A 47,139-nucleotide genomic window follows, 5' to 3' on the forward strand; every position below is an offset into this window, starting at 1 on the left:
ACTTCTGTTACTTTTATCTTTACTTAATAAACAAAAACATATCCTTTCTCTTATCGTTGATAAGAACGAATGGATGGCATCTACTACTCATCATGAACTTTTAACCAAAGAAATTACTTTAAGCTTACAAGATGAAGGATTTACTGAAAAAATCATAGAAACCACGCAAAAAGAACCTTTTTCAAAAACTATTAAGGAAGCAACAGATATAAAAAGTAAAAAGACAGATAGCGCTCAAGAAGTTATAAAATCAGCGGTTAAAATCGCTATGCATTCAAATATTTGTACTAAAAAATCCCTTGCTCAAGAAAACATTTTTCTTACCTGTAGTCGTCTAAATAGTGGTATATTTCGTATCTATATAAAAAAATATAATCGAGTTGTTAACTCTTCTGAATTTGTAAAAAAGATGAAGAAATATCTAAAACACGCAATTGGATATACATCTGATTTAGATATCAAAGAAATTTCATTAAAAATGGCTATATCAAAAATAGAAACATTAAAAATGATTTATCTGTTAACAAAAAATAATTATTTCTTTTTTAAAGAAAGAGCTCATCTTAAAACAAAAACACATTCTGAATTCCTATCATTATTAAAATTAATCAATAATAATTTTTGCGCTCATGTTAAAGAAGTAGTCAATCCTTCTGCACATTCAAAAATCTTACTCGATCTCATAACACCTTACGAAAAGCCTGTATCTAGTATCACACCTAAAAAAACCTGCTCTTGTATCCATTACCACATAAGATTATACACTATTCATAATCAAACAACCCTACACATAGAAAAACATCACTATCTTCAAGACACATGGAAAAATCTCTTAAAGTATAAACATATTCGCTTCAAATTCATGCTTAAACATATCAAAAAATTATTGACCTTAACCTCTGTTAACGTCAATGTTTCTGATATTCCTTTCATAAAATCTGAAAAAAATGCTGCTGTTGCAACATTAATTCCTGCCTTATATTTATTAACAACATATAACCAACAAATGTTTAAAACATACCTAGAACCACTGTCCCAAACATCAACTGTCTGTCCTCAGATCTATAGGTTATTGGGAAATATTTTAAAAACTCTTGCAAACTCTGATCTTAATAAGGATATTTCTCTTTCTAAAACAGACGTGTCAATAACTAGTAACCCTCTTTTAGAAATCAATACTCCTCCTAAAATAATTAAAAAGCAGCATTTTATTGCTCATGCATTTGTTATTCAGTACTACAAGAATCGATACCACATACATTATACAACAAAGCTCAATCAATCTTTTGCTGGACTAAAAGATAAGCTTTCCTTTTCTCTCAATGCAACAATTAAATATGCTCATACCCTCTTAAATTGCTCTTTCATCGAAAAAATTACATTTATTCCAGATCCATTTAATCCTCAAAACACTCAAAAAATTACCACCATTGAAGAACTTTTTTTAATTTTATACCAAGGATTCCAAGAGAATTTTTTTTATTATATGAAACATAATTTCTTTTCAAAAAACGAAGAAAAACTCAAAAAATTTACTAATATTATTGATGCTTTAAAACAAAAGTCCATTTTATTAGATCTCACCTTACCTTGCATTAGCAACGCCTCTATACTTAATCAAATGACCCAACATGGATTCAAAAACACAAAATTAATAAGAGATTCTCATTCAGTAGAAGCAACAGTAAACAAGAGTAAAGACCCTATTTATCTAATTCCTCTTCTTACTGTACAGAAAAAAAATCTTAAAGAGCACCCAAGTCCAGGAAAACCTTCTTCTACCTTTACACTTTCCTATCAAACACAATGTAGTAGTATAAGTTTAGTACATGCTTATGGTAATAGTCGTTATTCAATCACTAAAACTTCTGAAAGTATCGCAACTCTATGCGATAAACACACCAATAATAATTTTATTTTTTACTACCAATCTCCCTTTGTTTCTAAAAAAGAATCTATTAACAGAAAAAAGATGCTTATACTTTTGTTTCATGGCCTTACTGACTGTATTAGCTTTTTTAAAAAATATTATAAAGATTTCACCACATGTCTACATGAAAATAACCCTTTGAAAAATCTTCAAAAAACTCTTGCCTTGGTAGTTCATTCACTAGATGAAGACATACCTTCGACGAGTGGCCCTTCGATGCTTGAACAAGTATTAAAAGACAAAATAAGCAAAACAACTAATGCAGTCCCTTCTTTAGAAGATTTACGAAAAAACGATGACATTAAATAACCCTATAAAAAACTTTAATCATGCCTTATTTTATCCTCAACTACTTAAATCCCTTAATAGGATCAAAAAATAATTCTTTTATTATAGAAGAGGTACATATTCCATTAAGTGCAGAAAAAATTGCTTCTATTAACCTATTAGCTCAAGAAGTTATATCTAAGAATCTGCCTTGCACATCTGTACCACAATCGTTTCCACTAAATCCATCTTTTCACAATAATACACTTGTAATTCTAGAAGATGTTTTGGGAGCTCTCATAGAATTATTAAATGAATCTGATATTACTCCAGATACCCATGGTCCAATACAGGATCTTAATAGCACAATTAATCTTTGCCTATTTGGAGCTAATCCTGCTTGCTTTCAGCAAGACCTTCCCTCTATCATTCCCTTTTCTAAACCTATAGAAGCACCTTCTCAGGCCATTACAACTTCTCTAAAACAATCAAAAAAAAGAGCTGGCTCTCCATTAATAACTTCCCCTCACACAAAAAAAACACGCCTTGATACTGAAACAGATCTCTTATCTTTAATAAATCCAGAATCTTTTTTTTATGAACAAGACCAGACTCAACTAGAAACAGTAACATCCATTTCAAATACTAATATTCCTCAACCTACGACAGAATTTATCTGCATAGATATTTTAGAAGGAAATAAACACTTTCAATTTACACATTTAGATCCAATGGACCCCAATACCTATCTAGAACATTTATACCAAGGAATTGATCTAGTTCTTACTAACCAAATCTATCTATCAGATCTTTCTGATAAAAACTCTCAACAACATTCAGCCTCTTATCTACACCATCAATCGCTTTTGTCACTTTTATCTTTACTTAACAAACAAAAACCTATCCTTTCGCTTATCCTTAATAAGGATGAATGGACAGCATCTACTGCTCATCATGAGCTTTTAACCAAAGAAATTATTTTAAGCTTACAAGATGGAGGATTTACTGAAAAAATCATAGAAACCACGCAAAAAGAACCTTTTCCAACCACTATTAGGGAATCAACAGATATAAAAATAAAAGAGACAGATAGCCTTTCAGATTTTATAAAATCACCAAGTGAAGTAGCTATGAGTTCAGATACTTCTACAGAAAAATCCCTTACTAAAGAAAATATGTTTCTTACCTGTAGTCGGCTAAACTGTGGTATCTTTAAGATTTATATAAAAGCATATAACCGATCTTTTAAATGCATTCAATTTATAAAGACGATGAAGCATTGCCTAAAAAAAGCCATTGGATATACATGTAAGTTAAATATTAAAGAAATTCCAGCACAACTTTTTACATCAAGAACTGAAACATTAAAAATGTGTTATCTTGTAACAAAAAATAATTATTGCTTTTTTAAACAAAAAACTTATCGCCGAAGTCACACACATTCTAAATTTTTACTCTTATTAGACTCAATTAATAATGCGTTTTGTACCCATGTTCAAGAACCAATCAATCCATCTGCGCATTCAAAAATCTTACTTGATCTTATAAAACCTTATAAAGATCCTATCGCTAAAAACAACCCTATCCTAAACTGCTCCTGTACTCATTATCAAATAAGATTATATACTAATCATTGTCAGACAATCCTTTACATAGAGAAGCATAACTCTCTTAAATCCAGATGGACAAAACTCTTATCTTATAAACATCTTCGCATCAAATGCATGCTTAAAGATATCAAGAAATTATTAACCCTAAGCTTTGTTACTGTCCAAGCTACTGATATTCCTTTCTTAACCAATGAAGACAATACTTCTGTTGCAACATTAATTCCCTACTTATATTTATTAACAAAATATAACCAACAAATGTTTAAAACATACCTAGAACCCCTATACCCAACATCAACCATCTATCCTAAGATCTATATTTTATTTGAAGATATTTTAAAAACTCTTACAAACTCTGATCTTAATAAGGACATCTCTTTTCAAAAAACACATCTTACAATAGATCTCAATCCTCTTTTAGAGATTAATACTCCTCCTACAATAACTAAAAATCAGTATTTTTTTGGTCATACATTTGTTATTCATTACCACAAAAATCAATACCAACTAAAGTATGCAACAAAAGTAAATCAAAATTTAAATAGCCTAAAAGATAAGTTGGCTTTACTCCTTAGTAAAACAGCTAAATATGCAAATACACTTGTAAATTCTTCTGCAATTAATAATATTATATTTATTCCAGATCCATCTAATCCAGCAAGTATTCGAAAAATTACTACTTTTGAAGAGCTCTTTTTATCTTTATACCAAGGATTAAATGAAACTCTTTACTATTATCAGAAACATCACACATCTTTGTTACACTCTTCAAGAAAACATAAAATATTTACACAATTTACTAATGCCATTGATGCTATAGAAAAAAAATGTATTTTATCAGGTATAAATTTACCTTCTATAAGCAAGGCCTCTATACTTGATCAAATGGCTGACCATGAATTAGAAAATCCAAAATTAAAAAAATATCCCTCTTTTGTACCTGCACTGGCACCTGCAACAATAAGCCTAAAAAAAGGCTCTTCTTACCTACTTCCTCTGCTTGCTCTACAAAAAAAAATTTTTCAACATTCCTCAATTACTGGGACATCCTTTGCTAGTTTTACACTTTATTATCAAACAAAACGCAATACTATGAGTTTACCACACGTTTATAGCCATGGTCGTTATTCAATCAATAAAACTTTGGAAAATATTAAAGATTTATGCCATCAACGTAACACCAAAGGTACTGTTTTTTACTACCAATCTCCCTTTATCTCTAAAAGAGACTCTATCAATAGTAAAGAAATGCTTATTCTCTTATTTAAAGGCCTTACTGACTGTATGAGCTTCTTTAACAAATATTATAAAGCTTTCTTGTTATGCACATCTGTAAAAAATCCTTTAATAAACATTCAAGAAGCACTTGAACTAGTAACTCAAGCATTAGATGGGGAAATACCTTCGACACATGGCCCTTCGATACTTAAGCAGATTTTAAAAAATAAAATAGGCAAAGAAAGCAATCCAGTTCCTTCTTTAGAAGATTTACTAACAAGCGATGATAATGACATTCAATAACCCTAGAAAAAAAAATTAATAATGACTTATTTTACCCTTAATTACTTAAATTCCCTAACAGGACAAGAAAACCATTCTTTTATTGTAGAAGAAGTAAATAGTCCATTAAGTGCAGCAAAAATTTCTTCTATTAACCTCGTAGCTCAAGAAGTTATATCTAAGCATCTGCCTTGTACATCTGTACCACCATCATTCCCACTAAATCCTTCTTTCCACAACAATACACTTGTAATTCTAGAAGATGTCTTGGGAGCACTCATAGAATCATTAAATGAATCTGACATTACTCCAGATACCCAAAGTCCAATACAGGATCTTAGTAGCACAATTAATCTTTGCGTATTTGGAGCTGATCCAGCTTTTTTCCAGCAAGACCTTCCATCAATCTCTTCTCCCTCTTTGCCTATAGATTTATTATCTAATAGCACTTTGTCCATTGTGCAATCACCTAGAAAAAGAGCCTCCTCTTCACTAACAATTGAGCCCAATAATAAAACACCACGCCTTGATGCTGAAGCTCCAATTTTATCTTTAATGGATACAGAACCTTCTTTCGACAACCCAGTCTCCCATCAACAAGAATTAGAAATCAGCCAAAGCTTGTCTTCCCTTCATTCATCCATAGAGTTCATTTCAATAGAAATTCTAGAAAACGAACTATCCTTCCAACTTATACATAACAATCTAATGGACCCTTCTACATACTTAAAGTATTTATATGAAGGCATTAATTATGTTCTTAGCAAAAATATCTACATATTTGATTCTTCTAAAGATAACTTAAGACCATCTTCTAAATCCCATTTACATTATAAAACACTAACTGCACTTTTATCTTTACTTAACAAACAAAAATATATCCTTTCTCTTATCCAAGATATAAATGACTGCACTGCTTTCACTATTCAACATGATCTTTTCATAAAAAAACTCATCTTAAGCTTAGAAAATGAAGGCGCCAATAATGAAAGTATTCAAAATATACAAGCCAATACAATAGTTCAGCCTATTACACGAAAAGAAATTGAACCTGAAGAGATCGCTAGCCCTTCAACTACTCTTAATATTCCAAAAGAACGATCTCTTCTCAAAGAAAAAATGTTTTTAATGGTCGCACACTTAAGCGGTAATGTTTTTAAAATATATATCAAACAAGATCTTAAGAAAATTTATTATACTAAATCCTTAGCTTTATTACAAAAGTACCTAGCTAAATACGAAGGATATCAAAGCATAGATAATATTAAAGAACTTCCAGAACAATCTAGCCACTCCAGAATAAATTTATTAAAAACACTCTATATTATAACAAAAAATAATTACTTCTTATCAAGACATAACACATGCGTTAAAGAACCAACCAAAACTCAATTTTTAACCTTTTTAGACACCATTAACAGCATTTTTTGTCAAGAAACAGATGAAATATTGGACCCTAGCCAACATTCTCCTACCTTATTAAACCTATTACAACCTTATGAAAAGACAGCTTCTATACATGAATGTGAAAAAAATTATTCATGCACTCATTATCAACTAAGGTTGCATACAATACATAATAAAACAACTCTGTACATAGAAAAACATAACTATCCAGAAACAAAATGGCTCAATCTCTTAAACCATAAATATGCTCGCATAAAAACAATGGCTCAAGATGTTCAAAAACTACTAACCATACCTACTGTTAAAGTTAAAGCTTATGGAATCAATAATATCCAGGATCAAACCAGTGCTAATGTTGCCTCATTAATCCCTCAATTATATTTATTAACAAAATACAATAAAGAGATCTTTCAAACATATCTAGAACCATTATTTTCAAATCCAAGATTATATTTAAAAATTTATGAAAAATTAAATTCTATTCTTCAATCTCTTGAAAATTCTGAACTAAATGATAATCTTGTTCTCTCTGATATGAAAGTTAAAAACAATCCTCTTATTGAAATTAATACTCCCCCTGCTACAGAACAACAATTATTTTTTACTGCACCTGTATTTAATATTAAATACTTTAAAAATAGATATCATTTATTGTACATTGTAAAGAAAAATCAAGATTTAAGTGGATTAAAACATAAAATAAGCCAAGTATTATTTCGTTCAATAAAGTATGCTGAAAACCTACTTTGCTCTTCTTTTTCTACTAATATTACATTTGGCCCAGATCCACTTGACCCAGAAAATATTACAAACATTACCACCTATCAAGATTTTCTTCAGATCTTATATCAAGGATTCTGCGATAATTTGAACTATTACCAAAAACATCACTCAAATCTACTTTACTCTTTAATACACTGTAATATATTACAACAGCTCTCTCAAACACTTGAATCTATAAAAAACTTGTATCTCAAATTAAACCTGTCATTACCTGTAATAAATGAAGTTTCTATACTAGACAAGGTACCTATAGCTGTATTAAACAAGCCCATATCATATTCAAAAGCTACTGAAGTAGTAAATGTTCGTATAAATAAAAAATCAAAAAATCAAAAAATATATCTCCTTCCTTTACTAAAAATAAAAGAACAATTATCAAAAAGACAATTAACTAACTATACACTTTACTATACCACACAATCCAATTCAGGAACATTAGCGCATGCTTATGGCCATGGCCGCTCAGCTATTTTACAAAATTTGAAAACTATTAAATCTTTGTGCGCTAAATATAAAGAGCCTCACTGTCATTTTTATTATCAAGAGCGCATTGATCGTAAGAAAGAACCTATTAGTAGCGATCAAATATTCTCTCGTTTAATCCATGGGCTTAAAGACAGCATTAACTTCTTTAGTAAATATTTTCCTACTTTTCTAACTAGTACAGACACAAATAACACCTTAGAAAATATTGAAGAAACTATTGCATTGGCTACAGAAGCATTAAATAAAGATCTACCTTTGATAACTGGTCCTTCAATACTTAAACAAATATTAAAAGAAAAAATAGGACAACAAATGAATACAATCCCTTCTTTAGAAGATTTACTAAAAAATGATGAAGCTGAAAATTAATAATTTTGTTGTTTTAATATGATCTATTTGTCTTACTATTGATCTACCATAGTGCTTTCTAGAAGCATGCTAATGCCCTCAAGCTATACATTTGCAATAAGTTTACAGAAATCAAGTATGAAAAATAAAAGTTTTTAATTGTAAAGATAATAAGCCCTCAACTTAATATTTATAATAATTTATTTATATGATTTATTTTACATTAAAATATTTTGATCCTTTAAGTCCTACAGATACTCCTGGATTCATTATTACTGAAGAAACATCACCTTTAACTACTACAAAAATCTTTGAAATAAGCAGCTTAGTTCAATCTGTCATTACCACTCATGCTATCTGTTTATCTGTTCCAGCCTCTTTTCTACTTAATCTAGAAACACATAGTAACACTCTTTTTTTACTGGAAGGTGTAATGCTTACTTTAAAGCAACAATTAGAAGAAAATGAAGACAATGAACCTATTCAAGATGCCCTAACTTCTCTTTATTCACATCTTTTAACAGATAGTGGTCTTGATTTTCAACAACCCCCTCCAATCACAATTGATGATCTAGCTAATGTAAAGGTTTTTCAACCTAAAGTACCTGTACCTCAAAAGAGAGCTAGCTCCTCTTCTAACTTATTTATAGGAGCATCTAAAAAATGTAAGCCCTTTTATCCATATTGCGATTCCTTAAACAATAATCCAGCCCTTCAACCAGAGACTTCTGGTTTAACACAACAAACAAGCCCAAAAGAATATTTAGAAAAGAATCAAAGTAGTCCAACTTCTATAGAAATTTTAAAAAATATACCTACCCATACATTACCAGTCATTGAATTGATACCTGAAAAAAATCGATTTATTATAACCTTTCTTGTAATATCTGATGTGGAAAGTTATCTAGAATTACTTCATGCAAACATTTTTTTGATCCTTAAAAATGAACTATTCTTCCTAGACACTATGGCAGACATTGCTAAATCACAAACATCTCTATTTTATGAAACACTTCAAACACTTCTGTCTTTACTTCATCAACAAGAAATCTCTATAAAATCAATACCTGATTTAAGAAGAAAAGAAGCTATTACATCCGAACATTTTATCCTAACAAACGAAATTGTTATAAGATTACAAGCTGCTGGATTTTCTGATAATGCCATTGGTACGGCGACTGAATCTAATGTTAGCACTCAATCAACAGAACTATATATAAAAGATTTCACACAAGAGGATCCTAAAAGCAGCCCAGAGAGCCCTTCTTATGAACCATTAGTTAATCTAATTTCAGATAGATCATCATCTACACAATCACTTTCTCCACCATCTACAGAAGATATAACACCAGCATCAGAACATACTCCCCATTACATGCCTTTATGTTTTATTAAAGTTATAAAAACCTTTAAATCACAACCAAAAAGCCATTTAAAATCTTGCTATACCCTGGTCTATCAAGTCAAAAAAAATAATACAAGCTTAACTAATTGTTACTCCAGTTGCCGAAAAAGCATTGCTATACTTCTCTCTGCCATTACTAATTTATGTAGTAACGATAATTCAGAAACATTTGGACTAAGTTACATCTCTCCAAAAACTAAAAAAACTATAAAAATTAATAAAATAGAGATGCTTCAACATGTATTTATTGGCCTTCAAGAGAATATCTCCTTCTTAAAAAATCATCATCCTAGATTTCTTAAAGCTACCTCAACACATGATCCATTTGCCGACCTTAAATCATCTCTTGAATTAGTGAGAAATGCACTAAAAGACAATGTACCAACAGAGCAACCCTCTGATATCCTTATACAAGTACTAGAAGAAGCCAAGAAAAAATATACTTCTTCAATACTAGCGCCTATAAAGAAAAAGAAATTGTTACCTATTCAAGAGGCAACACCTAGAGTAATACCTTCAAAAATTACATCTATCATGCCTATATTTTCTTCTTCTTTAAAAACTTTCTCATCTAAAAAAACTACTCTTAGGGTTACTTGTTGTACATTTTACTACCAACTAAGAACCACTGCTGGTCCTTCATATAAACTTTTAGCTCATATTAGAAGAAACATTCACATATTAGTTCAAAATGTTGAATCCTTATTAACCCTATCATCTAAAGAAAACCACTTGGTTAACTTAAAATATATTCCTCCTTTTCAAGAAAAGAGCATTCCTATCTCTCAAAACCAAGCATTATTAACATTATTTGAAGGACTCAATGAAAATCTTAATTTTTTGCATACAGCCTGTCCTGACATCTTTATTCCTACGAAAATATATAACCCTAAAACAGCTCTTGAAAAAGCACTTCTTCTAGTTAAGAATGCATTTTCCACACCTTTACCATCTCCAAAACAACCTTCGATCTTACCTGCTCTTTTAGAAAAAGGTCTGCAGAAATATTTAAAGGTTATTCCAATGACAAATAATCCATTACACTAACTAAAATTTTCTTAAACAATAAATTTGCAGTTGTTATTAATACTGAAACTGTCTGTTTAGCTGTTCTTGCTTTATTTTTAATCGATGCCTAAAACATGATATTTATGTTGAAACCACTCTATAAATGACTTTTCAAGCTATCTGTACTTATTATTCAATAATAAAAATTAAAAATTTTAATTGTAAAGATAATAAGCCTCATTTAATATTTATGATTTTAATTATATGCTTTATTTTACATTAAAATATTTTGGTCCTTTAACGCCTACAGACATTCAAGGATTCATTATTACTGAAGAAAAAGAACCTTTAAATGCTACAAAAATATTAGAAATAAGCACTTTAGTTCAATCTGTTATTAACACTCACGCTATCTGCTTATCTGTTCCAACCTCTTTTCCACTTAATCCAGAAGTACATAGCAACACTCTTTTTGTACTAGAAGATGTAATGCTTACTTTAAAACAACAATTAGAAGAAAATGAAGAAAATACACCTATTCAACATACAATGTCTTCTCTTTATTCATATCTTTTAACAGATAGTGGTCTAGATTTTCAACAACCTCCTCCAATCCCAATTGATGATCTAACTAAAGTCTTTTCTATAAAGACTTCTCAACCTAAAGTGTCTGCAAATGAAAAAAGAGCCAGCTTTTCTAACTTATTTACAGTTGCATCTAAAAAATGTAAGCCCTCTTATCCATATTTTAATTCTTTTAGCAATAATACAGCCCTTCAACCAGAAACCTCTTGTTCAACAGAACAACGAAGCTCAAAAGAATATGTAAAAAAGAATCAAAGTAGTCCAACTTCTATAGAAATTCGAAAAAGCACATCTATCTACACGTTACCTATCATTGAATTAATACCTGAAAGAGATCGATTTATTATAACCTCTCTTGTAATATCTGATGTGGAAAGTTATCTAGAATTACTTCATAAAAATATTTCTTTGATTCTTAAAAATGAACTATTCTTCCTAGACACTATAAAAGATACTAAATCACGAACATTTCTATCTAATCAGACATTTCAAACGCTTCTATCTTTACTTCATGAGCAACAAGTCCTTATAAAATCCATACCTGATTTAAGAAGAAAAGAAGCCATTCAATCTGAACATCTTATCCTAACAGACGAAATTGTTATAAGATTACAAGCTGCTGGCTTTTCTGATAATGCTATTGCTAACATGACTGCATCTAATACTACCTATCAATTAACAGAAATACATACAGAAGATTGCCAACAAGAGTCACCTAAACATACTCAAGCAAACCCTGCTTCTGAGAAATTAGTTAATCTTATTTCCGATACATCATCATCAACATCAACACAATCACTTTCTCCACCATCTACAGAGGATATAACACTTGTACTAAAAAATATTACCTACTACGTTCCTCTATGTTTTATTAAAATCTCAAGACTTTATTTAAAATATTTTTATACCCTTGTCTATCAAGTCAAAAAAAATACGACAAGTTTATATGATTGTTACACCAATTGTAGAGAAACCATTTCTAAACTTCATACTGCTGTTACTAAGTTATGTGATAAAAATAATTCAAAAAAATTTGGACTAAAGCACATGTGTCCAATAACTAAAAAAAGCACAAAAATTAAAAAAATAGAACTACTTCAACGTTTATTTATTGGGATTGAAGAGAATCTCGAATTCTTAAAAAATCATCATCCTAAACTTCTCAAACCTACCCAAACATATGACCCACTTGCTGATCTTGAAAACTCCCTTAAGTTAATAAAAAATAAACTAAAAGACAATTTACCAACCACACAGCCCTCAGATACCCTTCTTAAAATACTACAAGAAGCCAAAAAACAAGATGCTCCTGTACATCTACCATCTACAACAAAAACATTATCCCCTTTCATTAACAAAAAATCCCCATCTCTTCAAAACTTGATAATTAAAATAAAACCTTACAAAACGTCTCCAAAAACTACACCTATTATACCTATATTTTCTTCTTCTGTAAAAATTGTCTCATCTCATACAGATACATTGAATACAACCAAAGATCTTTGTCCAGAGATACCATCTATGCAAGATATCGAGCTTATATCAAAAAATATAACCCATTATATGCCTTTATGTTTTATTAAAATTACAAAAACCACGCCATTAACATCAAACAGTTCTATAAAATTTTGTTATACCCTTGTCTATCAAGTCAAAAAAAATACGACAAGTTTATATGATTGTTACACCAATTGTCGAAAAACCATTTCTGCTCTTTTTACTTCTATTACTACTTTATGTGGTACAGATGATGCAGAAAAATTAGGACTACATTACATCTCTCCAATAAGTAAAAAAAGCAAAAAAGTTAACACAATAGAGATGCTTCAACATTTATTTGTTGGTGTTCAAGAGAATCTCATATTTTTAAAAAATCATCATCCTGCATTTCTAAGACCTACCCAAATATATGATCCATTTGCTGATCTTGAAAGCTCTCTTAAGTTATTAAGAAATCAACTAAAAGACAATTTACCAACACAACAACCTTCAGATATCCTTTTGAAAATACTAGAAGAAGCCCAGAAAAAAGATGCTGATCTAATTTCTGCACCTACAACAAAAACAGTATCCCCTATCATCAAAAAGAAATCGTCACTTCTTCAAGATATAATACCTGAAATAAGATCTTCAGATATTACATTTATCATACCTGTATTTTGCACTTCCTTCAAAAATTTCTCATCTAAAAAAAATAACCTTGAAGTTGGATTTTGTACACTTCACTACCAAACAAAAGCCACTTCTGGTCTTTTAAGTAAATTTTTAGCTCTTCTTAGAAAAAACATTCACAGATCAACTCAAGATGTTGAATCTTTATTAAACCCATTATCTAAAGAGCACCGCTTCGTTAACTTTAAATATATTGCTCCTTTTGAAAAAAGGAGCACCCTTATCTCTCGAGATCAAGCATTATTAGTACTATTTGAAGGACTCAATGAAAATCTTAATTTTTTGAATACAGCCTGTCCTGAACTCTTTGTTCCTACAAAAATATATGATTCTAAAACAGCACTTGAAAAAGCACTTCTTCTGGTTAAAAAGGCATTATCCACCCCTTTACCAACCCCCAAAGAACCTTCGATCTTACCTGCTCTTTTAGCAGATGGTCGACAAACATATCTAAACACTACTTCAATGGAAAAGTAACTGATCATTATATCGAAAAGCTAATCTCTTATTTTTATGCATAAATATTTACCAATAATATACCAGATTTATAAAACCATTTTATGCCCTAAAATGACCTTTCAAGCGAGATACGCTTAATGATTTCAAGAAAAAAATAAAAAATTTTAATTGTAAAGATAATAAGCCATACTTAATCTTTATGCTTTTAGTTATTTATAATAATTTATTTATATGCTTTATTTTACATTAAAATATTTTGATCCTTTAACTCCTACAGATACTCCAGGATTTATTCTAACTGAAGAAGAGGCACCTTTAACTGTTACAAAAATCTTAGAAATAAGCACATTAGTTCAATCTGTCATTAACACACATGCTATCTGTTTAGCTGTTCCAACATCTTTTCCACTTAACCCAAACACACATGACAATACGCTTTTTTTATTGGAAAATGTAATGCTTACTTTAAAGCAACAGTTAGAAGGAACAGATCTTATAAAAGGAAATACAGATAACAACCCTATTGAAGATGTAATGGCTTCTCTTTACTCACATCTTTTAACAAATAGTAGTCTAGACTTTCAACAACCCACTCCAAGCCAAAGTGATAATTTAAGTTTACTTGAAGATCTAAAGCAAAAATTCGAAGACACAGATCCTATAAAAGAAAATGAAGATAATACACCTATTGAAGATGTAGTACATTCTCTTTACTCACATCTTTTAACAGAGAGTAATCTAGACTTTCAACAACCCACTCCAACCCAAATTGATAATTTAAGTTTACTGGAAGATGTAAAGAAAAAATGCGAAGACACAGATCCTACAAAAGAAAATGAAGATAATAAACCTATTGAAGATATAATGACTTCTCTTTACTCAAATCTTTTAACAAATAGTAGTCCAGACTTTCAAGAACCCACTCCAACCCCAATTTATGATCTAATTTCTGTAAAAACTTCTCAACCTAAAGTGCCTGCACCACAAAAAAGAGATAGCTCTTCTAACTTGCGTGTAAGCACATCTAAAAAATCTAAATTCTCTTCTTATGATAATTTCTTCAGCAATCATACAACCCTTCACTCAGAGACTTCTTGTTTAACAAAACAAAAAAGCCCAGAAGAATATTTAGAAAAGAATCAAAGTAGCCTATCTTCTATAGAAACTCTACAAAATGTGCTTACAGCAGATACATTCTACACACTACCAGTCATTGAATTGATGCCTGAAAAAGATCAATTTATTATGACCCCTCTTTTAATATCTGATCTAGAAAGTTATCTAAGATCGCTTCATGCAAATATTGCTTTGATTCTTAAAGATGAGCTATTCTTCTTAGACACTCCAGAAGACGTCGCTAAATCACGAACATCTCTATTTAATTATACATTTCAAACGCTTCTATCTTTACTTCATCAACAAGAAGTCCTTATTACATTAATACCTAATTTAAGAAAAAAAGAAGCCATTCAAGCTGAACATTTTATCCTGAAAGACGAAGTTGTTATAAGATTACAAGCTGCTGGATTTTCTGATAATGCCATCATTAACATGACTGCATCTAATGTTCCCACTCAATTAACAGAATTACATACAGAAGATTGCAAACAAGCATCACCTAAAAATACACAAGACAGCCCTTCTCCTGAGCAACTAGTTGATTTTATTTCACAGGCATCATCATCAACACAATCACTTTCTCCACAATCTATGGAAGATATAAATCCTGTATCAAAAAATATTACCCACTACATTCCTCTATGCTTTATTAAAATGATAAAAACAAAGACATTAGCATCCTCATTGTATTTAGGGACTTGTTATACCCTTGTCTATCAAGTCAAAAAAAATAATACAAATTTATATGATTGTTATTCTAATTGTAGAGAAACCATTTTTAAACTTTTCACTGCTATTACTAATTTATGTGATAAAAATACTTCAGAAGAATTTGGACTAAAATACATCTGTCCAATAACTAAAACAAGCCAAAAAATTAATAAAACAGAATTTCTTCAACGTTTATTTATTGGTATTCAAGAAAATATTGAATTCTTAAAAAATCATCATCCTAAACTTCTCAAATCTACCCAAACAAGTGACTCACTCGCAAATCTTGAAAGCTCCCTTAAGTTAATAAAAAATAAACTAAAAAACAATTTACCAACTATACAACCCTCAGATATCCTTCTTACAATACTACAAGAAGCCCAGAAAAAAGATGCTGATCTGACTTCTGCATCTAAAAAAAAAACATTATCCCCTTTCGCAAACAATAAATCCCCACCTCTGCAAAAATTAATAATTAAAAGAATACCTAGTAAAAAATCTTCAAAAACTACATCTAGATTTTCTTCTTCAGACACTGTCTCATCTCACACAAATACATTGGATACAACTGAAGATCTTGCTCCCGAGACATCATCTATGAATGATATCCCACTTGTATCAGACAATATGACATATTTCATTCCTCTATGTTTTATTAAAATTATAAAAACCAAGACACCAAAATCACATCGTCATTTAAATTCTTGCTATACCCTCGTCTATCAAGTCAAAAAAAATAATACTAGTTTTTATGATTGTTACGCTAATTGTCGAAAAACCATTTCTACACTTTTTTCTGCCATTACTACCTTATGTAATAAACAGCATTCAAAAACAATAGGACTAAATTACATCTCTCCAACAAGTAAAAAAGGCACAAAAATTAACAGAATAGAGATGCTTCAACGTTTATTTGTTGGTGTTCAAGAGAATATCGCGTTCTTAAAAGATAATCATCCTGCATTTCTAAGACCTACCCAAATACATGATCCATTTGCTGATCTTGAAAACTCTCTTAAGTTATTAAGAAAAAAACTGAAAAACAATTTACCCACTCAACAACCTTCAGATACCCTTCTTAAAATATTAAAAGAAGCCAATAAAAAAAATGCTGCTTTGATTCCAGCATCTACAAAAAAAACTGTATCCTCTTCCATCAAAAAGAAATCACGACCTCTTCAAAATGTAAAACCTCCAATAACATCTTCAGAAATTACATCTATCATGCCTATATTTTCTTCTTCTTTAACAGTTTTCTCATCTAAAGCAAAATCTCTTGATATTGCTTTTTGTAAATTTTACTACCAAATAAAAACCACTTCTGGTTCTTCAACTAAACTTTTAGCTCATATTAGAGCAAGCATTCATATGTTAATTCAACATATTGAATTTTTATTAAATCCATCACTTACAGAGAGATGCTTAGTTAATTTTAAATATATTTCTCCTTTTCAAGGAATAAGCACCCCTATGTCTCAAAATCAAGCATTATTAGTATTATTTGAAGGACTCAATGAAAATCTTAAGTTTTTCAAGACAGATTACCCAGAACTCTTTATTCCAACGAAAATACGTGACCCTAAAGCAACACTTGAAAAAGCACTCCTTCTTGTTAAAAAGGCATTACCAAAGCCTTTACCTATTTCAAAAGAACCTTCTATCTTACCTGCTCTTTTACAAGAAGGTTTTCAAAAATATCCAAACATTAAATCAAAATTTATTAATGAAAAAGACTAACAACAGTTGCTTAAAACATTAAATGAAAATTTATTAGTAAAAAAACAAAGATTTTTAATTAATAACATAATAAGATGTTGCTATTTATCATGTTTTTAATAACTAAAAATTATTTATCTATATGCCTTATTTTTCATTAAAATATTTTGATTCTTCAATATTTACTGATACCCAAGGGTTTATTATCACTGAAGAAACAAGTGCTTTAACTATTGTAAAAATGCTAGAGATAAGTGCATTAGTTAAATCAGTTATGAATTCTCGAGCTGTCTGTTTAGCAGTTCCTGCTTCTTTTTCAATCGATCCCGCCACACATAGCAATACTCTTTATTTATTAGAAGATCTGATGCTGACCTTGATCAATCAATTAAAAATAACTGAGCCTTCTCCAGAAACTAACCCATGTATACAAGGGTTAATGTCTTCTCTTTATGCACAAATGTTTACTGATGGCTCATCAGATTTTCAGCAACCATTACCCCTTCAAGATGAAAATCCTTCCACAAGCGCTTGTCAGACTCACGCTCCCTTATTACAAAAAAGAGTACAAACTTCAGACTTTAATGAAAGTGGCGCTAAAAAATCTAAACTCTCTTCTCCACATGTTGATACTTGCAATAACAATGACATTACAATCTTGCAGAATTCTGTTCCATCAGAACAAATGAGCTCAACAGACGATCAAAACTACTCAGTAACTACATCGTTTATAGAACCCTCAGCTAACAGATCTATATCCCCAGAACCATGTACATCCTATACATTACCAATCATTGAATTGATGCCTGATCATGGCCAATTTACCCTGATTTATTTGTCAATAAATGATTATGCAAATTATCTACAATTATTACACAGACGAATTGTTTGCGTCCTTCAAAATGAATTATTCTTCTCAGACCCTAATTCCACAGAAGCCACTACCACATCAAAAACATCTTTACTTCACTTAACTCTTGAAAGGCTTCTAAACTTACTTCATCAACAAAGATCATTAATAAACTTAATTACTGATGCAGAAGAACAACGTATCATACAAGCAGAACACCATATTCTTACACAGGAGCTTGTCATAAGATTACAAGCTGCTGGATTTTCTGATGAAACTATTACCAACATGACCACCTCAAATATAACTTCTGAACAAATAGAATTCCTAGAAAAAGAAAACCCTTCATTAGAACCATTATTAAATCTTGTACAAGAAAAGACACCATCAGAACAGTCATCTAAATGCTCTTCCAGAACAGTTTCTAGAAGATCTAGCCTTGAAATCCCTCTTTCATCTTCCCCTGAAGAGAGCTCACCAAAAAAAACACCTTTTTGCGTTCCCTTATGTTTTATTAAAACTGTAAAAAAAACGTTGCCCCCCCCCCATCTTTCTGTCAAATGTTGTTATACACTTGTCTACCAAGTCAAAAAAAATAATACCAGCATATGTGACTGTTATTCTAATTGTCGAATAACACTCAAAGCACTTTTAAATGCAATTACTACGTTATGTGAAAAAAATGGCTCACAAGCATTTACCACAAATTACATGTGCCCTTTTACTAAAAGAAGTCTAAAAATTTCCCTCTCTAGCATGCTGCAGCATTTATTTTTTGGCATTCAAGAAAATATAATATTTTTAAAAACAAATCATCCAATATTATTAATACCTACTCCCACACATAATCCTTTAGATTATCTTGAAAGATCCTTAGAATTAGTAAAAGAAGCATTACAAGAAAATGTACCAAAAGGTTCCCCTTCAGATATACTTAATAAAATATTAATTGCTGACCCTCATCCTTATCGTCGCAAAGAACCACTTAATAAAAAATTACCTGGCATTAGAAAAAAAAGAGAATTTCATTCTAAAACACCTCTCTTATCTGCAGAAGGAATTTTTCTTAACCTGCCTCAACTTCAGATAAAAATGCCTTTGTTTTGTTGTGCTAAAAAGAAATTTCCTGCTGGGACTAATGGTATAAAGTGCACGAATTTTAGTATTTATTATCAATTACGTATGAGCCGTTATTCTCTATCTCATCTTATTGGGCAAATTCGACCTAGCATTATTAAATTAACAAATAATATTCAGTCTTTATTAAACCCTAATCGCTTCAAGACACATAAAATGCATATTACATATCTTCCTTTTGATGCAAAAAATAGGAAACGAATTTCTCATGGTGAAGCACTTATAATATTATTTGATGGACTTAATGAAAATCTTAATTTTCTTGGAAAAAAATATCCTTCGCTATTTATGCCAACACATCACACTAACCCTAAACTACTCTTAGAAAAAACATTAGACCTTGTTAAAAAAGCATTACCCCAGCCTTTACCTTCTCCCAAAGAACCTTCTATTTTACCTAAACTATTGGATGGTCCACCTGTTAACCCTCCCTTAACTTCTTCAGGAACTGATAATGAAGAAACTAGTGATCAAGAAGATGACAACTAACTATTAATTTTTAATAAAAATTTATTGTTACTCTTTATTTTATATCATCGCTAAATCCATCGCATCTTTCTTATCTTCTTAATAAACAATGAGCATTTATAGAATTAATCTTATTGGATCACTGTTACAAAAGCTTAACTCTTCCTTAAATACAGCTAAAGTTAGCTATCCTCTTTACATTTTATTACCAAGTACACACAAGTAATAATACTTTTAATTACCTTCTATCTCATCTTAGATCTTGCATTGATTCCCTCTCTTTAGCTGCGCTAAAAACTTATTAACTCAATCTTCTGAGGATAACCTGCTCATGAAGTTTAAGTATATTCTTCTCCCCCCCTAAAGTTATTAGAAGTAAATCTATCCACCAAGAAAAATCTTTCCTGCTGTTATTTCATGGACTCGATGAAAATATGACTTTTCTTTCTGCACACTGTCCTACATTTTTATTCCTAGCATAACAACAGATCCCAAAACAACTCTTCTCAATGCTATTAATCTTTTTAAAGATGCATTACCAAACCCTTTTCCTCAAACTAAGCCACCTAAATTTTATCCCAATTACTAAACAATAATCTCCCTCATAGCCATTCTTTAGCAGATGAAGATCTATAATCAAATTTTTTATTAAAAAATAGATAAAAAAATAATAATTTTAAGAAGAAATATAATAAACTTTTTCTGTCTTTTCAAAAGACATTTTAATATTTATAATTTTATTTAATACATTCTTATGCCTTATTTTACTTTAAAATATCTTGATGATGTGGTGCCAAGCTCCACATTCATTATCATCGAAGAAACTGCATCTTTAACTCTTGAAAAAATTGAAACCATTAGTAATTTAGCCTATTCAGCTATCAGTAATCATGCTACCTGCTCATCTGTACCTGCTTCATTTCCACTAGATGCACGTTCTCATTACAATACCCTTATACTACTTGAAGAGGTTCTTCTTACCTTAGTTCATCAATCCAAAGAAACAGTTGAACATAATCTCTTTTTACAAAATACATTGTCTTATCTCTATTCAATACTCTGGACTAATGTGGGGACAAGCTTTCAACAACCATTACCTACTTTAAATATTTCTGAAGATTCTCTTTCTAATAACCATGCAGGGCTAAAAAGAGCTTTATCTTCTAGTAGTATGTCACCTACATCTAAAAAATATAAAGAGACAGATACAGGACAACAAAGATCAATAGATTGCTCTCCCATTCTAACATCCTTAGATACTATTCATAACCCATTAACTCCAACAGAAACGCCCCCCCTTTACCTACTACCATTCCTTGAAGTACTTCCTAGAACAAATACATTTATAGTAATTCAGAAACCAGTAGTGGATTTAGAAAATTATTTCTGCCTACTTCATGCAGAACTTAACGCTATTCTTGAAGCAAAGATCTGCCTCTTAAAGGACTCTTCTTCAGAAAAAGTAACAAAATCACAAACAGATTTATGTAATGAAACTTTTCAAGCACTTTTACCCTTACTTCAGCAACAAACCAAACTCTTACAACTCATACCTGATCCAGAAAAACATCAAGCTTACCTAGATGAACATCTTTACTTAATACAAGAAGTCACCATAAGACTACAAGCTGCTGGCTTTAGTGATACTGCTATCTCAAGCATGATGAACCAAGAAGCTCCCCTTATCCAACAAAACCAACCTAATCCTAACCCATTCCCAGATTCAAGAGCTTTAAGCAATCCTGTTCAACAAAGAACCGAAAAAAAAACACCACTTTCAGAAAAAAGCCCCACTAAGACTCCTGAAACATATTTGATTCCTTTATGCTATTTGACATCTGTAAAAACAATGTCTGGCCATTCAAGCATCCCCCAAAAATCCACATATACCCTATCCTATCAAGTAAAAAAAAGCATCAGAAGTATCTCTCAATGTTACTCTAATTGTCGTGCAACATTTTTTCTTTTACTAGAATCTACAAAAGAATTACTTGAAGATTCACCAGATATAATTTATAAAACAAGATATGCTTGTCCATTCAAAAAAACGACCTCTGATATCGATAAAATGGATATGGTCAAACTTTTATTTCTTGGGCTTAAAAACAATCTAGCATTTTTGAAGCAACACCATCCTAAATTATTAGAAACTACTACAACATTTACACCTTTAAGTGATCTTGAAACCGCTTTGCAATTAGCTAAAAATTACTTGCAAACAGATCTTCCTTTAGAAGAAGCTCCTGATATACTTAGTATGATATTAATAGAAGCTCAACAAAATCCTTTATTTAAGCCATCACCCATTCAGGCAACAAGATTAGCGCCTATAACAACAACATTAGTACCTACAGAAATTCAAGACCAAGAAACTACTCTTTCTTTAAAAAACTATATTCAATATTCAAGAAAGTTAAGAATGATGCCTGTATTTTCTTGCTCTAAAAAAATATCTACTTCTAATAATCAGTCCAAAAAAAGCATACTTTATATACTTTATTATCAACTAAGAATAAATCATCGGTCAACATCCCACCTTTATACTCATCTTCGACATACCATTAAGATTTTATCAACATCTGTTGAATCTTTATTATCACCTCATTTTAGAAGTGAGCTTAAAATTAACTTTAGATCTATTCCACCTTTTCAAACACAGAGCCAAGTTATTACTCCAGAAGAGGCTCTTACTCAACTATTTTATGGATTAAAAGAAAATTTAAGCTTTTTTAAAGAGTATTCCCCAAAACTACTTAACCCCACAGAAAAAAATAACCCTCTAAAAGACCTCACAATGGCCTTAAAACTTGTTAAAAAAGAATTAAAAGATAATATGCCTCCACCGAAGACTCCTACCATTTTATCACAGCTTTTACAAAAAGGCCTGCTTTCACAACCAAAAGATAATGAAGAAACTTAACTAATTAATATTACATAAGGTCATAATGTTTTTCATTTACAACTATTAATCTTTCTAAAAAACATGCTCTAATAAATCACGCTAATACATTGGAGATCTCTTCGGCAAAAAGTTGCCTTTTAAGAGATAAAAATCTGTATCACGATATTTTTAAGCACAAGATTAATAAAAAATGTAATAAACTTTTTCTGTCTTTCAAAGACATTTATAATTTTATTTAATTAATATGTTCTTATGCCTTATTTTAATTTAAAATATCTTGATACTGTCTCCACCAGGCCTGCCTCAACGTTCATTCTCATCGAAGAAACTACTTCTTTGACTCCTGAAAAAATTTTAACTATTAGTAATTTAGCCTATTTAGCAATAAGGAATCGTGCTATCTGCTCATCTGTTCCTGCTTCATTTCCATTAGATACAAGTTCTCATCAAAATACTCTTCTAATCCTGGAAGACCTTTTTCTTATCTTAGTTAGTCAATCAAGTAAAACATGTACTAGCCTGGAAAATCATCCTTCTATACAAAGCACCTTGTCTTATCTTTATTCAATACTTTGGACCAATGGATGGGCAAGTTTTCAACAAGAATTACCTACTTCATCTCTTTCTGAAGATCCTGCTTTTCATAATCCTAAAAAGCTAAAAAGAACTTTATCTTTTAGTAATATAGCACCTGTATCTAAAAAACATAAAGATCCAGATCAACCAAGATCAACAAAGAGCCACACCACTCTAAAGCCCTTAGATACTATTCACAGACCTTTAACTTTCATAAAAAAATCCAATTTTTACCTACTACCACACCTTGAAATACTTCCTAGAAAAAATAGATTTATAGTGACTCAGCAACCAGTAACAAACCTAGAAAATTATTTTAGTATATTTCATGCAGAACTTAACTCTATTCTTCGTGAAAATATATGCTTATTAAACAACTCTATTTCAACAAAAAGAGTAAAAGTAATTTTATGTAACAAAACTTTTGAAGCACTTTTACCCTTGCTTCAGCAACAAAAAGAACTGATACAATTAATAACTGATCCAGGAAAACATCAAGCTTGCCAAGATGAACATCTTCACTTAATACAAGAAGTTATCATAAGGCTACAAGCTGCTGGCTTTACTGATACCTCCATCTCAAACATAATAAGCAAAGAAAGTCCCCTGATCCAAAAAAATCAACCCAACCCTAATTCATTACCAAATTCAAAATCTTTAAAAAATCTTGTAAAAAGAAAAACAATAAACAAAACATCACTTTCACAAAAAAGCAAGCCTGCCTCTTCTGAAAAACAATATTTGGTTCCTTTATGCTTAATGAGCTCTGTGAAAAAAATGTCTGGCAATTCAAGCGCTCCTATACAAATCACCTTCACTTGCTCCTATCAGGTAAAGACAAGTACCAGAAGCATCTCTCAATGTTACTCTCGTTGTCGTCTAACCATTTTTCTTTTTTTGCAGTCTGTCATTGAACTATGTCAACATCCACAAAATATAATTCTTAAAACAAAATATGCCTGCCCATTCAATAAACAAAGCCACGAGATCCCTAAAATAGATCTGATGAAACGTTTATTTCTTGGAATTCAAAACAATTTAGCATTTTTCAAGCAGTATCATCCTGAATTGTTAGAAAGCACTTTACAATTTACACCTCTAGATGATCTTGAAAAAGCCTTGGCATTGGTTAAAAATGAATTGCACGGAGATCTTCCTTTAGAAGAATCTCCCAATATACTTAGTCAGATATTAATAAAAGCTCAAAAAAATCCTTCATTTAAAAGATCCACATCTGACAAAAAGCCACTAGCACTTAAAACAAAAATTAAACACAAAAAAGCTACTCATTCATTAACACGCAAGACTAAATATCAAAAAACCATAACAATGATGCCCGTATTTTCTTGCTCTAAAAAAATATCCTCTTCTACTCATACAACCCCTGGATGCATAATGTTCACACTTTATTATCAACTAAGAGTGAATTACCGATCATTATCCCACCTTCTTACTCATCTTCGACATACCATTAAGATTTTATTAACATCTGTTCAATCTTTATTAATGCCTTCTCCTACAAATGAGATGAAAATTATTTTTAGATCTATTCCTCCTTTTCAAATACAAAGCCAAATTATTACTCCAGAAGAAGCTCTTAACCAACTATTTCATGGATTACATGAAAATTTAAGTTTTTTGGCAGATAATTGCCCAAAACTTTTTATTCCCACACAGCAAAATAACCCTCTAGAAGACCTTCAAACAGCGTTAAACCTTGTTACAAAAGCATTAAAAAATAATATCCCTCAAAAAAAGCCCCCCTTCATTTTATCCCAAATTTTACAAGAAAACCTAATCTCAAAACCTATACTTCAACCAGAATATAATAAAAAACTTAACTAATTAATATCCAACAACATGACAATGTTTTTCATTTACAACTATTACTCTTTCTGGTTTTTTGGTTACAAAAGAAAAGAAGATTAAGTAATTACTTGTTGATTAAAAGCAGAAATAAAAAATGTTTAAAAATTTAAATTAAATATTAGACTATTTTATGCAATTTATTTTAAAGTGATATTAAAAATATAAATTATCTTAAATCGATCCTAATTATGATAAAAAATACCTTTAATAATAATTCGTCATCATTGAATTCTTCTGTAAAACAACACAAGAGCACAAAAAAAATAACGATATTTACATCTATAATAGTAGCTCTTAGTTGTATCATTAGCGCCATATTGATTGGTCTAAGTGTATTACACTTAGGGATAGGCTTAGGAATTATTGGTGCCAGTATTGGATTATTCATCCTTATAGAAATCGGATTATGTCTAAAACAACCAATTAAACAACATTTTTCTAGAGAAGATCTTGAGAATATTACAGCAAATCATCCACCTAGAAATAGCCCTGATTCTTTAGAATCTTCTCTCATTATGTCTTATGCTTTAAACCATAACGAAGCTCCCATTGTTTCCCCAACAAAAGCGAACCTAACTCCTATTGAAGAGCTGCCAAATCAATTTTTACAAACATTACTTACACATATACGGACTGACAGTGAAGCTCCTACTTTAAATAATAGTTTTGTATCTACCTTAGCTTATTATACTGATAAAATAAATTTAGCTCCTTCTGAGGAAACAACCGAATCCTCCTTAAAGGAATCTTGTCAAGAAAATATAGGACTTTTATCAAAAAGTTTAGAAGAATTAAGTCAGTTTTTGCATCATGATCAACATATTATTAATGATGCTCGTTCATTATTAGAAGAAAAAGAAGATCGCCTGGATTATATGAAAAAAGCACTACGCTTGTATAGTTATCCAGCTTTTTGGACTGATGATGAATCATTTATTTTAGTAGAAAAATTAACAGCGTATGAAGAAGAATTACAAAGAAATAAAGACATCTTGATGCAAATTAATGCCTTACTTGACACAGAAAAAGAAAAACTAATTAAATAATCAAAGAAAAAACTAATTTTTATGCGTTTAACTCATGCTTATTCAAATAATAATAATGTTTTTTTATTTAAAAAATATAAAATTCCTTTAAAAATTATTATTATTTCTCTTATTACCATAGGGATAATTACTGCTATTACAGCAGCTCTTTTAGTTAACATCAATATCATATCTTTAGGAACAGGAATTAGCCTTTTAGCAACAGGCTTAGGAATAATAGCCATCGCCAGTTTAATTCAAGTTTTTTTAAAAAAAATAACTAATAAAAAATATGATTTATTATTAAATAATAAACTAACTTCAAATACAGATATTCCTTTCAGAGACTTAAGTCCACCTAAAGAAAATAGCAGTACACTTTTGCCAATAACTTCTCCATTATTCAGCTCTTGTCTAGACCCATCTGAATCAGAAATAGAAATGCAAGAAAGATACAACCTTTTTGTAAAAACCCAAGCATCCCTTATAGACAAATGTAATAAAAACTTGGCTGCTCTTTTAGAGCCTCTGCATAATAATCATATTATTGAAAACAAGCTTCAGTATAATATTGATTTACTCAAATGCAATATTGAAAAAATTAATAAAGAAAATCATCCTCAAAAGACACTCTTTATTAAAAAATTGAACGCATTACTTTTTCATGAAACTAATCAACTCAATACTCTTCATTATCAAAATACCCTTTTGCAAAAAGATAAAAAATTATTCCAAAATGCCCTAGAATCTCTTTCTCTACTCCCCATTCCTCAGAACAATCAACTTTTATCTGATGGCGATTTTATGGCCAAATTAGACTCATATTCATGGATTTATCAATCTTTAATAGGCTTAAAGAGTGCTATGGTTCCTCTAAACATAAAAGATGAAATAAACAATATTAATGATTTATATAGTGATTTTTAACAAGAATATTAATATAATTGTGCAACTACAAAATTAGCGTTTATTAAAAAAATGAAATTAGTTCCTGATTTAAAATTATGTTTAGAAAAAACGTATACTCTACCTCAGTTGTTGAGTACATATGTAAAAAATCTTCCTCGAACTAAAGCTATAGTTATTTCTTCTTTAACGATTGGAATTATTTTACTCCTTACAGCAGCTATTGTACTAACTGTAAATCCTCTATTATTAGGAGTGGGCATTACCTTATTAAGCTCTGGATCAGCATGTATACTATTAGGATGCACTGCTCTTATTGTTAGTTGTGTTAAAAACAAAAGTTTTTCACCTTTTTCTAAAAACAGACTTAAGAAAAACCATAAGCAAATTGAATTTGGATCGCGTGAATATTACTACAACCTTGTTTTGCAACAAATTAAGGATCAGTTTGCTAATAATCAAATTATTTTAAACAAAATAGAATGTTAACAAGTTTTATCAATCTCTAAAATTAACCTTTAATCTAGTATTTTCATATTTTATGAGCTCTATACAATGTAATAACAATAATCCATCTTTAACTTCTGTTCTTCCAAAAACAAATTGTTTAAAGAAATCTAGTTATGCTAAAACGTTATTTATTCTCATACAAGTAGTCAGCGCTGCATTGCTATTAATTTCTAGCATTTTATGTGGATTAAGCCTGATTGGGCTAGAAGTTGGACTTGGTCTTATTGGTGGATTAGTTGGTATTTTAGCCATAAACACATTTATCTTTTTCTTGCCTAACATCAAGATGACGATCACAAATAAAAAACAATTATTAGACGAGCAAAGATTTAATAGCTTTCAAACAATATATAAAGCTATTCGAACCCAACAACAAGAAAAAGAAAATATCTACCAAAATAAACATCAAGCATTACTTCTAGTAGAAAACACAATAACAACTGATTCTAACAGCCTTAAAACATCCATCAATAAATTAAGCTTAGAAATAGACGCTGAAATCTATCTCTTAACAGATAAAAGAGAATATTTAAAACAAAAAAACTCTGATGTACAGTCACTTATTCTAAATACAAGTACTAACATAGGCAATTTAAAAAAAGAATTAATGGTCATTAATCAGCAAGATAATGCTTTAAAATCTAAAGCACTTTCTAACACACTTGAAGATCTAAATACCTTGCAAGAAATTTTTTCTAATCTTGAAAAAGAGAGCATAGAAATTCAAAAATTAGATAAACAATTAATCCAAGCTGCTAATTATGTAGAAACTAGAAAATACGCGTACAGTCAATTATTATTAGCCTTTGACCAATATTCACAAGCATTAGATATAATTACAAAGCAAAAAGCCTCTCTAAAAGTATTTCTTGATGACCTATCTAATATATCAACACACCTAAATATATTAGCTCTTCCTTCAGAATTAGATACTGTTACTAAAGAGCAATATAATAGATTATTGAAATTAGAAAAATTTGCTTCTGCAATATTTCTGACACAAAATGATCAAGATTCATTATTAGAGACGCCTGTAATCACCTTAAAATTCGAGAAATTGAAATCAGATTTTAATTTATAAATTTGATTATTTTAAATATAAAAAACAATAAACCTTCTTTTTTTAAACTTATTGTTTTTGATTCAACCTTCTTGATATAATTAATTAAATATTTTTTTGGTTAATAATGAGTTCTATTCAAAATAATACAAATAATAGTCCCCCTATAGCACACTCACATACTACTCGTCAGGAAGGAAGTGCGAATTTGACTAAAATAGCCTTCATTGCTACTCAACTAATAGCTGCTATATTAATTACAATAGTAGCGGTTTTAATTGGATGTAATCTTATAGGACTAGGAGTTGGGCTTACATTAGTAGGCATGGGGGTAGCAACTTTGGCTGCTGGAGCCATAGCTATTGCTGTAAAAAAAGTAAAAACAGCAATTGCACATAAAAAAGAACTTGCTCAGGAGCAAATGGTTCAAACTGCAAATAAACAACTAGATGAAACAATAAAGATTGTTGAAGAAAAATTAGCAACAACTACTCTTTTTAAAGAAAAATATATAACTATTAACAGCCTTTACACTAATCAACATGAAAAATTACAACAACAACAACAACAGTTATCAGATTTAAAAAATACCTTTGAAACTAGTATTAAAAAACTTACACGAGCAAAAGAAACATTATCAATAGAAATAGAAGAAGAACAATCTACTATTGAAAAGAACCGAAAACTTTTACAACCCCAGTTCATCGAATCAGAGTCTCTTCAATTACCTTTTGAAAAAAATTTACAGATATTAAAAGGCGATTTACAACAGGCTAAACTTCAAAGACTACAGCTAACTGATCAATTAAATGCAATAAAATATAACCTTGCTCAAAGATCTACAGCAAATCAATTAAAGCAAAAGATAAAAGAGTTTGATGAAAAAATTACCTTCTTGAATGAGCAAATTAAAATAACGCAAGATAAGTTAATTCAATTATCTAACAATAACCTAAAATTAGGTAAAGACAGTCTAAACCTTAATCGAGCAGAATCCTTTTTAGACACTAAAAAGAATGCTTTAAGTAAAATATTGGATGCTTTGAAAGCTGATTCAGAAATCTTAAAACAAATATTAACTGCTGAAAATTCTCTTAATGCTTCTGTTCAAGATTTAGAAAGATTTGCACCTCTTATTCAAGAGTTCAATCCTTTTACCTTTTTAACAACTATTGAAAAAGACCTTTATGAAAAATTAGAAAGTTTAAATAACAACCTCTCTTCCATAATTTTAACAGAAAATGATGCCTTAATTCTTCTAAAGAAAGAACCTCTTTCAACAAATTTAGATCAATTATCCTTAGATATTCATTATCAAATAAAATAATTTCAAATTAATTATTTTATTATACTACTCATATAACCATTCCATTACCACTTCCTGCACTTATTAATTCAGTGTTCAAAAAACAAAAACACTTATTCTCAAAAAAATATTAGCAATAAAATAAAACTTTTGCATAATTGAAACAAATTACTATAAATACATACAAAACAATAGTTTGCTTTTTATAGTTTTAGTAATTTTAAATGATATTCTCTTCCTTTTTTTTTATAAATCTTCATAGAAATTTTCATGAAGACCTCAATCTTTCACCATCTATCTTTCATTTACAAAATTTTTTTGATTTTGTTTTGTCTACTAATAAAAACATAATAAAAAAAATGAAAAACTTGTTAACAATTAACTGGTTAAAAAACATGAATAAAAAATTATTCTTTCAGAAGCTCTCTACGATAACATTAGCTAATATCACTGAGAAAGCTTCTGAAATAGAAGAGCCACAAACTTCAGCCCCTTGTCTTTCTATGAATGGATTACGCTTAACAAATATCATCTTTCCCAATCACAAGAATGACGCTATTAATCTTGAATTCCTCTGTACTAATTTAACACAAAAATGCGAGCTTGCTTATGCAGAAGGAGAAATAATTATAAGCAATATTAACAATAAAATTACTCACGTTTCTCCTGATTCCTTACAAGCCCTCTCAACTACTGGGGGAATTATGAAAGGAAATATTAATATGGGAACTACAAATACCTTTATTAATATACCCCTTCCTCAAAATCCTACTGATATTTTAAGTTTAGCGTACTTACGATCAGCATATGTTTCTTTAGAAGAAGGAAGTTCCTTCCTAGACTTTGAAGGAAAACGTAACATTACAGATCTAGCTGATCCACAAAATCCTCTTGATGCCATTAATTTTCGAACCTTACAACGATTTATAAAAAACCTAAACACTGATTCTTTAAAAGCCATATCTATTAAAGGTGGCATTGTAAAAGGAAAAATTACTTTAACAAATGGCTCTTCCATACGCGGACTAACATTACCTGTATGTAATGAAGATGCTATTTGTTTATTTTCTTTAAAACAAACAACATTTCCCCTTAATGGAGGAACTCTTTTTGGCCCTTTAACCCTAACAGAATCAGCCACCATTACAGGTTTAATCGAGCCACAAAATAATGGTGATATTATTTCTCTAGCTTCTCTTAAGAAAGCCATTAAAACAATTACAGCTAAAGATTTAAAAATTGTGCAACTCTCTGGAGGATCGCTTACAGGTGATATAAAAATTAAAAAAGTATCTGGTCTCATAGACCCTTCTAATCCAAGCGATATTGTTAATCTTAGTAGCTGTAAAAAAATCGTAGCTAGTAAGGTATTAAACACAGGAGATAGCCTAACAGGTAACTTAAATGCTCAATCACGCTATACTCTTCAAAATTTGCGCCCTGCTGTTTTTCCTTCTGACATACTTGATTTTACTTCATTACAGTCATTAAATTTTACCCTGCGCCAACTTCAATCAACAGCCATAGTTGCATCCGGTTTTATCATGCAAGGCAACATCAATATGAATATAAGAAAGACTCCTCCTTTTAATCGAATTATTAATTTAGCAGATCCAGTTGCACCTGACCAAGCGATTACACTTAGTTATCTTCGAAATAATTATCTTCCTTTTTCTGGAGGAATTATCTCTAATCCAATGAGCTTAAATAATTCCTTATTCGTTAATTCAGCTACATCATTTAATGATACTGTAATTATAGGTAAAAGCCTTTTATTTAATAGTCATGATCCTCGAGATAAAATAAATTTTATTTCAGATTTAGACCCTCACTACACCATTAAAGTCACAGGTCTCAAGGCTCCCATAACAACAACAAGCCCTGTAAACCTTGCATATTTAAAGGCTAATTTTCTAATGAAAACTGGGGGCATAATATCAGGAACAGTATCATGTTTGCGTGATTTAATTGTTTCTGCCCCAGCCCAATTAAATAATATATCTATTTCAGGTTCATTGATTAGTTTTTCTCGAGGAAAAAACAAACGCATGAATCTTAGCGGCCACACTCTTAACTGCGTGAATAACCTATCTCGAGCCTATGACATCATTAATCTTGAATCATTTTCTACTATTACTCAGCGTTATCTTTCCCAACAAGGTGGGCGCATGACTCAAGACCTAGATATGGGTGGTTATCATTTACCACACACCCCCCTTCCCATACAAAGCCATGATTGTCTTCCTTTACAATACCTAGAAACAAATAGTTATACCTTAGCCCTATTTATTAAAGATCCTTCTTTTAATAACTCATATTCGCTTTGGCAACATTCTTTATTATTACAATGGGACTGGATCGGAGTGGACTATAGAACCTCTTATAACGCTGCCTCTTTCTTTAAAATGGCTGACTTTTCTTCTTACAACGTAGATGGGAATACTGCAATGTTCTTAAAACAAGGATACCTCTATTCTATCTCAGTAGATATAAAACCAGCTTCCCCTATCTTATCGTCTCAACCATTAAACATTTCTGTCCACCATGGTAATATTTCTTCAATATTAAATATTTTTGAAACCCAATCTGAAGTTGATTATAAATTTGCAGTGTTATGGGCAGCGCAAAAAAACTCTAATTTATCAGAATTTAGTGATGCAGTAACAATGAGATTAACCCCTGAAAGACCCTCTATTCTTGTTTCTTCATTAAGCTGGTCTTTTATAGCATTAAGCACGCCTTTATAAAAGATGACTAAGATTATGAGTATGGAGTCTCATAATTTTCATAAATTAGGATATGAAAAATAAAAACATTTAAAAGATTAACTATATCTTTTAAATATACCCTGGAAAAAACATGAAAAAAAAATTTGTTTTAAAATCTTTTAAATTTATTCTTCCTATGACTTACGCTTCATCTGCAACATCTTCTGGACCACCCCCACAGCCATTTATACCGACTGTTTCATTTGGTCATATGCGACTAATAGATGTTGCAGATCCTATTTATCCACAAGACGCTGTTACTCTTAATTTTTTTGAAGTAGCTGTAAATAAAGCTACTGATTCATTACTTAACACATTATCAAGTGAAGTAAGTGCTATTTCTCAAAGACTTGATAATATTACCCCTCATGCTATTGATGCCCTGTCTTTGTATGGAGATGTTATGCTGGGTAATATTAATATGAATGGCATTGCTACTGTAACAGGGTTAACAAATCCAACTTCACCTGGTGACGCCGTTAGCTTTGCCTTTGCAGAAGCAAATTATTTACCTAAACAAGAGGGATTAAAAGACCTTGATATGGGTGGTAACAGAACAATTACTGGATTAGAAAATCCTGTAGAAGCTGGTGATGCTGTTAATTACCAAACATTAAAAGACTGTATAAGTAATATTTCTGCTGCTTCCTTAAACCTTCTTCCTATATCTGGTGGAACACTTTATGGAAATTTAAATATGAATTGCCTCTACACTATTACTGGCTTACCAAATCCTACTACACCTACAGATGCTGTAAGCCTTGGCTATCTTAATAGTTATTATCTTCCAATAACAGGCGGCACTCTTACAGGCAATATCAATTTGCAAGGCCTTTACACAGTCTCTGGGATACCTCAACCAACTAAAGATTCTGATGCTGTCAACCTTGCAACTTTAAAATCTACTATACGTATGGTTACTCCCTTATCCATACAAGCTCTTCCTCTATCAGGAGGGACTATGACAGGCAATTTAGATATGGGTGGCATAGCCACAATAACTGGGCTAGAAAATCCTATCCAACCAGATGAAGCTGTTAATCTTGGTACGCTCACATCTATGATCTCTCCTTTTCTTTCAAAAAACGGAGGCCTCTTATCTGGAAATTTAAATTTTAATTCTCAATATACTGTTACAGGAATCACTGATCCAATTCATCCAGGAGATGCTGTTAATTTTAGTACATTTAAAACAACAGAGACAGCTTGTAAAGAGCTCTCTTCTCAAATTTTCCCCATTACAGGTGGTACCATGTCAGGTCATATTAACATGGGAAAAATGGGATCTGCAAATGGCTATTCTATTATTGGACTTTCAGATCCTACAAGCAATTCAGAAGTAGTACCTCTATCTTATGTTCAAAGCTATTATCTTCCATTAACTGGGGGCTTTATTACAGGGTCTCTATCTTTATCTTCAAATTTATCTGTCTTAGGGAACTCTATTTTTGCTGGTCCTACTGAAATACGATCCTCCCTTTATTTTTCCTCAGTTAATAATAATGATTTTGTTGATTTTGGAGCTTTAGTAACTCCAACAGGAATTACTGGTGGTATTACTGTTACTGGATTAAAAAATCCCATTAACCCTTCTGATCCCGTAAACCTATCCTACTTAGACACTAATTACTTATCCTTAAATGGTGGCTCTATTAATGGTGATCTTCATATTAATGGTGATTTATTTGTACAAGGTAATACACTGTTTACAGGTGATGTTATATTACAAGGCCACGCAACATTTACAGCCAATAATGGCCCATTAGCTATTAATTTTGGTAATACTGATACAAATCATGGCGCGATATTAACTGGTATTGGATCACCAACCAACCTTTCTGATGCTATAAATCTTGCTTTTTTAAACAAAAGTCTTTCTTCTTACATTCCTCTATCAGGAGGAACATTAGAAGGCAACTTGGATATGAATAATCACCGAATTACTAATCTAGCTGACCCAGTGGAGTCCCATGACGCTGTAAATTTACATTATTTACAAACACAAGGCATTCTACAAGCTTATTTTATTAAACTTCCTAGCCAAGCAGATAGCTCTACATGGCTTCCTATGCAATTCTTATCATGGAAAAATTCTCAAGATACTTTTTTGCAATCTCAGCATGCTTCTTCATATTTTACCATTAACTCTGCAGATACCACTCAAATACTTCTTCCCAAAAAAGCTCTTTATTCTATTACTTCCAATATTTTACTTGAAGATGTCCCTACTACTATTGGAAGAATCAGTTTATATGGGAATAATACCTTTAGCCAAATACCTATAGCATCTATTAGTCCAGGAAGTATTTCCCATAACTACTCCCTGTCATCACATTGGATTGCAACTTCTGATACTTCTTCATCATCTGATTATATTTCTCTTCATCTTGATGGCTCTACCTCTGTTAATATCTCCTCTCACTATTGGGCATTTATGGCAACAAACATTCCGATGTAAATCCATTAATGTTCATTCACCTAACACTTTATATGCTCATGCTTAAGCATTATATCTCTGATTTCAGAAATAACTGCTTATAAAAGTCCTTATACTTTTTAAGCATAAGGATCTAATAAATCTACACATACACCTGCACGCTCATCATGTCATAACTTTTTAGTATGAGAGTTCTGCAGATCATGCATCTTAATCAGCTGTATATCTAAACTATTTATACAACTGTCATTTTGATGCTTATATACAATATAAGGAAAAATCATGACGAAACCTTTAGTAAAAAAAATTAACCTAAGAGAAGTAGCTTTTGGTCTTCTCATGGACTCTCAATTTATTAATTCCATACTACCCGGAAAAACCAATTTTCAACGATTTTTTGGATTTTCTTCTTCTCCTTTAAATCAACAAGAAGAAACTAACTCTTTAGGCACATTACCTTACACAATATCTTCAGAAGTTGAAGCTCCTGCTGCTTTAGATCTGGGCAATCCATCCGCACCTCTTGAAAATCCTATGATCACTCAACCTAATGTAATAGATACCAATACATTTGCATATCTAAGACATCATTTCCTTCCTATAAGTGGTGGATATCTAACAGGATCTATTGATCTTGGCAGTATAGGAAGAATTACCAGCTTAGCTAATCCCATAGATATAATGGATGCAGTGAATCTTCAAACCTTACAACGATCTCTCTCATTATTAACTGCTAATGATGTAGGCGCCATCAGTACTTCTGGGGGGAACATTAATGGTATTATCAATTTAAAAGGTATTTTAAAGATTAATGGCTCTTTAAATATGCAGGGATCCACTCTTTCTAACCTTCGAGATCCTATTACAGGAACAGACCCTGTTACCATGCAATATATGTATAGTAATGTATTACCTATATCAGGTGGAACAATGAGTGGTAGTATCATCATGAATGGCCAAGAAACCATTACTGGACTCCGAAGTCCTATATTTCCTACCGATGCTGTAAATTTAGCCTATTTACAAGAACAATTAACCAGTAAAAATCCTTTTTCATTAAATACTTTGCTCATTACAGGCGGAACCATGCAAGGAGATATATTCATGGATTCCTCCTATACACTTAAAAATCTTCCTGACCCTAAAGAAGGATCTCAACCTGTTACTTTACACTTTCTACAAAGAAATTATCTTTCACTTGAAGGTGGTAGCTTGAGACAATCTCTCTACATGGGAAATCAACGTATTTATGGTCTTTCTGACCCTATAGAAGAACAAGACGCTGTTAATCTTCGTACTGTTTCAAAAATGGTAACTTCCTATATGCAATCAGCTTTTGAGTCTTCTAATGATCCAGACCCCCTTAATGAAGAAGAAGATTCTAACAATCTTAAAATTTCAGGAGAGATGATTGTAGGAACCATTAACTTAAATAACTGTGGTACTTTAACAGGTATAATAGATCCTTCTAATGAATCTGATGTAGTTTCTCTAAAATATTTAGAAACCTGCTTATTTGGATTTTCAGAAACTTTAACAGAAGTTAAAACAAAATTAGAAAATAGCTTGAAAGAGGTTTCTCAATCTATAATTGATCTCTCCATTCAAGCCACTGCATCACAAGCAACCTTACATGAAGTTTTACAAAAACCATTAAATGAAATGCTGATCACATCTCCTTTAAATAATCTTACAATTTCATCTTCTTTAAATATGGATTTTCATCGAATCACAGGCCTTGCTTCTCCAGAAAATCCATTTGACGCAGTCAATCAACTATACCTAGAGTCAACACTTGCTAAAGCGTTTCCATCAAAAAATCAATTTCTTATGCTAACAGGAGGTTCTATGCTGGGATCTCTGAATATGGAATTACAAACACTTACAGGAATCCCTAATCCAGCATCTCCAACAGATGCTGTCAACTTAGGCTATCTGAATAGTAGAATTGCCTCTATGATAGATTCATTTACAGAAAGTAGCAGTGGTCTAGAGTCTTCCCCAAACAATGATATTTCTTTAGGTGCTGTGTCTACTGGCAGTGCTGTTATTGGTGGTCATCGTATTCGTGGACTGGGCAATCCTAAAGAAGCTGCTGATGCTGTTAATTTATTCACTTTAGATTCAAAAATATCTGCTTATCTTCCTTTAAAAGGTAGTATTATGGGCGGTCGGATTAATATGGGGAATTATTCTATTAAAGATCTTGCTGATCCAATAGATGACAAAGACGCTGTTAATCTTCAAACACTTACTTCCCAAATCAACACTATTACAAAAAAATTTATATCTAGTAATGGTGGTTCTATGTCTGGCCTTTTAAATATGGGGGCAACTGTATCAGAAGATACAGTAGTCAATGGATTTCGTCTTACAGGTATCCCCGTGCCTGTTTTTCCAACAGATGCTGTTAACCTCTTTCATCTTAATAATTCTCTTAACAATACTGTAAATAAAAATGGTGATCGCCTAAATGGCTCTTTAGATTTTCAAAATCTTGCTACTGTGACAGGGCTTGCAGACCCAGTAAAAGCAAGTGATGCTGTCAACTTAAGAGTCCTTCACTCTTTTGTCGATCCTATTAAAGAAAAATTTGTTGCATCTCTTCCTTTATCTGGTGGAGTCATGAAAGGTCCTATTGATATGGGAGGAGAAGTATCCAATTATGATGTTATTGGTGGATTTTCTTTAACTGGTCTAGCAACTCCAAAACAACCTGGAGATGCTGTTAATCTTCATTATATAGATACAATATTGCAATCGTACCTTTCTGTTTTAGGCGGTTCTATATTTGGATCTATTGACTTTGGCCGTAATGGAACAGTAACAGGACTCCGAAATCCAATAAACCCAACAGATGCCGTTAACCTCCAAACACTTAATAACTTAATGGGGCGTTACCAACCTAGTACTTCTGGAGACGCTTTTACAGACTACCTCCATATTGGTGGCGGGGTAATGAATGGGAACATTAATATGGCCTCATTTAGCATAACTGGCTTAGGAGATCCAATTGATCTAAGTGATGCAGTCAATCTTGAATACTTGATTCTTTCTCTTTCTGATCTTCTTCCTACAGCAGGAGGAAACCTCTCGGGCTCTATAATCTGTGATAGAGGTATTACTATTAAAAATGTAGCACACCCTATTGAAGATGGGGATGTCGTCAACTTATATACTCTTAATCAACGCCTATATGAACTAGAATCTTGCATTTCTCCTTTATGCTTTTCCCTATTCAATAAAAAAGGAATTATCTCTAATCCACTAAACATGAATAATTTTTCTATAACCAGCCTTGCTGATCCTTCTCGACCACAAGATGCAATGAATTTAAGAACTTTTGATAAAACCATTAATACTATTTATACTCAACTTGGTTCATTAGTTAAGCCCCTACCTATAGAAGGTGGTAGCTTAGCTGGAAGTCTTTCTATGTCAAATTTTTCTATTACAGATCTTCAAGATCCTAAAAATCAAAGAGATGCTGTTAATCTAAAGACATTAGATGAACGCATAAAAAATCTTGTTACCTGGATGGAATGTGTAATCATCCCATCAAATAAATCTGCAATTGCCCCTCTAGAAACATTTAATAAAAATTTATCTCTAAATTCTTTTAAAATTATAGATTTGGCAGATCCTGAAAATCTCTCTGATGCAGTCAACCTTAAAACACTTAAGTACTATATAGAAAATGCTTCTTTTAATAGCATTGCCCCTTCTATAGAATCATCTAACTTCATTGTAAAACATAACATATGCATGAACTCTTACCGTATAACAAGCCTTGGAAATGCTTCTAACCCAGAGGATGCTGTTAATCTTTTTATTTTAAATAAAAAAATTAATAGTGCCTTAGCTACTTATCAACCCACTATTACTCAACCCTTAAATATGAATCTTTTTTCTTTAACTGGAATAAAAGATCCACAAAACCCATTAGACGCAGTAAATCTTCAAACATTGCAATATTACCAATCAACATTAGCTACTAACTCCAGTTCACCAACCCAACTATCCAATCCAACAGTTAAAAGTGATCTTAATATGAGTAACTTTCGCATTACAGGATTGAGAGATCCTTACCTTCCAGATGATGCAGTTAATCTTCGTTTCCTACAATATATGATAGGAACATGTGCCTCTGGCTCTTCTGCTAATTCTAAGATAGTCATCACAGAACCTCTTAATATGAATTCTTTTGCTTTAACTGGGTTAAAAGATCCTATAGACCCCTTAGATGCTGTAAACTATCAAACATTACAAGCTGCCTTAAAAGAGACTCCTAGAACATTTTCATCACCATCTATCTTCTCTTTTGCAATAGATAAAGATATTTGCATGAATGCATTCAGGTTAACAGGTCTTGGAAACCCATCTCAACCAACAGATGCTGTAAATTTTCAAACACTACAATATTATGTAGCTTCTAATATGTCCCCTAATTCTTCTTCAACATTATCATCGTTAATCAATAGTGATGTTAATATGAATGCTTTTGCTCTTACAGGATTGAAAGATCCTTCTCGTCCTGATGATGCTGTTAATCTTCGTTATCTAGAAGCAGCTCTTCTTAAGGCAACAGGAACTGCATCATCCTTTACAAATAATATCATCAACAGTTCTATTGATATGAATTCCTTTAAAATTACAGGCTTACCAAATCCTACTGTGAGCAGCGATGCTGTTAATTTACAATATCTTAACAACAGACTACTTTCTCTTTCATGCGCTACTATAGGAGCTCTTTCTATATCCGGTGGAATAGTTAAAGGAAAATTAAATATGAATGGCAATGCCCTTACTGGCATTCCCAATCCTACTAATCCATCTGATGCTGTGCCTTTTGAACATTTACAACATTGTGGGTTTTTAGATGCTTTCATTTCAAGACCACATCATTACACACAAGCTTCTATTACTAATAATATGCTTAATTGGAAAAAAGAAGGAGATGTAATCTTTCAATCTTCTTTATCCTCTAACTATTTTCAACTCACTGGTAATAACAACAATACAATCTTATTACTAGCTCCTGGGTTGTATGAGATTAATGTTTCCTTAAAGCCGGATATGATAAAAATGCCTCTAGGACTAGGCTCCTTACAAATTACCCGTGATGGTACAACTTATGAAATTGGCTTCCTTGATGGCAATAGTCTTGCATGTGGGATACAAAGCTCTTGGGCTGTTCCTTCTTCATCGACTACACCTGATTCAGTCTCTTTAGTATTTGAAAATTCTCTTGACTCTGTTCCTTTATCTGGTTTGTATTGGACTATTAAAGTATTTAGATTACCCTCTTAATCCATCCCAGCATATTGAAAAAAGCCACCTTTTTAACATGAAAAAAGAGGGCTTTTTTTAATAAAAACTAAAATTATTTTTGAGCAATAGTTTCAGAAATTATGTCACTCATATCCTCAAGAGATTCTCCCGAATCAATAAAACGATATAATTTCATCAAAAAAAATGGTGTAATTAATGAACCTGTGGTTAATAAAATAATGGCTACTCCATAACCCCATTTTATAGAACCTGCATTGAAACAACATTTGAAAAAAGTAATCCCTATCATAGAAACAATGGAAGACCAGATCTTAATTAGAGCATCACCAGCTATCACAATTGCTCCCATAAGCTGAGGAGGGGTAATAGCTCCTCCAATTGTTGTACAACACACCTTTACAGAAAAAGATCCCAATCCCCATAAAATCATAGCGCCATATACTAATGGCATATAAAATGATGAACACATAAAGGTACATATAGCAATAAAACCACCTATAGCACTAACAAATATCAGAATTGGAAGAATCCGTGCTTTTTTATTAAAATGCATACCCAATAGACTGGCGATTACAAAAGAAAAAGACATGAGCAATTGTCCTCGACTCTGAATGATAGAAAATATCACATCATTTTTTTTACAAAAAAATGCAATCATCAATGGAAAAAGAGACATTGTAAGAACATATCCTGCCATATTTAACATACGGCATAAAGTAAAGACTCGGAGCTTTTGTATCCTCCATAATAATTTAAATTCACCAAACCATGAATTCAAAACAACTCGCTCTACCTCTTTATAGCCTTTCGTCATCTGTTTCACTGCATACCATGTAAAGAAAATTAATAAATACATACCTGCATTTAAGAGAAAAAACCCTGATGAACAACCTTTTTTAGAAACATATCCTGAAATTAATGGCGCTGATAAAGAAAAAAGATAAGTACATCCCTCTTTAAAAGAAAAAAAACCTACTCTTTTTTTAGGCTCTATTACTTGCATTAAAAACCGTACCAGATTAGGGAAATCTAATCCATGTGCTAAAAATACAGTCACCATAATGATGGTACCAAACAAATGCCCTGCTTTAGAAAAACATGCTAATAATGTTAATGCCATACATCCAATAATAGCGCATCCACGCCCTAAAACTGTTGTTTTAGATACTTGCAAAACACGTCTTCCAAAAAGACCTACAAGCCCCATAGACACATAATACATAACATAAATAGCTGAAGAACTTGTTCCACTAGAAGAAATTGCATAAAAATCTGCAGATAAAACAAGTATGCTAGACATAACAAAAGCTGTACACAACGCATTCATTCCAGCTAAAGCATAAGAAAAAAACAGTAATATTTTTGAAAAATCTTTTTTAATGATTAAGTTCCTTTAAAAATTTTATAATAATGAAATTTATGTGCGATGATTATATGACCACCTTCTTTTTACTTATATGATCTTAGCTGAATTTTCAAATTCTTTATCTAAAAGGATACATATAACCTCAAAAACTTCTGCGATAGAACTTTCAGAAGCAATCTCTTTCAATTCATTTCTTTTAGAAAAAAAATTTAATAATGGTTCTGTGTGCTCATGATAAACACGTAAACGAGTAAGAACAGTTTCTTCATTATCATCTATACGTGCAATAAGCTTTCCTGAACATTTAGGACAATATTCAATTTCATTATTTACAGATAATTGGGAAAAGGTTGCTTCACATTTTTCACATACAAGCCTAGTCATGATGCGTAAAACTAAAACACTATCTGAAACATCTAGGTTAATGACCTTATGAATCACTTTCCATTGATTAATTAAATTTACCCAGAAAACAGCTTGCGCTAAGTTTCTAGGAAAGCCATCTAGAATAAATCCTTTATCACAATCATGTTGACTCAATCGTTGAATCAAAAGATTACAAATAAGCTGATCAGATACTAATTCTCCTTTATTTGCTAAAGCAGCAGCTTCTAATCCTATTTTACTTCCTTGCCCTATTTCTTTACGTAAAAGAGCACCTATCGAAATATGTGGTAATCCATAATGATCTGCTATTAAAGCAGCTTGTGTCCCTTTTCCTGATCCTGGAGGCCCCATTAAAATCAAAATTTTTTTTAACAGCATATAATCTACCCCATTCTCTTTAACTTAAAAAAACAGAAGCATTCAGGACAAGAGAATTTTAATCATTATATTTCTTTTACTCCATAAACAACGTACTATGGAAATAGATAATTTTTTTTTATACAGATTTTTAAAATATAAAATATTAAAAAGAAAGACAACTCTTATGATTAACATACAATAAATAAGGGTTGATTAAAAAAAATAAATTAAACAAATGGGATGCATTCACTTTTTGCACGCCAAAGACCTGCTTTTGTTAAAAGCCCTGCATCATGTATTTGAAAACCAATAATACATAAAAAAGGGAAAATTAATAATCGAGCAAGTGCACATAACATAAAAACTCCTAATTGTTTAAAAGATTTTGTTACATTTAGCCCAATAAATTTACATCTAGATTTTCCACCACATAATAAATGTACGAATTTTCCAACACAATTAATTATTAATAATGCAATAGAAACGAGTAATGCAACCAATCCAATCACAGGACTTGCCACCACTCCTAGTACTAAATCACAAGCAAATACGCCAGCATTATGCTTATTTATACATTTTGATATCATATATTTCTCTATTAACAATTAAAGTAAATCGATAATTTTAAACTAACTCGTATTAAAAATCAATTTTTTTTAATGTATAAATAAAAACCCCTTCTTTTTTTGAAAGAAGGGGTTAAGCAAACGAAATTAATAAAAATGAAAACATTTCAATCTGAAATTTTTTCAAATAAATAGCAATGAGCTCCATAAAGAGGGCTCAATAAGTCATTAATGATCTGTACTGAAGTGTCAGCCACAATCACATCTGACGAATCTTTACGATACAATCCCTCATTAAAAGAAGTGTCTTCTTTTAATCTTTTTTTCATACCTATCAGAATATTTCCACTAAGAAATACTCCTGCAGTACTATCGAATTGTAAAATATGATTTCGCACCTTTGCTCCTAAAATTTTTAGAAAAATCCTAAGTGCAGTGGAAAAAATAGGAGTTTTAGTAGCACAACCTAATCGAACAACCTCTTCTATTGCTTTAGAAGATATAAAAAAATTAGACTCAAGATGCTTTGGAAGCTGATAATGCATTTTTTGATATAAAAATTTACAAATCAAAAGTAGTCCTGACTCAGAAAGTATATCATTATAGAAAACTGAAGCGCGCTCCTCCTTAACAAATTTTTGTAACAAATACTCCACATCATCTAAAGGAATAAAATCACAAAAACCTCCATTAGAATCAATAATAGTATCTGGATAAGCTAATACAGACTCTCCTATTTGACTTTCTTCTATTAATAAAAAAGAACGATTACCACCTTTTTTAAATTCACCTTTTTTTAAAACAAAAAACTGATTCTTGTGCAACAAATGTAATCCACAAGCTTGTGCAATTGTATCTTTGACAGTAATAATTGCTTCTAAATCTAGCTCTTCTTTTAATAACTGGATCTCTACTGGAGTAAAAATATTTACAGATCCCGAATAAGCTATACATGCATAATTTAAATCTATTTGTGGGTACAAAGACAAAAAAACTTTAATCACTACACTATAGTTTACATTACTCTGCTCTATTAAAATTTGATGAGCTAAAATATGCCCATACATATCAGCTAAAGCCAGAATTTGTTTATCTTTAGAAATATGTAACAATAAAACTGTCATAAATTACCAATTTAAATCTTTATTATTTATGTTTGTAAAAAAACATATTAAACATCAACTAAAAATTAATGTTATTATTTATATTGCTTCGAAAAATTATATGGCATAAATATTTTGCATAATCATTCAGCTTGCGATATTCATTGAATTAAAAAAAGCTTCAGAAAAATTCCTGAAGCTTATCTTTTTTTTTATTCTTTAATTATTATTTTCTTTAAATATTAATACACATAAAGAATCCAACTCATCCAATAAATGTTATTGCATGCATAAAGAACTGTTGTAGTATTATTAACTATTAAACTACCGCTTCCTTGATTCCAAAAGCATAAATATGTACCTCCACCTGCTACTATCTTTGCTGTACTATTAAACAGAACATTCCCACCTACAAGATAATCAGTATAAACACATGACTGACTTACATATGTACTAGATGCAGTTTTTCCAAGAAGATAAAGTGGATTAGTAGTACTTGTAGAATCATTATTGACACCTCCAGATGAATAACAACCTGTCACATTTTTTGCTGGACTAACGTAAAGATTCAAAGTCATTGAAAAAACACCTGACATTGCTGGATATAAAAATTTATTATTATTCGTGTATGTATATAGGTTACTGTAAGATGATAAACTAGTCCCTGAAGCAAGATACCCAAGCGTTGCTGGTACGTTCGTTCCTCCTGGATTAAAGATAAAACTTAAGTCATTTTGTCCATTCCAAGCAGAATAAATTCCATGAGTATAACCTGAATAATAATGCACCATCCCTCTAAGTAATGCTTGACTCATTAGATAGTTCCATGAACATGGCTCTGTATTTGTTGTTGCCAATGGAATATTTGTAATCTTGTTACTATTCATATTAATAGTACCAGAAACTGTTCCTCCAGACTTAAGTAAATACGACCCTATCGTTGTAGTAAGATAATTAAGATTTACTGCATCTTTTCCTACTGATGGATCATTTATTCCTGTTAGCTTCATTCCTCCTGAGGCTGTTCCTGATGATACTGTTCCTCCCAAGTCTATTGTATACGTTGACGCATTCGATGATGGAGCACTAACATTCCCTCCTAATGTAAGAGATCCTGATAATGTTGTTGCTGCTGAAACTGTTAACGCTCCTGTTACTGTCGTTGCTCCTGTTATTGCAGTAGTTCCTGTTACTGTTAGACCATCTGCTGATACAGTAGCTCCTCCTGCTGTTACTGTTAAACCACCCGCTGATATCGTCGTTGCATTTGCTAAGGTTGTTGTCCCTGTTACTGACAAGCCTCCTGATGAGATTGTTGCTCCTCCCGCAAAGGTTGCTGCTCCTGTATGCGATGATGTCCCTGACAATGTCGTTGCTGCTGAGACCGTTAAATCTCCTGTTATTGCAGTAGTTCCTGTTACTGTTAGACCATCTGCTGATATTGTCGCTCCTCCTGCTGTTACTGTTAACCCTCCTGAAATATTATTTAAATAATTGTAATTAATAACATCGCTTCCATATACTGGCCAACCAACATTTCTAATACGCTTTCCTTGCATATCCAGATCGCCACCTGTGACTCTTATCCCTGCTTCAAACGTTGCTTGTCCTGAAAATCTTGCTTCTTCTGCAAACGCCACTGATCCTGCTAAGACCTCTAGCCCTCCTTGAATATTAGTTAAAAAATTGAGATTAACAGCATCAGTTCCATATACTGGCCAAGGAACATTTATAATATGGTGATCTTGCATATCCAGATAGCCACCACTGATTTTTATCCCTCCTGAAAATGTTGCTGAGTCTGAAAACGTCGCTGCTCCTGTATGCGATGATGTTCCTGATAATGTAGTTCCTCCTGACACTGTTAAGTCTCCAGAAACTGTCCCTCCTGTATTAAGAAGACAAGATTCTGAAACAGTATTAGAGGATGTATTCAACACACTATTAAGATAATTAAGATTTACTGCATCAGAGCCTGACGATGGATCATTTAACCCTGTTAATTTCATTCCTCCTGAGGCTGTTCCTGATGATACTGTTCCTCCCAAGTCTATTGTATAAGTTGATGCATTTGATGATGGTGCACTAACATTCCCTCCTAATGTAAGAGATCCTGACAATGTCGTTGCTCCTGTTATGGATGTCGTACCTATTACTGTTAACCCCCCTGCTGATACAGTAGCTCCTCCATCAGTTACTGTTAATCCTCCTGCTGAAATTGTTGTAGCATTCGCTAAGGTTGTTGTTCCTGTTACTGACAAACCTCCTGATGAGATTGTCGCTCCTCCTGCAAACGTTGCCGCTCCTGTATGCGCTGAGGTTCCTGATAATGTCGTTGCTGCAGAGACTGTTAATGCTCCTGTTACTGTCGTTGCTCCTGTTATGGATGTCGTACCCGTTACTGTTAACCCTCCTGATGATATTGTTGTAGCATTCGCTAAGGTTGTTGTTCCTGTTACTGATAAGCCTCCTGATGATATTGTCGCTCCTCCTGCAAAAGTTGCCGCTCCTGTATGTGTTGATGTTCCTGATAATGTCGTTGCTCCTGTTATGGATGTTGTACCCGTTACTGTTAAACCACCTGCAGATATAGTAGCTCCTCCTGCTGTTACTGTTAATCCTCCTGCTGATATCGTTGTTGCATTTGCTAGCGTTGTCGTCCCTGTTACTGATAAGCCTCCTGATGAAATTGTTGCTCCTCCTGCAAAGGTTGCCGCTCCTGTATGCGCTGAGGTTCCTGATAAT

Annotated in this window: 22 protein-coding genes; 17 read left to right on the forward strand and 5 right to left on the reverse strand. The window is 31.6% G+C overall.

Annotated elements, in window-relative coordinates:
- The 17 genes from CLAVI_RS04845 to CLAVI_RS04925 all read left to right on the forward strand — a co-directional run.
- Positions 1–2,239 (forward strand): hypothetical protein (locus CLAVI_RS04845; protein ID WP_194844470.1); only part of this gene is annotated, 2,239 nt, incomplete at its 5' end.
- Between the two features lie 20 nt (positions 2,240–2,259).
- Positions 2,260–5,328 carry a hypothetical protein gene (locus tag CLAVI_RS04850; protein WP_194844471.1) on the forward strand — a complete coding sequence of 1,023 codons (3,069 nt, stop codon included), beginning with the start codon at positions 2,260–2,262 and terminating at the stop codon, positions 5,326–5,328.
- A 21-nt stretch (positions 5,329–5,349) separates the two neighbouring features.
- The gene (locus tag CLAVI_RS04855) at positions 5,350–8,352 is read left to right on the forward strand and encodes a hypothetical protein (protein ID WP_194844472.1); all 3,003 of its coding nucleotides are present in this window, start codon (positions 5,350–5,352) and stop codon (positions 8,350–8,352) included.
- A 187-nt stretch (positions 8,353–8,539) separates the two neighbouring features.
- On the forward strand, positions 8,540–10,783 hold the full coding sequence (locus CLAVI_RS04860; RefSeq protein WP_194844473.1) for a hypothetical protein: 2,244 nt from the start codon (positions 8,540–8,542) through the stop codon (positions 10,781–10,783).
- 225 nt (positions 10,784–11,008) lie between these two features.
- Positions 11,009–13,978 carry a hypothetical protein gene (locus CLAVI_RS04865; protein ID WP_194844474.1) on the forward strand — a complete coding sequence of 990 codons (2,970 nt, stop codon included), beginning with the start codon at positions 11,009–11,011 and terminating at the stop codon, positions 13,976–13,978.
- 213 nt (positions 13,979–14,191) lie between these two features.
- Complete coding sequence (locus tag CLAVI_RS04870; RefSeq protein ID WP_194844475.1) at positions 14,192–17,527, forward strand: hypothetical protein; 3,336 nt, start codon at positions 14,192–14,194, stop codon at positions 17,525–17,527.
- Between the two features lie 121 nt (positions 17,528–17,648).
- Positions 17,649–19,982, forward strand: coding sequence for a hypothetical protein (locus CLAVI_RS04875; protein ID WP_194844476.1), 2,334 nt, complete (start codon positions 17,649–17,651; stop codon positions 19,980–19,982).
- A gap of 733 nt (positions 19,983–20,715) precedes the next feature.
- Positions 20,716–22,881: a hypothetical protein gene (locus CLAVI_RS04880; RefSeq protein WP_194844477.1), complete on the forward strand. Its 2,166-nt coding sequence runs from the start codon at positions 20,716–20,718 to the stop codon at positions 22,879–22,881.
- Positions 22,882–23,115: 234 nt separating this feature from the next.
- The gene (locus CLAVI_RS04885; protein WP_194844478.1) at positions 23,116–25,284 is read left to right on the forward strand and encodes a hypothetical protein; all 2,169 of its coding nucleotides are present in this window, start codon (positions 23,116–23,118) and stop codon (positions 25,282–25,284) included.
- 212 nt (positions 25,285–25,496) lie between these two features.
- On the forward strand, positions 25,497–26,354 hold the full coding sequence (locus CLAVI_RS04890) for a hypothetical protein (RefSeq protein ID WP_194844479.1): 858 nt from the start codon (positions 25,497–25,499) through the stop codon (positions 26,352–26,354).
- A 21-nt stretch (positions 26,355–26,375) separates the two neighbouring features.
- Entirely contained in the window at positions 26,376–27,260 is an 885-nt protein-coding gene (locus tag CLAVI_RS04895; protein WP_194844480.1) for a hypothetical protein, read from the forward strand.
- A gap of 51 nt (positions 27,261–27,311) precedes the next feature.
- Complete coding sequence (locus CLAVI_RS04900) at positions 27,312–27,728, forward strand: hypothetical protein (RefSeq protein WP_194844481.1); 417 nt, start codon at positions 27,312–27,314, stop codon at positions 27,726–27,728.
- A 52-nt stretch (positions 27,729–27,780) separates the two neighbouring features.
- On the forward strand, positions 27,781–28,830 hold the full coding sequence (locus CLAVI_RS04905; protein WP_194844482.1) for a hypothetical protein: 1,050 nt from the start codon (positions 27,781–27,783) through the stop codon (positions 28,828–28,830).
- Between the two features lie 106 nt (positions 28,831–28,936).
- Entirely contained in the window at positions 28,937–30,136 is a 1,200-nt protein-coding gene (locus CLAVI_RS04910; protein ID WP_194844483.1) for a coiled-coil domain-containing protein, read from the forward strand.
- Between the two features lie 338 nt (positions 30,137–30,474).
- The gene (locus tag CLAVI_RS04915; RefSeq protein WP_194844484.1) at positions 30,475–32,862 is read left to right on the forward strand and encodes a hypothetical protein; all 2,388 of its coding nucleotides are present in this window, start codon (positions 30,475–30,477) and stop codon (positions 32,860–32,862) included.
- Between the two features lie 112 nt (positions 32,863–32,974).
- Positions 32,975–35,341, forward strand: coding sequence for a hypothetical protein (locus tag CLAVI_RS04920; RefSeq protein WP_194844485.1), 2,367 nt, complete (start codon positions 32,975–32,977; stop codon positions 35,339–35,341).
- A 261-nt stretch (positions 35,342–35,602) separates the two neighbouring features.
- Complete coding sequence (locus CLAVI_RS04925; protein ID WP_194844486.1) at positions 35,603–40,630, forward strand: hypothetical protein; 5,028 nt, start codon at positions 35,603–35,605, stop codon at positions 40,628–40,630.
- A gap of 73 nt (positions 40,631–40,703) precedes the next feature.
- Here the strand turns inward: CLAVI_RS04925 and CLAVI_RS04930 are convergent, their stop codons facing one another.
- The 5 genes from CLAVI_RS04930 to CLAVI_RS04950 form a co-directional block, all read right to left on the reverse strand.
- Positions 40,704–41,996: an MFS transporter gene (locus tag CLAVI_RS04930; protein ID WP_323744736.1), complete on the reverse strand. Its 1,293-nt coding sequence runs from the start codon at positions 41,994–41,996 to the stop codon at positions 40,704–40,706.
- A 69-nt stretch (positions 41,997–42,065) separates the two neighbouring features.
- A complete protein-coding gene (locus CLAVI_RS04935; RefSeq protein WP_194844488.1) occupies positions 42,066–42,743 on the reverse strand; it encodes an adenylate kinase in 678 nt (225 codons plus the stop codon).
- A gap of 209 nt (positions 42,744–42,952) precedes the next feature.
- Positions 42,953–43,312 carry a hypothetical protein gene (locus CLAVI_RS04940; protein ID WP_194844489.1) on the reverse strand — a complete coding sequence of 120 codons (360 nt, stop codon included), beginning with the start codon at positions 43,310–43,312 and terminating at the stop codon, positions 42,953–42,955.
- A 146-nt stretch (positions 43,313–43,458) separates the two neighbouring features.
- The gene (locus CLAVI_RS04945) at positions 43,459–44,415 is read right to left on the reverse strand and encodes a glucokinase (protein ID WP_194844490.1); all 957 of its coding nucleotides are present in this window, start codon (positions 44,413–44,415) and stop codon (positions 43,459–43,461) included.
- Positions 44,416–44,636: 221 nt separating this feature from the next.
- Positions 44,637–47,139: beta strand repeat-containing protein (locus CLAVI_RS04950; RefSeq protein ID WP_407644618.1), on the reverse strand; the 2,503-nt coding region annotated here is incomplete at its 5' end.

Source organism: Candidatus Clavichlamydia salmonicola (genome assembly GCF_015356765.1).
GTDB classification, from domain to species: Bacteria; Chlamydiota; Chlamydiia; order Chlamydiales; family Chlamydiaceae; genus Clavichlamydia; species Clavichlamydia salmonicola.

What these genes read in the sequence shown, in the direction of transcription:
- CLAVI_RS04850 (WP_194844471.1), top strand. Translation starts at nt 2,260, where the DNA reads ATGCCTTATTTTATCCTCAACTACTTAAATCCCTTAATAGGATCAAAA.
- CLAVI_RS04855 (WP_194844472.1), top strand. Translation starts at nt 5,350, where the DNA reads ATGACTTATTTTACCCTTAATTACTTAAATTCCCTAACAGGACAAGAA.
- CLAVI_RS04860 (WP_194844473.1), top strand. Translation starts at nt 8,540, where the DNA reads ATGATTTATTTTACATTAAAATATTTTGATCCTTTAAGTCCTACAGAT.
- CLAVI_RS04865 (WP_194844474.1), top strand. Translation starts at nt 11,009, where the DNA reads ATGCTTTATTTTACATTAAAATATTTTGGTCCTTTAACGCCTACAGAC.
- CLAVI_RS04870 (WP_194844475.1), top strand. Translation starts at nt 14,192, where the DNA reads ATGCTTTATTTTACATTAAAATATTTTGATCCTTTAACTCCTACAGAT.
- CLAVI_RS04875 (WP_194844476.1), top strand. Translation starts at nt 17,649, where the DNA reads ATGCCTTATTTTTCATTAAAATATTTTGATTCTTCAATATTTACTGAT.
- CLAVI_RS04880 (WP_194844477.1), top strand. Translation starts at nt 20,716, where the DNA reads ATGCCTTATTTTACTTTAAAATATCTTGATGATGTGGTGCCAAGCTCC.
- CLAVI_RS04885 (WP_194844478.1), top strand. Translation starts at nt 23,116, where the DNA reads ATGCCTTATTTTAATTTAAAATATCTTGATACTGTCTCCACCAGGCCT.
- CLAVI_RS04890 (WP_194844479.1), top strand. Translation starts at nt 25,497, where the DNA reads ATGATAAAAAATACCTTTAATAATAATTCGTCATCATTGAATTCTTCT.
- CLAVI_RS04895 (WP_194844480.1), top strand. Translation starts at nt 26,376, where the DNA reads ATGCGTTTAACTCATGCTTATTCAAATAATAATAATGTTTTTTTATTT.
- CLAVI_RS04900 (WP_194844481.1), top strand. Translation starts at nt 27,312, where the DNA reads ATGAAATTAGTTCCTGATTTAAAATTATGTTTAGAAAAAACGTATACT.
- CLAVI_RS04905 (WP_194844482.1), top strand. Translation starts at nt 27,781, where the DNA reads ATGAGCTCTATACAATGTAATAACAATAATCCATCTTTAACTTCTGTT.
- CLAVI_RS04910 (WP_194844483.1), top strand. Translation starts at nt 28,937, where the DNA reads ATGAGTTCTATTCAAAATAATACAAATAATAGTCCCCCTATAGCACAC.
- CLAVI_RS04915 (WP_194844484.1), top strand. Translation starts at nt 30,475, where the DNA reads ATGAAAAACTTGTTAACAATTAACTGGTTAAAAAACATGAATAAAAAA.
- CLAVI_RS04920 (WP_194844485.1), top strand. Translation starts at nt 32,975, where the DNA reads ATGAAAAAAAAATTTGTTTTAAAATCTTTTAAATTTATTCTTCCTATG.
- CLAVI_RS04925 (WP_194844486.1), top strand. Translation starts at nt 35,603, where the DNA reads ATGACGAAACCTTTAGTAAAAAAAATTAACCTAAGAGAAGTAGCTTTT.
- CLAVI_RS04935 (WP_194844488.1), bottom strand. Translation starts at nt 42,743, where the DNA reads ATGCTGTTAAAAAAAATTTTGATTTTAATGGGGCCTCCAGGATCAGGA.
- CLAVI_RS04940 (WP_194844489.1), bottom strand. Translation starts at nt 43,312, where the DNA reads ATGATATCAAAATGTATAAATAAGCATAATGCTGGCGTATTTGCTTGT.
- CLAVI_RS04945 (WP_194844490.1), bottom strand. Translation starts at nt 44,415, where the DNA reads ATGACAGTTTTATTGTTACATATTTCTAAAGATAAACAAATTCTGGCT.